Here is a 57,671-nt window from a genome sequence, read left to right as displayed (position 1 = left end):
TGGAGGCACTGGACCGGCTCGCGGACGGAGAGCCGCTGTGGCGGGTGCACGAGGCGGTGTTCGGGGTGCTGGCCCTGGAGTCGGAGCCGGTGGATCCCCGCCTGTAGGCGCGCTCCGGCTGGGCCCGTGGAGATCGGCCGCGTCCTCCTCGCTCAGCATTTCTCCTCGCGGAGCCGTCGTCACTGCTTTCGCCTTCTCGTCAAGAAGGCGAAAACAGGCAGCGGCGGAAACGGCCGAGAAGGGCGTGAAGGCGGGCGGTGACGGCCAGGATGGAGGCATGGCATACCACGTCGACTCCGAGGCCGGGCGGCTGCGCCGCGTGATCCTTCACCGGCCCGATCTGGAGCTCAAGAGGCTCACCCCCAGCAACAAGGACGCCCTCCTCTTCGACGACGTGCTGTGGGTGCGCCGGGCGCGCGCCGAGCACGACGGGTTCGCCGACGTCCTGCGCGACCGCGGGGTCGCCGTCCACCTCTTCGGCGACCTGCTCACCGAGACCCTGGAGATCCCCGGGGCCCGCACCCTCGTCCTCGACCGGGTCTTCCACGAGAAGGAGTACGGCCCGCTGGCCACCGACCATCTGCGCGCCGCCTTCGCGGCCCTGCCCGCAGGCGAGCTGGCGGAGGCGCTCGTGGGCGGCATGACCAAGCGGGAGTTCCTGCACGGGCACGCGGAGCCGACCTCCGTCCGTTTCCATGTGATGGACCTCGACGACTTCCTCATCGACCCGCTCCCCAACCACCTCTTCACCCGCGACACCTCCGCCTGGATCTACGACGGGGTCGCCATCAACGCCATGCGGCTGCCCGCCCGGCAGCGGGAGACCGTCCACTTCGAGGCGATCTACCGGCACCATCCGCTGTTCCGTGGCGAAACGTTCCGCGTCTGGTCCGAGGGGCAGGCGGACTACCCCTCCACCATCGAGGGCGGCGACGTCCTGGTGATCGGCAACGGCGCCGTCCTGGTCGGCATGAGCGAGCGCACCACCCCGCAGGCCGTGGAGATGCTGGCCCACAAGCTGTTCGCGGCCGGCTCGGCACGCACCATCGTCGCGCTCGACATGCCCAAGCGGCGCGCCTTCATGCACCTCGACACCGTGATGACCATGGTCGACGGTGACACCTTCACCCAGTACGCCGGGCTCGGCATGCTGCGCTCGTACACCATCGAGCCGGGCGTCGGCGAGAAGGAGCTTAAGGTCACCGACCATCCGCCGGAGCACATGCACCGCGCGATCGCCGCCGCCCTCGGCCTCGGCGAGATCCGGGTGCTGACCGCCACCCAGGACGTGCACGCCGCCGAACGCGAGCAGTGGGACGACGGCTGCAACGTGCTCGCCGTCGAGCCCGGGGTCGTCGTCGCCTACGAGCGCAACTCGACCACCAACACCCATCTGCGCAAGCAGGGCATCGAGGTGATCGAGATCCCGGGCAGCGAGCTGGGCCGGGGCCGGGGCGGTCCCCGGTGCATGAGCTGTCCCGTGGAGCGGGACGCCGTATAGAAATGTGGAGCATCGTATAGACTTCCATAGTCCCCCGCAGTCGTACCCTTGGAGCGCCCCCATGGCGACAGTCCCGACCGCCCTCGGCGGCCGCCACTTCCTCAAGGAGCTCGACTTCACCGAAGAGGAGTTCCGCGGCCTGGTCGAGCTGGCGGCCGAGCTGAAGGCCGCCAAGAAGGCCGGGACCGAGACGCCGTACCTGCGCGGCCGGAACATCGCCCTGGTCTTCGAGAAGACCTCGACACGCACCCGCTGCGCGTTCGAGGTCGCCGCCGCCGACCAGGGCGCCCGCACCACCTACCTCGACCCGTCCGGCTCGCAGATCGGGCACAAGGAGTCCGTGAAGGACACCGCTCGGGTGCTCGGCCGGATGTTCGACGCCATCGAGTACCGCGGGGACAGTCAGGCCAAGGTCGAGGAGCTGGCCGCCCACGCCGGCGTACCCGTCTACAACGGCCTCACCGACGACTGGCACCCCACCCAGATGCTGGCCGACGTGCTCACCATGACCGAGCACAGCCCCAAGCCGCTGAGGCAGATCGCCTTCGCCTACCTCGGCGACGCCCGCTTCAACATGGGCAACTCCTACCTGGTCACCGGCGCGCTGCTCGGCATGGACGTGCGGATCGTCGCGCCCAGGAGCTACTGGCCCGCCCAGGAGATCGTCGACCGCGCCCAGCAGCTGGCCGCCGCGAGCGGCGCCCGGATCACCCTCACCGAGGACGTCCCGGAGGGCGTCACGGGCGCCGACTTCGTCGTCACCGACGTCTGGGTCTCCATGGGCGAGCCCAAGGAGGTCTGGGCCGAGCGGATCAAGGCCCTCGCGCCGTACGCCGTGACCATGGACGTGCTGCGCGCCACCGGCAACCCGGACGTGAAGTTCCTGCACTGCCTGCCGGCCTTCCACGACCTCGGTACCCGGGTCGGCCGCGAGATCCACGAGACCTACGGCCTGGACTCGCTGGAGGTCACCGACGAGGTCTTCGAGTCCGCGCACTCGATCGTCTTCGACGAGGCCGAGAACCGGCTGCACACCATCAAGGCGGTGCTGGTCGCCACACTCGCCCGGTAAACCCTGGTCGACCGCCCCGACCAGGCCTTATCCTGACCGGCGGCCCGGAATCACCCGCTCCGGTGCCGCCGCCGCGACCTCACCCCGGTCGCCCGCACCACCCAGAATCGAGCACCACCCGCATGCCCGCTCCCCGTATCAAGTCCCCGCACCTGCTGGTCGCCGAGTCCGGCGCCGACCGCGAGGGACACGGCCTGAAGCGCACGATGGGCCTCTTCCAGCTCATCTGCTTCGGCGTCGGCGCCATCGTCGGCACCGGCATCTTCGTCGGCCTCTCCGACTCCGTGGCCCAGGCCGGCCCGGCCGTCGTCGTCTCGTTCATCCTCGCCGCGATCACCTGCGTCTTCACCGCCTTCTCCTTCGCGGAGCTGGGCGGCGCGATCCCGGTCTCCGGCTCCTCGTACTCCTTCGCCTACGCCGGTCTCGGTGAGTCCACCGCCTTCCTGGTCGGCTGGTGCCTGCTGCTGGAGTACGGCATCTCGATCTCGGCCGTCGCGGTCGGCTGGAGCCAGTACGTCAACGAACTGCTGCACAGCCTCACCGGCGTCCAGCTCCCGGCCGCCCTGTCCGCCGGACCCGGCGACGGCGGGATCGTCAACCTCCCGGCCGTGATCGTCATCGCCCTGGCCTCCGTACTGCTGGTGCGCGGAGTGCGCGAGAGCGCACGGGCGACGGCCGCCATGGCCGCCGTGAAGCTGGTCATCCTGCTGGCCTTCTGCGCCATCGGCTACAGCGCCTTCAAGCACGGCAACCTCACCCCGTTCTCCCCGGCCGGCCTCGGCGGCATCGGTGCGGGCACCACGGCCGCGTTCTTCTCGTACATCGGCTTCGACGCGATCACCACCGCCGGCGAGGAGGCGAAGAACCCGCGCCGGGACATCCCCGTAGCGATCATGGTCTGCATGGGCATCGTCACCCTGCTGTACTGCGCGGTCGCGGTCGCCGCGATCGGCGCCATCGGCGGCAAGCAGGTCGCCGGCCGCCCCGCCGCCCTCTCCTACGTCGTCAACGAGGTCACCGGCTCGACCGTCGGCGGCGGCGTGATCGCCTTCGGCGCGGTCGTCGCCATCGCCTCGGTCGTCCTCGCGGTGATGTACGGCCAGACCCGCATCCTGATGTCGATGTCCCGGGACGGCCTGATCCCGCGCGTCTTCGAGAAGGTGAACCCGAAGACCTCCACCCCCGTGGCCGGCACGCTGATCGTCGCGGTCGTCTTCGCGCTGCCGGCGGCCTTCGCCTCCCTCGACGCCGTGATGAACCTGTGCACCATCGGCACCCTCGCGATCATGGCCGTGGTCAACATCGTGGTGATCGCCCTGCGCCGCCGCGAACCGGACCTCAGCCGCAGCTTCCGCGTCCCGCTCTACCCGGTGGGTCCGCTGCTCGGCGTCGCCTTCTGCCTGTACCTGATGTACGAGACCGGCTGGCAGACCTGGATCCAGTTCGCCGCGTTCCTCGCGGTGGGCCTGGCGATCTACGCCGTCTACGGCCGCCGGCACTCCAATCTGGCGCGGACGGCCGCCCCCGAGGTCACGCCGAGCGCCGCCGCTGAGCGGGAACCACAGGCAGTCTGAACCACACCGCCTTGCCCGACGGGGTGGGGCGGTGACCGCAGGACGAGCTGAGGGCGCGGATCAGCAGCAGCCCGCGCCCGCCCTCCTGCCAGACGTCGGGCTCCTCGATCACCGGCCGGGTGAGATGGCCGGGCGGCGCCGGGTCCGGGTCGTGCACCTCGACCTGGCAGCCGGTCGGCAGCAGCTCCACCACCAGCTCGATCGGGCCGCGCCCGGCGGTGTGCTCCACCGCGTTGGCCACCAGCTCCGCCGTGAGCAGTTCCGCGGTGTCGCAGTCGGCGGGGTGCTCCACCTCGGCGAGGGCCGTACGCACCAGGGCACGGGCCACGGGCACCGCGGCGGCGGTGTGCGGCAGCGCGATGCGCCAGGAGGCCGGTTCGGTGGGGCGTTCGTGCAAGGCGAGTCCGTTCATGGAGCAGGCTGTCCTGCTTTCAACTGTAGGAATGGTACGGGCCCGGCCACCGCAGACCGTCGTCGGGCCTCGCCCGGAACCTGCGGCCCCGGTACCGGCGGCTTACCCCGGCGAACGTCCCGCCTCGCCTGCCGGTGCCCACTGTTACGACGCTGTCGAGGACCGGTGACGCACGTGACCGGACCGGGCCGGTCGGCCGGGCCTGTCGCGCCCTCGTGACGACAGTCACAAACAAGTGATAGCTTCGTAGGACAGCGCAACGTACGGCACCGCCCCCTTAGGAGGCCGCACGTCATGAGTCCCTTCACCGGCTCCGCCGCCCGCACCTCCGACTGGGAGCACCTGCGGCTCCAGCTCGCCGACGGGGTCGCCACCGTCACCCTCAGCCGCCCCGAGAAACTCAACGCGCTCACCTTCGGCGCCTACGCCGACCTGCGCGACCTGCTGGCCGAGCTGTCCCGGGAGCGCGCCGTACGCGCCCTGGTGCTGGCCGGCGAGGGACGGGGCTTCTGCTCCGGCGGCGACGTCGACGAGATCATCGGCGCCACCCTCGGCATGGACACCGCCCAGCTGCTCGACTTCAACCGGATGACCGGCCAGGTGGTGCGGGCGATCCGCGAGTGCCCGTTCCCGGTGATCGCCGCGGTGCACGGCGTGGCGGCCGGCGCGGGCGCGGTCCTCGCCCTGGCGGCCGACTTCCGCGTGGCGGATCCCTCCGCACGCTTCGCCTTCCTCTTCACCCGCGTCGGACTGTCCGGCGGCGACATGGGCGCGGCCTACCTGCTGCCCCGCGTCGTCGGCCTCGGCCACGCCACCCGCCTGCTCATGCTGGGCGAACCCGTCCGTGCCCCCGAGGCCGAGCGCATCGGCCTGATCAGCGAACTCACCGAGGAGGGCCGGGCCGACGAGGCGGCCCAGGAACTGGCCCGCCGCCTGGCCGACGGCCCGGCACTGGCGTACGCCCAGACGAAGGCCCTCCTGACAGCCGAGCTGGACATGCCCCTGGCGGCCTCGATCGAGCTGGACGCCTCGACCCAGGCCCTGCTGATGAACGGCGAGGACTACGCCGAGTTCCACGCGGCCTTCACGGAGAAGCGCCCGCCGAAGTGGCGGGGGAGGTGACCTTTCATGCGTGTGGCGGTCATCGGCGGCGGCCCCGGCGGCCTGTACGCGGCGGCGTTGCTGAAACGGCTCGACCCGGGTCGTGAGATAACGGTCTGGGAACGCAACGCCCCGGACGAAACCTTCGGCTTCGGGGTGGTCCTCTCCGACGAAACCCTCGGCGGCATCGAACACGCCGACCCCGTCGTCCACGAGGCCCTGCAACGCCACTTCGTCCGCTGGGACGACATCGACATCGTCCACCGGGGCGCCACCCACCGCTCCGGCGGCCACGGATTCGCCGCCCTCGGCAGGCGCCGCCTGCTGCGGATCCTGCACGACCGCTGCCGCTCCCTCGGCGTGGACCTCAGGTTCTCCACCGAGGCCCCCGACCCGGACACCCTCTGCGCCGGCTACGACCTCGTCATCGCCGCGGACGGAGTCCACAGCACCACCCGCGCCGCCTACGCCGACGCCTTCCGCCCGCAGCTGACCGAACACCGCTGCCGCTACATCTGGCTCGCCGCCGACTTCCCCTTCGACGCCTTCCGTTTCGAGATCGCCGAGACGGAACACGGCGTGATGCAGCTGCACGGCTACCCGTACGCGGCCGACGCCTCCACCGTGATCATCGAGATGCGCGAGGAGGTCTGGCAGACGGCGGGACTCGACGACGTCACCCCGCAGGAATCCGTCGACCGCTGCGCCAAGATCTTCGCCGACGCCCTCCGCGGCCGGCCCCTGCACTCCAACAACTCGGCGTGGACGACCTTCCGCACGGTCGTCAACGACCACTGGTCGCACGGCAACGTCGTCCTCCTCGGCGACGCCGCGCACACCGCGCACTTCTCGATCGGCTCCGGCACCAAGCTCGCCATGGAGGACGCGCTGGCCCTGGCCGCGTGCCTGGAGGAACACCCCGGTGTACGACGTGCGCTCGCGGCGTACGAGCAGGAGCGCAAACCCGTCGTCGCCTCCACCCAGCGGGCCGCCCGGGCGAGCCTGGAGTGGTTCGAGAACCTGGGCCTGTACCTCGGCCAGCCGCCCCGCCAGTTCGCCTTCAACCTGCTCACCCGCAGCCGCCGCGTCACCCACGACAACCTCCGGCTGCGCGACGCCCGCTTCACCGAGGCCGTCGAGCGCGAGTTCGGCTGCCCGCCCGGGACGCCTCCGATGTTCACCCCGTTCCGGCTGCGCGGTCTGACCCTGCGCAACCGGGTCGTGGTGTCGCCGATGGACATGTACTCCGCCACCGACGGCGTCCCCGGCGACTTCCACCTCGTCCACCTCGGCGCCCGCGCCCTCGGCGGGGCCGGGCTCGTCATGACCGAGATGGTGTGCGTCAGCGAGGAGGGCCGGATCACGCCGGGCTGCACCGGCCTCTACACCGGCCGGCAGACCGAGGCGTGGCGGCGCGTCACCGACTTCGTGCACACCCAGGCACCCGGCACCGCGATCGGCGTCCAGCTCGGCCACTCCGGCCGCAAGGGCTCCACGAAGCTGATGTGGGAGGGCATGGACGAGCCGCTGCCGCGCGGCAACTGGCCGCTCGTCGCCGCCTCCCCGCTGCCGTACAAACCGGACAGTCAGATCCCCCGGCAGCTCTCCCGGGCCCAACTGACCGACATCCGCGAGCAGTTCACCGCCGCCGCCTGGCGGGCCGCCCGCGCGGGCTTCGACCTGCTGGAACTGCACTGCGCCCACGGCTATCTGCTCTCCGGCTTCCTCTCGCCGCTCACCAACCACCGCACCGACGCCTACGGCGGCTCGCCGGAGCGGCGGCTGAGGTTCCCGCTGGAGGTCTTCGAGGCCGTACGCGCGGTGTGGCCGGCCGAGCGGCCCATGACGGTCCGCATCTCCGCCACGGACTGGGCCGAGGGCGGCACGAGGGCCGAGGACGCGGTGGAGATCGCCCGCGCCTTCGCCGCGCACGGCGCCGACGCGATCGACGTGTCCACCGGGCAGGTGGTGGCCGAGGAGCGGCCGGAGTTCGGGCGGTCGTACCAGACGCCGTTCGCCGACCGCATCCGGAACTCGGCACGGGTCCCGGTGATCGCGGTCGGCGCGATCTCCTCCTGGGACGACGTCAACTCACTCATCCTCGCCGGGCGTACGGACCTGTGCGCGCTGGGCCGTCCGCACCTGTACGACCCGCACTGGACCCTGCACGCGGCGGCCGAGCAGGGCTACGACGGCCCCGGCGTCGTCTGGCCCGCGCCCTACCGCGCGGGCAGCAGGCGCCCGCAGACCGGCCGCACGGACGCCCCGAAGCCGCGGCTGTCGCTCACACACCCTCCACGCGATCCGCACCGCTCCTGACGCGCCCTGTTATCGGCGCCTGTCTAGGTTCTTTCGAGCCATTCGGAAGACACAGGACACACAGGGATCGAGACCGCGATGAGTGACACCAGGCCGCCGCTGCCCGAGCCGCCCGGATACGGATACGGCCACGCCCCGGCCCCGGGCCCCCAGTACGCGGAACCCTCGGTGCCGCCCGCCGCGCCCGCCCAGCGCCGCCGGGACGGCTCGGGCACCCGGCGTGCCGCGCTGGTCATCCACACGATCGCCGACGTCGCGGCGGCGTTCCTGGGGCTGTGGATCCTGCTGTACCTGCTGCAGGCCAATCACGCGAACGTCTTCGTGGGGTTCGTGCGGGACGTGGCCGACTCGCTGGCCTGGTGGTCGCAGGACATCTTCACGATGGACACGGAGAACCTCCGGGTCCTGCTCGACTACGGTCTGCCCGCGGTGCTCTACCTCGCGGTCGGGCACGGCGTCGCGATGCGCCTGCGCCGCTTCTGAAGCCACCGGCCGGTCAGACCCCGGCGAACTCGGCGCCCGCGTCCCGCAGCCGGCTGTGCAGTCCCCGGAAGACCTCCGCCGAGCGCACGCCCGGCCAGCCCGTGGGCAGCAGCCGGGTGGGCAGGCCGGGGTCGGTGTAGGGCAGGTGGCGCCAGGAGTCGAGGGCGAGGAGGTAGTCGCGGTAGGCCTCCTCCGGCGGGGTGTCCGGACGGCGCGCCCAGGCGTGCAGGACCGGGGCGTGCGCGTCCAGGAAGCGTTCGTGCTCCTTGGCGATCGCGGCCAGGTCCCACCAGCGGGCGACCGCCTCGGCCGTGGGCGCGAACCCCAGGTGCTCACCGCGGAAGAAGTCCACGTACGGGTCCAGCCGCAGCCGGCGCAGGGTGTGCCGGGTCTCCTCGTACAGCCGGGCCGGGGCGATCCACACCCCGGGGGCCGCCGTGCCGAAGCCCAGGCCCGCCAGCCGGGAGCGCAGCACATGCCGCTTCTGCCGCTCCGACTCGGGCACCGAGAACACCGCCAGCACCCAGTCCGCGTCCTGAACCGGTGTGGTCGGGTAGATGCGGCGGTCGCCGTCCTCCATCAACTGGCGTGCCGCCGCGGAGAGTTCGTAACCGGCCGCGCCCGCTTGCGTGCGGGCCGGCAGCAGCAGGCCGCGCCGTTTGAGCCGGGACACCGAGGAACGGACGGAGGGCGCGTCCACACCGACCGCGGCCAGGAGCCGGATCAGCTCGGCGACGGGCACCGGACCGGGCATGAAGCGGCCGTACGCGCCGTAGAGCGTGACGATGAGGGACCTGGGGGCGTGCTGGTCGGACACGTTGATCATTTTAGGTCGTCGGCCTCACTGCCGGTCACCTTCGGTGCGCAGCCGGAACCGCTGCAGCTTTCCGGTGGCCGTGCGGGGCAGGGCGTCGAGGAAGACGAACCGGCGTGGACATTTGTAGGGTGCCAGCTCTGACCTGAGGAAGACGCGCAGGGCCTCCGGGTCGCGCACGGCCCCGTCGCGCAGCACCGTGTAGGCCACCACCACCTGTCCGCGGGCCTCGTCGGGCCGGCCCACGACCGCCGTCTCCACCACGTCCGGGTGCCGCAGCAGCGCGTCCTCCACCTCCGGTCCGGCGATGTTGTACCCGGCCGAGATGATCATGTCGTCGGCGCGGGCCACATAACGGAAGTAGCCGTCGGGTTCACGGACGTAGGTGTCGCCGGTGACGTTCCAGCCGCCGCGCACGTACTCCCGTTGCCGTGGGTCGGCGAGATAGCGGCAGCCGACCGGGCCGCGCACGGCGAGCAGGCCCGGCTCGCCGTCGGGCACCGGTGTGCCGTGCGTGTCCTGCACCCGCGCCTGCCAGCCCGGCACCGGAACGCCCGTGGTGCCCGGCCGGATCTGCTCGTCGGCGGCGGAGACGAAGATGTGCAGCAGTTCGGTCGCGCCGATGCCGTTGATGACGCGCAGGCCGGTGCGCTCGTGCCAGGCCCGCCAGGTGGCGGCGGGCAGGTTCTCGCCGGCCGACACACAGCGCCGCAGCGACGTGACGTCGTACCCGTCCAGCAGCTCCAGCATGGCGCGGTACGCGGTCGGGGCGGTGAAGAGGACCGAGACGCGGTGCTCGGCGATCGCGGGCAGCAGCCGGCGCGGGCCCGCCTCCTCCAGGAGCAGGGAGCTGGCGCCCGCCCGCATCGGGAAGACCACCAGCCCGCCCAGGCCGAAGGTGAAGCCGAGCGGGGGACTGCCGGTGAAGACGTCGTCCGCCCGGGGGCGCAGCACATGCCGCGAGAAGGTGTCAGCGATCGCCAGCACGTCCCGGTGGAAGTGCATGCACCCTTTCGGGCGACCCGTGGTGCCCGAGGTGAACGCGATCAGGGCCACGTCGTCGGCCGCGGTGTCGACCGCCGGGTACGGCGTGCCGGGCCCGGGGCGGTTGAGGAGGTCGTCGGGGCCGTCACCGCCGTACGTCGTGATGCGCAGCCCGGGTATGTCGGCCTTCGCCAGGTCCTCCACCGCCCGGATGTCGCACAGCGCGTGCCGCACCAGGGCGATGTCGCACAGGGTGGCCAGCTCGTGCGGGCGCTGCTGGGCCAGCACGGTGACCGCTATCGCGCCCGCCTTCAGCACGGCGAGCCAGCAGGCGGCCAGCCAGGGCGTGGTGGGGCCGCGCAGCAGGACCCGGTTGCCGGGGACCACGCCCAGGTCGCCGGTGAGCACGTGCGCGATCCGGTCGACGTGCCCGCGCAGGTCGCCGTAGGTCCAGCTGCGGCCGTCCGGGGTGTGGAAGACCGGGCGGGCCGCGTCGGCGTGCTCCAGGAGCGCGGCGGCGCAGTTCAGCCGGTCGGGGTAGCGCAGCTCCGGCAGGTCGAACCGCAGCTCGGGCCACTCGTGAGGCGGCGGCAGATGGTCACGCGCGAAGGTGTCGACGTGGGCCGAGCGATGCATGGCGGTTCGCCCCCTTGCCGTGGCTGGCGTCGAGACGGGCGTCGTGGTGGGCACCGGCGTCCTGGTGGGCTCGCGATCCGAGCGTATCGTGTTGGTGACGGCAGTCAACCTTCCGCGATAACGTCGGAGGGGGAGGAAGGCGGACGGGGTACGGTCCTGGCGCCCCGGCCCGCCCCGCCCCGGAGGGAGGACACCGAGTGCCCGCATTCTCGCTCGAACCGGAGCAGATCGCCTGGTGTGCCGAGCTGCGCACGCTGGCCGCCGAACGGTTGCGTCCGCTCGCCGGCAAGGGGGAACCGGGACACGTCAACCGGCCGCTCCTGGCGGAACTCGGCCGGCTCGGGCTGTCGGCACGGCTGTTCACCTCCGGCGCGCTCGACCTGTGCCTGATGCGCGAGTCCCTCGCCCAGGCCTGCACCGAGGCCGAGACCGCCCTCGCCCTGCAGGGCCTCGGCGCCCATCCGGTGCACGCCCACGGCAGCCCCGCCCAGCGCGAGCGCTGGCTGCCGAAGGTCGCCGACGGCAGCGCGGTCGCCGCCTTCGCGCTGAGCGAGCCGGGGGCCGGTTCGGACGCCGCCGCCCTGTCCCTCGCGGCCGAGCCCGACGGCGGCGACGGCTGGCGGCTCACCGGCGCCAAGTGCTGGATCTCCAACGCCCCCGAAGCCGACTTCTACACCGTCTTCGCCCGCACCACCCCCGGCGCCGGAGCCCGCGGGGTGACCGCCTTCCTCGTCCCGGCCGACCGGCCCGGACTCACCGGCACCGCCCTGGAGATGCTCTCGCCGCACCCCATCGGCGCCCTGGACTTCGACGCCGTGCCCGTCGGCGCCGACGACGTGCTCGGCGAGGTGGACCGCGGCTTCGCCGTCGCCATGGGCACCCTCAACCTCTTCCGGCCCAGCGTCGGCGCGTTCGCGGTGGGCATGGCCCAGGCGGCCCTGGACGCGACCCTCGCGCACACCCGGCAACGGCAGGCCTTCCAGGGGACACTGAGGGACCTGCAGGCGGTGTCCCACCAGGTCGCCGAGATGGCGCTGCGCACCGAGGCGGCCCGGCTGATGGTGTACGCGGCGGCGAGCGCGTACGACCAGGGCGCCGCCGGGGTCCCCCGGCGCGCCGCGATGGCCAAGCTGCTCGCCACCGAGACCGCGCAGTTCGTGGTCGACACCGCCGTCCAGCTGCACGGTGCCCGCGCCCTGCGCCGCGGCCACCTCCTCGAACACCTCTACCGCGAGGTGCGCGCCCCGCGCATCTACGAGGGGGCGAGCGAGGTCCAGCGGGGCATCATCGCCAGGGAACTGTATGCCGAGGCGCAGGAGGAGACCCGGTGACGACCGAGCGCGTCAACCCGCCCGAGCTGTCCCCGCCCACGGGTTTCTCGCACGCCGTCGTCGCGGCCGGCTCCCGCGTGGTGTTCCTCGCCGGCCAGACCGCCCTCGACCCCGACGGCAAGATCACCGGCGGGACGCTCCCCGAGCAGTTCGAGCGGGCCCTCACCAACCTCCTCACCGCCCTGCGCGCCGCCGGCGGTACCCCCGCCGACCTCGCCCGCGTCACCGTCTACGCCACGGACGTGGCCGCCTACCGCGCCCACGCCCCGCAACTGGGCCGCATCTGGCGGGAGTCGGCGGGCCGGGACTATCCGGCGATGGCCGTCGTGGAGGTCGTACGGCTGTGGGACGAGCAGGCGCTGGTGGAGCTGGACGGGTTCGCCGTACTGCCTTAGGCCTCTGCCGGACCGGCCGGCCAGGAGGCCCCGTCCGCCGTTCAGGCGGCCACCGCGAGCCGCTCGGCCGGGACCCGGCGGGGCGCGACCACACTGCCGTCCGGGTGCAGCTCTCCGCTGTCGTCGAAGACGACGGAGCCGTCGCACAGCAGGGTCCAGCCCTGTTCGGGGTGGGCGGCCACCGGGTGCGGCGTGCCGGACGCGGGGTACGAGGACGGACAGGAGCACATGGCGCACCTCCGGCGGTGAGGGGCCGGCGCGTTCGGCCGGCGCCCGCATACCCAGACCATCCTCCAGCCGTGAACGCACCGGAACCGCCCGCCGTGAAGCGTGACAACATGCGGACAACTCCCGGACGGTTCCATGACGCGCCACCGAAGGAGTGACGGTCACGCCTCGCGGCCCGGCCGCCCGGTACGAGTGGAGCCCTGAGCCCACGAACACCGGGAGGTATCCCATGCCCGCACGCCCCGCCCTCGCCGCGGCACTCGGCGCAGCGGCCCTGCTGTGCGCCGCCGTCGCTCCGGCCACCGCCGACACGTCCGAGAAGGTGACCGTCGACAAGACCGGCCATGTCGCCGAGGACGGCACCGTCACCCTGTCCGGCACCTACCGGTGCACCGGGGCCAAGGGCATCGCCTTCGTCAGCTCCTCGATCAGCCAGGGCGACAAGAACCGCAAGTCCGTGTACGGCATCGGGGGCAGCGCCGCCGACTGCGACGGCGCCCTGCACCGGTGGGAGAACACCGGCAAGGTCTCGCCGGGCTCCCTCAAGGCCGGCAAGGCCCATGTCCAGGCCACGGTGACGGAACTGCGCTCCGGCGGCCTCCTGCTGCTGCCCTCCTTCCACGCCGTCCAGGAGAAGGACGTCACACTGGCCAAGAACTGACAGGCGTCCCGCCGCACCGCCCCCCGGCCGGACACCGTCCGGGTCACGCGTGGCCGCAGGCCTTCCCGGGCGGTGGGGCCGGTTAGCGGTGGACGGCCGGAGTGCCGGGCCTGTGGAGGGCGGCCACGAACTTGTAGCGGGAACCGCGGTACACCGAGCGCACCCATTCCACCGGCCTGCCCTCCGCGTCCCGTGAGTGGCGGGACAGCAGCAGCATGGGCAGGCCCACGTCGGTGGCGAGCAACAGCGCCTCGCGCGGGGTCGACAGCGAGGTCTCGATGGTCTCGTCGGCCTCCGCGAGACGGACGCCGTACACCTCGGCGAGCGCCGTGTACAGGGACGGGTACGTGGCCAGGGATGCGCGCAGTCCGGGGAAGCGGCGTGCCGACAGATGAGTCGTCTCGATCGCCATGGGGTCGCCGCCGGCCAGCCGCAGCCGCTCGATGCGCAGCACCCGCTCGCCGGTCCCGACACCGAGCAGGCCGGAGAGCCTCTCGTCCGCCGGCACCTCCCCGATGTCCAGCACCTGCGAGGCGGGCGTCAGCCCCTGCGCGCGCATGTCCTCGGTGTGCGAGGTGAGCTGGAGCGTGCGGTACAGCTTGGGCTGGGCGACGAAGGTGCCCTTGCCCTGGACCCGGTCCAGCCGGCCCTCGCCCACGAGTTCGGTGAGCGCCTGCCGGATGGTGGTCCGGGACGTGTCGAAGCGGACGGCGAGCAGGCGCTCGGCCGGCATCGCCGAGCCGGGCTGCAACTCCTCGGCCATGGCGAGCAGCCGCTGTTTGATCCGGTAGTACTTCGGCACGCGCGCGGTGCGGCCGCTTACGTCGGTGGCCATGCCTGCCTTCCCGGCTGTGGGGGGTGGGCTCTCGTTATAACGACCAACTGCCCGATGGTCTAGGCCAATCGCCCGAGGTGACGTTCTCGTAACGGGCGAATCGGCTTTCCGGGCCACCCTTGACACCCCGAAAGGTCTAGGCCAAGCTCCACCGTACTGGTCTACACCATTAGTGGCCAGGTCCCGAGCCCTACGTGCAACAGCGTCGTACGCAGGTCACCGCCGAGGGCGTGGGGGGTCAGTGGCATCCCTGAGGAGGGTGGCGTGAAGCGCAAGCTCGCTGCCGCGATCGTGATCGCGGGCATGATGGTCTCCGTTGCGGCGTGTGGCGGAAACGACGGCAAGGACAGCGGCAAGGACGCGGGACCGGGCAGCTGGAAGGGACAGACGCTGACGGTCTGGACCATGGACGGCTCGGCGCCGCCGCAGTGGAGCAAGGACGTCCAGGCCGCGTTCGAGAAGAAGACCGGCGCGAAGCTGAAGTTCGAGACCCAGAAGTGGGACGGGATCCAGCAGAAGATCACCACCGCCCTCTCCGAGGACAACCCGCCGGACGTCCTGGAGGTCGGCAACACCCAGACCCCCGCCTACGCGGCCACCGGCGGTCTCGCCGACCTCGGCGACCTCAAGAAGGAGATCGGCACCGACTGGACGCCGTCGCTCTCCCAGTCCTCCGTGTACCAGGGCAAGCAGTACGCCGCCCCCTGGTACTTCGCCAACCGCGTCGTCATCTACAACAAGAAGATCTGGGCCGAGGCCGGCATCAAGGACACCCCGAAGACCCGCGACGAGTTCTTCAAGGACCTGGACACCATCGGCAAGAAGACCGACGCCGAGCCGCTCTACCTGCCGGGCCAGAACTGGTACTTCCTCGACGGCCTGATCATCGGCCAGGGCGGCGACCTGGTGAAGAAGCAGGGCGCCGCATACGTCTCCAACCTCGCCGACCCCAAGGTCGCCGCGGCCATGGAGATCTACAAGAAGTACGCCTCCTACTCCAAGGCGCCCAAGGACAAGGACGAGGCCACCCCGCAGCAGGCCCAGGTCTTCGCCAAGGGCAGGACCGGCGCGTTCATCGGCATGGGCTGGGAGGCCGGCACCGCGGTCCAGGCCGACAAGGCCATCGAGAAGGACCTCGGCTACTTCACCATCCCGGGTGCGAGCGCCGACAAGCCCGAGGGCGTCTTCCTCGGCGGCTCCAACTTCGCCGTCGCCCAGGGCAGCAAGAAGCAGTCGCTGGCCAAGGAGTTCCTGAAGACCGCCCTGTCCGACCAGTACGAGGGCGAACTGGCCAAGCTCAGCGGCATCGTCCCGAACAAGACGTCGCTGCAGTCCAACCTCAAGGGCAACGCCGTCGCCGAGGCCGCCGCGCCCGCCGCGGCGGGCGGCGGCACCACCCCGCTGATCCCGGAGTGGGCCGCGGTGGAGAACACCCCGAACCCCATCAAGTCCTACATGACCTCCGTGCTGAACGGTAAGTCCCCGGCGGACGCCGCGAAGCAGGTCGAGGCCGAGATCAACAAGCGCCTGGCCCAGCAGAACTGATGACCCCGCCGGGGGCGCCCGAGGGTGCCCCCGGCCCAGTCGTCCGTACGGCCGGTTCGGCCATGGAAGAGATGGCAACTCATGTCAGTGCAGACCCAGGGCACGGACACGGCCGGGGAGCCCGCTGTCCGCAAGGCCCGGATACCGGGGCCGCCGCGGGGCGCGGACCGTGACTCCGGATCCCCGTCCCGCCGCGGCACCGCTGCCCCCTACCTGCTCCTGCTGCCCGCGCTGCTGGCCACCGTGGTCCTGCTCGGCTGGCCCCTGGTCAAGAACGGCATGCTGTCGTTCCAGAACCTCAACCCGCGGCAGCTCATCCAGCACCTCACCGAGTGGAACGGCGTCGAGAACTACCGGCAGGTGCTCTCCGAGCCGGAGTTCTGGCACGTCGCCGAGCGCTCCGTCTTCTTCACCGCCGCCAACGTCGTCCTCATCATGGGCCTCGGCACCCTGATCGGCCTGCTGCTGGCCCGGCTCGGCAGGAAGATGCGGCTGCTCCTCATGATCGGCCTCGTCCTCGCCTGGGCCATGCCCTACGTCGCCGCCACCACCGTCTACCAGTGGCTCTTCGCCCAGCGCTTCGGCGTCGTCAACTGGGTCCTGGACAGGCTCGGCTGGCACTCCATGGCCGACTACAACTGGATGGGCAGCCAGCTCTCCACGTTCTCCGTGGTCATCCTGCTGATCGTATGGCAGTCGGTTCCGTTCGTGGCGATCAACCTGTACGCCGCCACCACCACGATCCCCAGGGAACTGTACGAGGCCGCGTCCCTGGACGGCGCCGGTGCCTGGCAGAGCTTCACCTCGGTCACCCTGCCCTTCCTGCGGCCGTTCCTGTACGCCACGACCTTCCTGGAGGTCATCTGGGTCTTCAAGTCGTTCACGCAGCTCTTCGCGATGAACGCGGGGGGCCCGGACCACCTCACCGAGACCCTGCCGATCTACGCCTACGTCGAGGGCGTCGGCAACCAGCACTTCGGGGTCGGCGCGGCGATCTCCTTCCTGACCATCCTGGCCCTGCTCGTCATCACCTCGTACTACCTGCGCATGGTGCTCAAGCAAGAGGAGGACGAGCTGTGAAGCGCTCGCTCTTCGGCCGTATCTGGCCCAACGCGACCGCCGTCGTCCTCTTCGCCGGCTTCGTGTTCCCTGTTTACTGGATGTTCGCGACGGCCTTCAAACCGACCGGCGACATCATCGCCGAGAACCCGGTGTGGTTCCCGACGCACGTCACCCTCGGCCACTTCAGGAAGGCGGTCGACGCCGACCACTTCTGGACCCTGGTCGCCAACTCCGTCACCGTCACGGTCCTGTCGGTCGTCTTCGCGCTCGTCATCGCCCTGGTCGCGGCCTTCGCGCTCGCCCGGATGCGGTTCACAGGCCGGCGCGGGCTCATCGTGACGTTCATGCTGGCGCAGATGGCCCCCTGGGAGGTCATGATCATCGCCATCTACATGATCGTCCGCGACAACGACATGCTGGACAGCCTGGTCCCGCTCACCGTCTTCTACACGATGATGGTGCTCCCGCTGACCATCCTGACGCTGCGCGGCTATGTGGCCGCCGTGCCGAAGGACCTGGAGGAGGCGGCCATGGTCGACGGCTGCACCCGCACCCAGGCGTTCCTCCGGGTCATCTTCCCGCTGCTGGCCCCCGGTCTGATGGCGACCTCGCTGTTCGGGTTCATCACCGCCTGGAACGAGTTCCCGCTCGTCCTGATCCTCAACAAGGACATCGAGAAGCAGACGCTGCCGCTGTGGCTGTCACAGTTCCAGACCGCCTTCGGCGACGACTGGGGCGCCACGATGGCCGCCTCGTCCCTGTTCGCGCTGCCCATCCTGATCCTCTTCATCTTCCTGCAACGCAAGGCTGTCAGCGGTCTCACCGACGGCGCCGTGAAGGGATGACCCGGCCGATGACCACACTCACGACTACTGCATCCGACAGCGGCTCCGCCGCGGGCGACACCCTGACCCGCGACGCCCTCGCCGTGCTGCAGCCGGGGTTCGACGGCACCACCGCACCCGACTGGGTGCGCCGCCGCCTCGGTGAGGGCCTCGCCTCCGTCGCCCTGTTCGGCCGCAACGTCGTCAGCGAGGACCAGGTCACCGCGCTCACCGCCCAGTTGCGAGCCGAACGCGACGACCTGCTGGTCGCCATCGACGAGGAGAGCGGCGACGTCACCCGCCTCGACGTACGCACCGGCTCCGCCTTCCCCGGCAACCACGCCCTCGGCGCCGTGGACGACCCCGCCCTCACCCGGGCCGTCGCCCGCGAGCTGGGCCGGCGCCTTTCCGCCTGCGGCGTCACCTTCGACTGGGCGCCCTCCGCCGACGTCAACGCCAACCCCGACAACCCCGTCATCGGTGTTCGCTCCTTCGGCGCGAACACCGACCTGGTCGCCCGGCACACCGCCGCCTGGGTCGAGGGCCTGCAGTCCACCGGAGTCGCCGCCTGCACCAAGCACTTCCCCGGCCACGGCGACACCAACGTCGACTCCCACCACGCCCTGCCCCGCATCGACGTCGACACCGACACCCTCTACGCACGCGAGCTGCCCCCGTTCCGCGCGGCCGTCGCCGCTGGTACCCGCGCCGTCATGAGCGCCCACATCCTCGTGCCCGCCCTCGACCCCGACCGCCCCGGCACCCTCTCCCGCCGCGTCCTCACCGAGCTGCTGCGCGAGGAACTCGGCTACCGGGGACTGATCGTCACCGACGGCATGGAGATGCGGGCGATATCCGGCACCTACGGCATGGAACAGGGGGTGGTCCTCGCGATCGCGGCGGGTGCCGACGCCATCTGCGTCGGTGGCGGGCTGTGCGACGAGGGCACCGTGCTGAAGCTGCGGGACGCCCTCGTGGCCGCCGTACGCTCCGGGGAACTGCCCGAGGAACGGCTCGCGGACGCGGCCGCCCGGGTCCGCGGCCTCGCCGCATGGACCGCCGCGGCCCGCGGCGCCGCGGCGAAGACCGCGCCCGACCCCGGGATCGGCCTGGCCGCGGCCCGCCGCGCCCTGACCGTGACCCGTACCGGCACCGCCGCACCGGTCACCGAGCCGGTGTACGTCGCCCGGTTCGACCCCGTACCCAACGTCGCCGTCGGCGACCAGACCCCGTGGGGCGTGGCCGCCGAGCTGGAACGGCTGCTGCCCGGCACCGCCTCCGGCTCCTTCACCGGCGACGGCGCCGCCGCACAGGCCGTCGCCGCCGCCGGCACCCGGCGGATCGTCGCCGTGGTCCGCGACGAACACCGGCACGACTGGATGCGCTCCGCCCTCGACACCCTGCTCGCCGCCCGCCCCGACACCGTCGTCGTGGAGATGGGCCTGCCCCGGGCCGCCCCGCGCGGCGCCCTGCACATCGCCACGTACGGCGCCGCCCGGGTGTGCGGTGTGGCGGCTGCGGAGGCCGTCATCACGGGCTGACCCCGCGAACACCCGGCCGCCCGCTCGCCGCGGCCTACGGTCTACGCCGGCGGCCCGTCGCCCGGGACGCGGACTTGGGCTCCCGGGGCGCGCTGCGCACCTCGTCGGTGCCGAGTTCGCCGTCGAGCACATGGTCGCCGTACAGGTCCTGCAGCCAGTTGCTCTGGTAGACGGTGTCGAGGTAGCGCTCGCCGAGGTCCGGCGCGACGGCCACCGCGGTGAGGCCACGGGTGTCGTGCCGGGCCAGCCAGTCCGTCGCGCCGCTGACCACCGTCCCGGTGGAGCCGCCGAACAGGAAGCCGTGTCTGGCCATGCGGTGACACGTCCGGATGGTGTCGGTCTCCTCGACGCGGAGCACCTCGTCCACGTAGGACTCGTCGAGCAGCGGCGGCCGCATGCTCATCCCGAGGCCCGGGATCATCCGGCGGCCGGGCTCGCCGCCGAACGCCACCGAGCCCACGGCGTCCACGGCGACGATCCGCACCGGCCGGTGCCACTGCCGGAACCACCGGGCGCAGCCCATCAGGGTCCCGGTGGTGCCGGCACCGACGAAGAGGACGTCCAGTTCCGGGAACTGGGAGGCGATCTCCGGGGCGGTGGTGCGGTAGTGCGCCAGCCAGTTGCCCGCGTTGGTGTACTGGCTGAGCCACACGTACCGGTCGTCGGACGCGCACAGCGCACGGACGTACTCGATGCGCATGCCCAGGAACCCGCCGTTGGAGTCCTTGTCGGACACGATGTGCACGTCGCTGCCGAGCGCCTCCATCAGCAGTCTGGTCGACAGGTTGCACCGGGAGTCCGTCACACACAGAAACCGGTAGCCCTTGCTGGCGGCGATCATGCTGAGTGCGACGCCGAGGTTCCCGGACGAGGACTCGACGAGGATGGAATCCGGCGTCAGGAGTCCGTCACGCTCGGCGCTCTCCACCATCTCGTTCGCGGCCTTCAGCTTGATGGAGCCGGCGAAGTTGAAACCCTCGCACTTCAGGTAGAGCGGGTATCCGCAGATCGACTTCAGGTCGACGAACAGATGCCCCTCGTTGAAGGCGTAGGGAGCGGATATGACAGGCACGGCGGGCCTCCTGGTGCCAGGCCGAGGACAGCGGCCTCAGCCGTATCGGCGCAGGTCGTGGAAGAAGTCGTCGATGAGGCGGAGGTTTCCCGCCCGGGCTACCTCGTCGTAGACGTACTTGCCGACGACGAGGTCGAGGACGCCGAGCCCGAAGGGCGAGAAGATCACCGGCCGGTCGGTCGGCGGTGCGGCCCGTCCGAGCATCACGTCGTTGAGGGTTCCGTTCAGGAAGTCCCGGTTTCCGGTCCGCTGTTCGACCAGGTGGGGGGACGTGTCGGCCTTCAGGCAGTGCTCGACGTCGTCCACGAAGTTGGCCGAGCCGAGCAGGACCTCGGGGGCGAGGTCGCGCAGGGACACGTGCAGGACCAGCGGGTTGTGGGTGAACCAGGCCGGGTCGGTGACATGCGGCTCGCCCGCGACGGTGGCGAAGACCACGAGGTCGCCGGCGCGGACGAGGTCCTCGGCGCGGTCGTGGACGGTGATCCGCGCGTCGGTGCCCGTCTGCCGCAGGTAGCCGCAGAAGCCGTCGGCGCTGTCGCGGGACACGTCGTACACGCCGACCGTCTCGAAGTCCCAGCCCGTGCCGTCCAGGAACGTGTGGATGTAACGGGCGATCAGACCGGTGCCGAAGAAGCCGACCCGGGTGGGACGGGGCCGGCCGCGGCTGAGCCAGTCGGCCGCCAGCGCCGCGGACGCCGCCGTACGGGTGGCGCTGATGACCGAGCTCTCCAGACAGGCGAACGGGTAACCCGTGTCGTGGTCGTTGAGGATCAGCACCGCCGAGGCCCGGGGCAGCCCGGCGCCCACGTTCTCCGGAAAACTGGAGATCCACTTCAGGCCGTCCACCCGGACCGGCCCGCCGATGGAGGCCGGCAGCGCGATGATCCGCGCGGTGGGCCGGTCGGGGAACCGCAGGAAGTACGACGGCGGGTTCACCGAGTCCCCGGCGCCGTGCAGCCGGTAGGCGGTTCCGACCAGCTCCACGAGCTGTTTCTCGCGCCCGCTCAGCGCGCCCTGCACCTGCTCACCGGAGATCACCGCGAAGGACGGCACCGAAGGGCGGCCGGGCACGGGCCGCCGGGAGGTGCCCGACAGTACATCGGTCATCGCTCACTCGCCTCCGGGGTCGGGCAGCCGTCGGCCAGGCGAAGGGGCTCGCCCATGCCCACCAGGACCTGCCGCTCTCCGCTGAAGGGCTCCCGGCTGTGCGCGGTGCGGATGTTGTCCACGAGCAGCAGATCACCGGCCTGCCAGGGCTCGCGCCGGGTGTGCGCCTCGTAGGTGCTGTTGAGCAGCTCGACGACGTCCTCACCGATCGGACTGCCATCGCCGTAGCGGGTGTTGAACGGCAGGCCGTCCGGGCCGTAGACGTCCACCAGGTACTCGCGCACCTCCGGGGCCAGCGTCCACTCGTTGAGGAAGGCGATCTGGTTGAACCAGCAGCGCCGGCCCGTGACCGGATGCCGTACGACGGCGGCGCGGCGCTGCTCGGTGTGCAGCGACCCGTCGGCCAGCCAGGTGAAGTCGATGCCGTTGGCCCGGCAGTAGCGCTCGATCCCGGCGCGGTCGCTGGTGCCGAACGACTCCTCGAGCGACGCCCCGATCTCGTCGTTGTAGGAGCGGGTCAGCAGCCAGCCCTCCCGCTCGAACCGTTCAGCCAGCCCCGTGGGCAGCGCCGCGAGGACCTGTTCGGCGTCGGCCACCCCGGTCGCCCCGCCCTGCTCGGGCGCGGTCAGACACGCGAACAGCATCAGGCCGGGCACCTGAAGCCGGTAACTGAGCTCGTGATGCATGCACATCGGCTGGTTGTCCGGCCAGGGGGTCGAGGAGTACAGCCCCGGCCCGTGGGCCTCACGGGGGGCGAACGCCTCCCGCTCCGTGATCAGGTCACCGGCCAGGGACGCGAAGACGGCGCCGACGGCGTCCGTGTCCCGCAGCCCGAGACCGCGGACGACCAGCGCCCCGTGCTCGGTGACCTGCGCGCGCAGCGCCTCGCGGTGCTCGGCTGCCCAGCTCGGGGCATCGCCCGGGACGTCGACGCACAGCAGCGCGGGCCGGTCCGGCCGCAACTCCGCATCGAGCGGGGATGCCAGGGATGAGGACGGCATCTCGGTTTCCTTTCGGTCGACCGCCTGAGACCCGACGGGATCAGTCCGACGGGATCAGTGCGACGGGTTCAGTGCGACGGGTTCAGGGTGAGGCCAGGGGGACGACGGCGCTCAGGACGGCCTGCGCCGCCTCCGCCGGACGGGTACGGAGGAAGTAGTGGCCGCCGTCTGCCAGTTCGTACAGATCGACGTGTTCGGCCAGGAGCAGCCAGTCACGGTGGTGCCGGGCGTAACCCCGCGTGTACGGGTCGTCCGCGGCGACGACCGCCAGGACGGGAGCGGTCAGCTTCACCGGCGGCGGGCTTTCCAGAGCGGCGCGGAAATAGGTGTGCGCGGACACACAGTCGTGCCGGTAGGCGGCACCGATGTGCCGGGCGTGCTGCTCGTTCAGTTCCGCGAGTTCGGCGTAACCGCCGTCCGCGGTCAGCCGCCCCGCGATCCCGGCGTCGCTCCGGCCCGCCAGTTCCGCGATGGCGGCGTTCCGGTCGTCGGCGGTCCCGAGCAGGTGCGCCCCGAGGAACACCCGCGTCACCCGGACCCCGCGCTCCTGCAGCCTCCTGGCCGTCTCGACGGCCGGCGCGGTGCCCGAGGAATGGCCCCACAACATGACCCGCCTCAGGCCGCGCGCCGTGATCTCGGCGGCGACCTGCTCGGCCACCTGCTCGATCGACGCGAACGGCTCGGGGTGCGCGGCCAGGTGGTGACCGGGCAGCTCGACCGCGAGGACCGCGATGCCGCTGCCCGCCAACGCGCTCGCCATAGGCTGGTAGTTGACCGCGTTGCCGCCCGCGTACGGGAAGCACACCAGGGCGCACTCCGGCGTACCGCGCGCCGTCGTCAGCGGCTGCAGCAGCTCCGGGCGCTGCCGGGCCGTGCCGTCCAGGAGGGCGGCCAGGTCGGCGAGCACGGGGTGCCGGGTGATGTCCTTCAGGGACACCGCGCGGTCGAGCGCGATGCTCAGCTTGACCGCGGTCAGGGACGTGCCCCCGGAGTCGAAGAAGTGGTCCGTCCGGCCGATCCGCCGCTCGGGCACCCCCAGCAGCTCCGCCCAGACCGCAGCCAGCCTCCGCTCGGCCGGGCTGAGCACGTCCTCTCCCGCCGCGTCCGCTTCGGGGGCCGGCGCCGTCCGTTCCGCCAGCTCGGTCAGGGCCTTGCGGTCGGTCTTGCCGTTGGCGGTCAGCGGAAGGCCGTCCCGCCAGTGGAAGGCCGAGGGGACCATGTAGGCGGGCAGCGCCGCGCCGAGCGCCTCGCGCAGCACCTCCGGCTCCTGCCGCGCGCCGGTGTAGAAGGCGATCAGCTGCTTGCTCCCGCCGGCCCGCTCGGCGACGACCACCGCGCCGTCCCGGATGCCGTCCACCCGCAGCAGACAGTTCTCGATCTCGCCGATCTCGATGCGGAAGCCCCGGATCTTGACCTGGTTGTCCCGCCGGCCGAGGAACTCCAGCTTGCCGCCGGGATACCAGCGTCCCCAGTCACCGCCCAGGTAGAGCCGCTCACCGGGCCGGTACGGGTCCGCCCGGTACGCCTCACGGGTCCGCTCGGGATCGTTGACGTACCCCCGGCCCACGCAGACACCGGAGAAAGCGATCAGCCCCGGGGCCCCCAGCGGCACCAGTGACAGATGCTCGTCCACGACGTAGACGCGCACGTTGCCCACCGCACGCCCCAGCAGCACCCGGTCCGGTACGGCGTCCAGGACCTCGTGGTTGGTGTCGTCCGAAGTCTCCGTCAGCCCATAGGCGTTGAGCAGCCTGATCCCCGGCTGGACCGCGAACCAGCGCTGCACCAGCTCCCGCTTCAGCGCCTCCCCGGTCACCGACACACACCGCAGGTCCGGCAGCGTGCGGGGGTGCCGCTCCAGGTACGAGACCACGACCTCCAGATAGGAGGGCACGACCTGCGCCACGCCGACCCGGCCGCGCTCCAGGGTGTCGACGAACCGCTCCACGTCCGTGATCACGTCCTGCTCGACCAGCAGGGTCCGGCCACCGGCCAGCAGCGCCGCCATCAGCTGCCACAGGGAGATGTCGAAGCACTGCGGCGCCGTCTGCGCCACGACACTCCCCTCACCGATGCCCAGGTCGTCGATCTTGGCGTGGAGATGGTTGAGCATGCCCGCGTGCTCGCACATCGCCCCCTTCGGCTCGCCGGTGGAGCCGGACGTGAAGTAGATGTAGGCCAGCCGGCCCGCGTCGATCGGCAGACCGAGGTCGGCGTCGTCGTGCGGCTGCGCGTAGGCCGCGTCGATCAGCAGCTTCTCGCATCCGGGCAGGGCGGCCAGCGCCTGGTCGAGGGTGTGGGTGCTGCCCGATTCGGTCAGGACCAGCCGGCACCCCGCGCGCGACAACGTTGCCGTGATCCGGCCGGCCGGGAAGTGCGGTTCGATCGGCAGGTAGGTGCCGCCCGCCTTGAACACCGCCAGCGTCGCCGCCAGCCAGTCGAGGTTGCGTTCGGTGACGACGGCGACCACGTCCTCCGCGCCCAGCCCCCTCGCCAGCAGCGCCCGCGCCAGCCTGTTCGCGCGCCGGTTGAGTTCTCCGTACGTCCACTCCCGCCCGCCGTGCACGGCCGCCACCGCCTGCGGATGGGCCCGTACGCGTTCCTCGAAGAGTTCGTGCGCCCGCGCGTCCGGCAGCGGCCGGCGGGGACCGGCCAGGCCTTCCAGCTGCTCGTGCACCTCGTCCGCTGACAGCAGGCTCTGCCGCGTGTGGTCGGCGCGCACGTCCGCCGTCATCGACCGCAGCGCCGCCAGGTGGTAGCCGCCGATCCGCGCCGCGGCCGCGGCGTCCAGCACGTCCGTGCGGTGCCTCAGGCGCAGCATCAGCCGTCCGCCCCGGTCCGACCAGCGCACGTGCAGCACACCGTCGTCGACATGGGCCTCGTCGTCTCCCATGGGCCCGAACACGACCTCGTACGGCGGCTCCGTCAGCCCCAGTTCCCGGCGCAGCTGAGCGACCGGGAACTCCCGGGCCGCCAGGAGCTCCGCCTCGGTGTGCTCGGTGGCCGCCACCAGGTCCCGCCAGGATCCGGGGGAGACGGTCAGGCGGCAGGGCAGCGGCTCGCCGTGCACTCCGGCGGTGTACCCCGTCACGACCTCCTGCTCGCCGGACAGCGCGGCCAGCACCTTGGCGTGCGCCGCCAGCAGCAGCGCGCTGATCGGCACGCCCGACCGCCGCACCAGTGCGCGTACCGCGTCCGCCAGGTCGTCCGGGACCGCCGTCTCCTGCTCGGCCGTTCCGGCAGCCCGCTCCCGGGTCCAGCGGGGCACGGTGGTGGCGCCGCCGGCGGTCAGCACACGGCTCCAGAACTCCCGGTCCGGCCGGTCCGTCTGCACGCGCGTTCCCATCGCACGTCCTTCCTCAACTCGCGGTCGCCGCATGGGCGTTGGCTGTCGACGGGGCCCGGCCGGCGCCACGGGGCCGGCTGCGGGCCTCCGGCATGTCCACGGCGGGATTGCCACCCCACTGCGCGTTCGGCGGGACTTCCTCGCCCTTCATGAGGAAGGAATCGGGTGCCAGCACCGCACCGTCGCCCATGGTCACGCCGTAGTGCACATGGGCGCCGACGCCCAGCGTGCAGCCGGCGCCGAGCGTGGAGCGGTCGGACTTGAAGGTGCCGTCCTCCTGCGAATGACACTGGATCTTGCTGCCGGCGTTGAGGGTGCACTCGTCGCCGATGGTGGTGAGGGTCCGCTCGGTCAGGTAGCAGCCGTCGTCGAACACCCGGCGGCCGATGCGCACGCCCAGCAGCCGCCACACCAGGGCCTTGAAGGGCGTGCCGTTGAATATGTTGAGGTAGTGGTCCGGCACCTTCCACAGGCGCTCGTGCCACCAGAAGTACGGGTCGTAGATGGAGCACAACCGGGGCCGCAGCCCACGGAACAACGCGATGCACCGCTCCACCAGGACGAAGTAGAGGGTGCTGAACGCGAGCGTGAAGGCCAGGTATCCGGCGATCACCACGTGTCCGAGTGTTCCGTACAGATCCACCGACGCGAGCCCGAACAGCGTGAGGGCGAAGGTGTGCAGCCACCGCGCGCCCAGCAGGACGGCCATCGAGCGCAGGTTGTAGCGGTTCTTCGCGGCGAGGCTGCGGCGCAGTGCGTCGCCGGACCGCAGGTCGTCGAACCGCGCGTCACGCTCCACCGACCGGGGTATCTCGAAGCAGGGCGAGCCGAGGAGCCCCACGTTCTCCCGGACCTCGCCGTCGAGGGGGACCATCACCTTCGTCGCCAGCAGACAGTTGGCGCCCGTTCTGCCGCCCGCGGGATAGGCGATGTTGTTGCCGAGGAAGTTGCGCGGCCCGATCGACGCGAGGGCCAGCCGGAACGACGTACTGGAATAGTCGGCGTTGAGGACGGACAGTCCGTCGGCCACCATCGTTCCGCTGCCCACCGAGACGAGGAACGGGGTCTCGTGCTGCACTTCGGTGCCGAAGTTCGACCCGGTCTGCTCGACCCGCGACAGGTCGTATCCGATCCCCTGCAGATAGTGGACGATGTAGGAGCTGTCGCCGAACAGCCAGGCGAAGAACCTGACGTTCGTCATGCGAGCCGTCGCCCGGTGGACCGCGTAGTGGAATCCGTACAGCGGATAGACCCGGTCCGGCTTGACGGCCAGGGCCAGCAACCGCGGAACGGTGCACAGGGCGACCAGACCCAGGACGACGAAGCCGAAGAACAGCACGAGCGAGAGTTCCAGCGCGTCCGGGATCAGCTGCGACCGCTTCAGCGGGGCCGTCTGCGGATCGAGGCGGTTGCCGATCGCCGGTACCTCGGTGAACAGCATGTACACCCCGCCGACGGTCAGCGGGATGTACACGAGGAACAGCTGCAGCAGCGTCCCGAGGCCGAACCAGGCCCGGCGGGCGGTCCCGCACCTGGCCGGCGCGACGCGCAGGTAGTCGGTCCGCGTGGGCTCCGCCGGCGAGCCGTGCCAGTGCTCACCGTCCGGGACCGCCTGGCCGCGGTGCAGGGCGGAGGCATGACCGAGCTGTGCGCCGTCGCCCATCGCGGTGTCGATGTCCAGGACGGTCTTCTCGCCGACGTACACGTCCCGGCCGAGGGTGATCCGGCCGGTCTGGACGCGTCCCGCGTGGGCCCGGTAACCGAGGAGGAACGCGTCCTTGCGGATCACCGTGCCGGCGCCGATGGTCAGCAGGTCGGTGCAGACCGGGACGGAGTGGGAGAGGATCGTGACGCCCCTGCCGATCCGCGCGCCGAGGGCCCGCAGATACAGCACGTACAGCGGAGTTCCGACGAGGAAGATCATCGGGTTCGCGTGGAGCAGCACCTTGACGAGCCAGAAACGCAGATACGTCAGGCCCCAGACGCGGAACTCACCCGGTTTCCAGCGGCCCACGAGAAGCCATTTCGCGGCGACCGGGAACGCGCACAGAACGAGGAACCCGATGCCTCCGAAGGAAATCGACCGCAGATAGACGTCGTCCAGGCCCGAACCGGCGGCGATCCACTCGTATCCCGCGGCGGTGGCGAACCCGGAGACGAGGGAGTATCCGAGGAAGACCAGCAACTGGACCGTGCCGCACAGAGCATGGCACAGCCGCTTTCCGCGCTCCGTCAAAACCGGCGACGGCATGGGCGCGGGGGACGTCATGGAGTCCGGGGCCGCCGGTGCGGTCGCTGCTTCGGCGGGCGCTGCTTCCACGGTCGCCGCTCCAGCGGGCGCCGCGGGAACGGCCTCCCCGAGGGCCGCCGTCAGGCTGCGGATGGTCGGATGCCGGTAGATGTCCTTCATGGACGGCGACGGCAGATCCGCTCTTTTCCGAATGCGCGCACAGAACTGGGCCATGACCAGGGAATTGGCGCCGAGGTCGGTGAAGAAATGACTGTCGACCGGAACCCGCTCGGCGCCCGTGACGTCGGCCAGTGCCTCCGCGAGCCTGCGCTCGGTCTCCGCTATGTGGACCTCGGAGGACTGCTCCACCATGCGATCTCCCGGAGAACGTGTGAAACGCCAGTGGCTGGTTCTTTTCCGATCACGAACCGGCAAGATTCAGTCTGGCCAGGCCGACGGAAGGCTGCCACTTCTGGTCGACCACCCCGCGCACGAAGAATGCTCCGGGGGTCCGTATTCCTTGGTGCCGCACACGAATGGGGCACATGGGGAATCACTCGAACGGCGGTCCTCACAGCCGCGCATCCCTCGGTCCTCGGGTGGTCTCAGATGCCCCTGAATGGGCCACGCACCACTGTGAGCTGCTGCGATGGGGGGCGCGGGGTGGGCTGGTCCGGCGTGGAGGTCCGCGTCCTCTCCCACGTCGAGCAGTCCCGGTCCGCGCCGGACGGCAGCACCGAGGTGGTCGTCTACGCGGAGTGCGCGGTCCCGGGGCCGGCCGCGGCGCGAACAGTGCGGGGCGTCGGCTGCGCACCGGACGCACCGCAGGCACTCCGGCGGGCCCGCGCAGGCGCCGTCGCCCGGGCACACCGAGCGTGAGCCGCGACCGGCCCGGCGGCCGGGCGGGGTTGAGGCCGGCTGCGGTGCGCCCGGCGATGTGGCAGCAGCGAGGCCGATCGCCGTGGGCGCGGCGGCTGGGCAGTGCCGGGGTCGGGTGTCTTGCGCCTTGCCGTTCGGCGGGGTGGGGTTTGTTTGTTGTGGGTCTGGTGGCCCGGGGGCGTGAGTCTGGCGGGCCCGGCAGGGCAGGGGCGGGCAACGAGGTCGGCTCTCCTGCGCCCTGCGCCCTGCGGCCCGGCAGGACGGGGTGGGTTGTCGTGGGGCGTGCCGTCCGGTGCCACCAGGTCCGCTGCCGTGCGTCCGGCCGTCCGGCGGGGCCGGGGTCAGCCGTCGTGAATCGGCCCCGCTCCGAGGCCCACCGAGGCGAAGAACTCCTCCAGGGCGGCCGTGACCTCCGCCGGACGCTCCGGCGGCGGCAGATGGCCGGTGTCGGGCAGCTCGATGTGCCGGGCGCCGGGGATCTCCCGGGCGAGCAGCGCGGACACCTCAAGGATCTCCGGCACGTCACACCGCCCGCTGATCACCAGGGTCGGGACAGAGACCTCGGCGAGCCGCTCCCGCGCCGCGGGCCGCGCCGTCAGCTCGGTGGCGCGCGGCCCGCTCCAGATCCGCTGCCGGGCCGGCCGGTCCATCTCCACCGCCCGCCGCCACACGCCCGGACACAGCGCCGTATGATCCCGGCCCTCGCCCGCCACCAGGAACTCCGCGTCCGCCACCGCGGCGGCGTCCAGGTCGGCGGGCTCGAGCGACGTTCAGCAAGGGCTCACCCGCCCGGACAGAGACACCCCGACGCTTTCACTCGTGGTGAACGCGATGGGGGAGTGCGGGCGGGTGGGTGGCCGGACCCTGGCGTGTTTACGACAGTCATGTTGCAGGGCGCCCGTTCCCGTGTCGCAGGGTGGGGGAGTGCGAGACGATGGCGGCTCGGAGGAGGACGACTGGTGAACACCGCTGTCGGCGTAGGGAACGGGAGTCAGGTGGACCATGGCGGTACCGCCGGAGCCCGGGCGTCCGAGCCGCTGACCCGGCCGCACATCGTGGCGGCGGGGCTGCGGCTGCTGGAGCGCGAGGGCGCGGCCGGGCTCAGTATGCGCAAGCTGGCCGTCGAACTGGGCAAGGCCCCGGCCGCTGTCTACCGGCACGTCAGCAACAAGCGGGAACTGATGTCCCTGCTGCTCGACGAGGTGACCCGCCGGATCGTCATCCCGGACGCCGGGGACGACCCCCGCGCGGTCGTGCTGGAGGCGGCGCAGAGCGCGCACCGCGTGCTGGAGGAGCACGGGTGGATCGCCACCGGCATGCTCGACGGGGAACTGCTGGACGCCACCTCCCTGCGGCTCTCCGAGTTCATCCTGGAGACCCTGGTCCGGGGCGGGATGAGCGACGCGCAGGCAGCGCGCCTGCACGTCGCCATCTGGCAGTACCTGGTGGGGCATCTGGTCGCCGAGCGGTCCGGGACACCGTACGGAGCGGCCGCGGCGCCAGGTGAGGGCGGGGACGAGGAGTACCCGACCGTGCGCCGGGTCGCCCCGCTCATCCGCGGGATGAGCGATCAGGAACGGTTCACGGCCGGGCTGCGGGCGCTGCTCGACGGGGCGTTCGCGGAGCTGGGCGCCGCGCGCCGCGCCCCGGCCGCCGGCGCCGCACCGCGCGTCAGCCCGTCCGCAGCCGCGTCAGCGGGGTGAGCGTGGCGCGCTGCGGGTGGATCAGCACCGGAGCTGGGGCAGGCTCCTCCTCGGGGGGAAAGAACTTGGCCAGTTCGTGCCGTCCGCTGATGCGCAACTTCCGGTAGGAGTGGGTGAGATGGGATTCGACGTTGCGCAGGGTCACCTTCAGCTGCTGCGCGATGCTGCGGTTGCTCAGCCCGCGTGAGGCCAGCTCGGAGACCTGTCGCTCGGTGGGCGTCAGCAGCGATTCCGTGGAGGCCTTGCGCGGGTCCGGCCGGCCGCCCGCGCCCCGCAACTCCTGCTGCACCGCCGCCACCAGGCCGTCGGCCCCCAGCGAGATGCCGACCTCGTTGGCGCGGTGCAGCAGTTCGCGGGCGCGTCCGGCCTTGCCGATGCGCCGGTGGGCGGTGCCCGCCGCGTAGAGGGCGTGGGCGAACAGCAGGGGCGCCGGGGCGGGTTCGAGGAGTTCCACGGCCTGGCCGGCGAGCTGGAGCGCCTCGTGTCCCGAGCAGGCCGCGGCCTGGGCAACCAGGGCCCGGCCCAGGGCGAAGGGCACTCCCCAGCGGCGGGCCAGTTCCGTCTCCTCCTGGGCGATTCGGCGGGCACCGGCCACGTCGCTGAGGGCCAGCTGGAGCGCGGCCCGGGTGGAACGCCAGGGCAGGATCGCCGGGTTGACCACTCCCCGGCGTTCCAGCTCCGCCGCGCAGTGGGCGATCAGGGCGAGCCCGCGCCGGGTATCGCCGAGCCGCCCCAGCGCCCGCCCGACGCTGTGCAGGAGGTGCAGCCGCCACCAGGTGACGGGCTGGTCACCGGGCAGCGGCGGACCTTCGTCGACGAGGGCGCTGGCGCCGGCGATGTCGTCCTTCTCCAGGGCCACGTCGATGAGCACACTGCGGGCGAGCGCCCCGGTGTGGTGGGTGTCGGCACCGATCCGGGAGAGCAGTTCCAGCGCCTCCCCGGCGTCGTCCCCGGCCTCCGTCAGCAGACCACGGTGGAGCTGGACCAGGCCGCGCACGGCGAGCGCCTCGGCGGTCCGCGCCACATTGCCCTCGGAGCGCGCGAGCCGCACCTCGGTGTCCATGCGCTGCTGGGCGTCGTCCACATCGCCCGCCCACAGCAGGGCGAGCAGCGCGTGGTACCAGGTGGGTGAGCCGTACGGGGCACGGGGTACGGACAGGATGCGGTGGGCGATCCGCCGTACCGCGGGCGCGGAGTCGCCGCGGGCGGTACGGAGCAGCAGCACCCGCTCCAGCCGGTCCTCGTCCCCGTCCCCGTCCCCGTCCCCGGGCCGGTAGCTGCCCTCGTGGAGCCGGATGTGGGTGAGCCCCTGGCGCAGCCGCGCGGCGGCCGCGGGATCAAGGGCCCCGACCTCCCGTTGCGCGTCCTCCAGCACCCGGCGGGCACGCGGGAGTTCGTCGAGGCGCAGCAGGATGTCGGCCAGTCGCAGCGCCTGGCGGCTCCGCTCCACGGGCCCGGAGGCGACGGCGGTGCGCGCGGTCAGGGCGCCGGCGGCCGCGGGCAGGTCGAGGCGGGTGAGCACCTGGATGCGCAGGTCCTCGGCGCGCGCGGCCAGTTCCGGAGGCAGGCCGTGCAGGACGGCCTTCTCGATCAGCCGGCGGGCGCCTGCCGGGTCGGGCCCGGCCATGCCGTGGGCGATGTCCAGCAGCAGCCGGGTCATCCACGGTTCGTCCAGGCGGTGCGAGCGCAGGAGATGGGTGGCGATGTCCTCGCAGGGGGCGCCGCGCAGCCGGAGGCAGTGCGCGGCGAGCCGGTGCAGCTCGGCGCGCTCGGCGCACGGGATGTCCTGGTAGAGGAGTTCGGCCAGCAGAGGGTGGCGGAATCTCAGGTCGTGGGGCCGCAGCAGCCCCGACTCGGTGAGCCGGCCCAGACATCGGCAGGCGTGCTCCGTGGGGATGCCGCACAGGGCGGCGAGCAGGGCCGTGTCCAGCGGGGCGCCCAGGACGCTGGCCGCCCGGGCGACCTGTACGCCGTGCGGGTCGAGCCGCCGGAGCAGGCACAGGATGCGCTCCTTGACCGCCTGGAGCCGGGTCCGTTTCTCCGGCGGGCCCGCCGGTCCGTGGCCCGCGGGGTGCTCGCCCCCGGTGGTGCAGGGCGGGGCGGTGTGGACCGCGGGCACGGTCCGTATCTGCTCGGTCAGGAGGTACGGGTTGCCCCCGCTCTCCGCGATCAGGGCGTCCACGGACTCCTGGCCGTGGCCGCAGAGCGCGGCGGCGAGGTCGAAGGCGGCGCTCGGGCTCAGGTCGTGCAGATGGATGTGGCGGTCGGGGCGGACGCCCTCCATGAACTCGACCAGCAGATGCTGGTCGGACGCCGGTTCCCCGCAGCGCTTGGTGGCGAGCAGGACCACCGGGAGGTTCTCCAGACGGCGGGTCAGAAAGCCGAGCCACAGCAGGGACTGACGGTCGGTGTGCTGGACGCTGTCGACCGTCAGCAGGATCGAGGTGCGCCCGGCGGCCCGGCCCAGACACGCGCACAGCTCCGCGAGGAGCGGGTAGTCGGGGGCGGCCGGGTCCGTGGCGTCGTCGGACGCGCCGCACAGCGCGAAAGCCCGCTCCCACACGTGTGCCGTCTCGGGCAGCGTCCCGAGGAGCTGGTGCACGACCCCGAGGGGAAAGCGCTGTTCGGTCGGGGACGCGGTGGCCGACAGCACGGCCATCCCCTGCTCGCGGGCGCTCTGCTCGGCCCAGCGCAGGAGTGTCGTCTTGCCGGTCCCGATGATGCCCTCCACCAGTGCGACCGCTCCCGTGCCGGCTCTGGTGGCGTCGAGCAACTCGCTGATGATCTTCGCTTCTTCGCTCCTGCCGAACAGTTCCCGGGGCACCGGCCCCACACCTCCTGCCTGAACAGAAAACGACCTGGGTGACAAGGAATTCGGATGAGGCCCAGAAAGCCAGAATCTTTGAACATGCCAAACCGGCGCCGTCAAGCCCGTGTTCCGGTCATGGCGGGGCCGACGCCGGCACCGTGGGAAAGATTTCGCCAGGAGGCACGGGAAGCGTGTACGAGATCTCCCCCATTGCTCCCCCTGGACACCGGTGAACGGCGTACACGTGTGATGCGTCCGACGCTAGCACGAGAACCCGTTGAATTTGTACAGCTTGTTCGACCCGCCGGTTCCGGAGCGTGTTTCTTCGGCCAGTGCTTCGGTCCCACCGTATTGATGTCCGCGGGTACCGCACGGATACGGTCGGCACGGCTCAGAGCTGGTGACCGGTGGTCTGTACATGGAACGCGGCCACCGCGTATCCCGGCCCATTCCCCCGTCGTGTTGGCGAAATCTGGTGGAAGGAGCGGTCCCCACGTGTCCGCGATCAGTCAGGAGCTCGGCGGCGGTCGTGCCGAGCAGTTCGTGTTGTCCCTGGCCGGTATCCTGCCGTACGTCTACGAGCAGGCCTGGCAGTCCGTGCTGGAGGGCTCGCCGGTGCTGCGCGAGGCCCTGCCCGAGTCCCGGTTCCCGCTGCAGGTCGTGGACTGGCGGGCCACCCACACAGCCGTGCAGGACGTGCGGCTCGCCGAACGGCTGGCCCGGGAGGACGCCACCGGACTCGCCTGCGACGGGGGGCCGTCGATGCGCGCCACCCTCATCCGGCGCACCGACCGGACCTGGACCTTCGCCTGGCGGTATGCCCGCGGGCTGCTGGACCGCGGGACCGGACTGCGCCTGCTGGAGGAGGCCGCCGACGCGTACGGCGTGCTGCTGCGCGGCGGCACCCCGCGGCGAGCGCAGACCTGGCTCGCGGCCGGCGCCCCGCAGCGCCCCGGTGCCCGTCTCGCCGGGCCGGTGAGCGGCTGATGAGCGACTCCTCGGTGCGCCTGTTCTGCCTGCCGTTCGAGGGCGTCTCGGCGGGCGTCTATCTGCCCTGGTGCGAGGCGCTCGGCCCCTCGGTGGTCGTCACCCCCGTGGAACTGCCCGGACGCGGGCGCCATCCGCAAACCCGCCTCTGCTCCCGGATGGAGCCGCTGCTCGCCGACGTCATGCCGTACGTGGCCCGCATGTGCGACCGGCCGTTCGCGCTGTACGGACACGGCTTCGGCGCCCTCGTCGCGTACGAGATCACCGCCCGGCTGGAGTGGGAGCACGACGCCGTGGCCGAACGGCTCTACGTCTCCGGCGCCGGCCTGCCGCACCGCCCGGCACCCGATCGGGCGGTCGGCGGACTGCCGGACGCCGAGATGCTGCGCCGGCTCGGCGAGCACGGCCGGATCCCCCCGGGCGCCCAGGACCCCCGGCGGGCGGCCCGGGTGCTCACCGCGCTGCGCGCGGACCGCACCGTCCTGGAGACGTACCGGCGCGATCCACGCCATGTCGTGCACTGCCCCGTCACCGTCATGACCGGGCGGGACGACCGCAGCGTCACCGCCGCCGACCTCGCCGGATGGCGCCGGTGCACCCGGCGTCCGCTGCGCACGGACACGTTCCCCGGCGGCCACTACTTCCCGCTCACGGCCGGCTGGGAACTCCTGGACACCTTCGGCCGGGACCTGATCCGCCCGCAGGCGGCGCGCCGTGCCATGGCGGCCTCGGCCGCGGCCTACTGACCGGCCGGCGCCTGTCACCATTCCGGAAACGGCAACAAGAATTGCCCGGCGGTCACGGCATGCTCATGCTGGCCACCGGAGGTGACGGTATGACCACACACCACACCGAGGACGTCGACGGCGACGCCCTCGGCGCCGAGCCGGAACTGGAGGCGGAACTGCACTCCGGTCTCCTGGCGGACGCGGCCCGCTGGCTGCGGGGCCTGCTCGGGCCCGGGGAAGGGGTGGCGGCGGCGGTCCGCCGGGTGCTGGACGTGGGCAGCGGGCCGGGAGCGGCCTCCTGTGAGCTGGCCCGCGCCTTCCCGCGGGCGGAGGTCGTCGCCGTGGACCGGTCCCCGTCACAGCTCGCCCGGGCCAGGGTCAGGGCCGCGGAACTCGGGCTGACCGGTCGGCTCACCACGCTGCCGGCCGAACGGCCCGAGGAGTTCGGCGAACTGGGCCCGGCCGACCTGATCTGGACCGGCAACGTCTGCCGTCACCTGGGCGACCAGCAGGCAGCCCTGACGAGCCTGGCGTCCGCCCTGCGCCCCGGCGGCCTGCTCGCCGTCTGCGAACGCGGTCTTCCGCCCCGCTTCCTGCCCCGCGACATAGGCATCGGACGGCCCGGTCTGCAGGCCAGGCTGGACGCGGCGCTGGAGGACCGGTTCGCCGACCGGCGGGCCCGGCTGCTCGGTGCCACCTCCGTGGTCGAGGACTGGTCGCGCCTGCTGGCCGCGGCCGGGCTCGTCCCGGCCGGCACCCGCACCTTCCTGATCGACCTCCCCGCCCCGCTGGGCCCGTCCGCGCGCCTGTACCTGCGCACCCGGCTGACCCGGCTGCTCGCCGAGATCGGTGACCGGCTCGACCTCGCCGACCGGCTGACCGTGGAGCAGCTCGTGGACGGCGACGCCTGCACCGGCATCCTGTGGCGGCCCGACGCCTTCTACCTCACGGCGGTCACGGTACACACCGCCCGCCTGTGCACGGGCCGCGCCTGAGCGACCCGCGGGGCCGCGCCCCCTGACCGCGGCCCGCCCGGACAGGCAGGCGCCATTCACCGTGCGCCGTATTTACCGAAGAGCGCGTTCTCTTTTCCTTTCTGCGCCGCAGAGAACGCGCCCTGCGGCATACCCGGATTCCGCGAACACCGCCGTACGCCCTTCCTGCCACTTTTCCCGAACCCCCGGACGGCCCGCCCGCCCCCGGGGGTTCCACCGGTATGCCCGCGTGCGGTACGGCCCAGATTCTTCGGTCAGCCCTACGGTGCCACCGTATTGAGGCGCCCACCCCCGCACTCCTACGTTCCTTCCGTGGCCACCGCCACGAGGAATTGCTGAAACCGGACACTTCACGGTGAGTTACGGAGGACTCGTGGAGATTCAGGTGCTGGGCCCCCTGCACGCAGCGGTCGGCGGAGTTCCGGTCGCCCCGACGGCGGGAAAGGAACGGCAGATCCTGGCGCTCCTCGCCCTGCACCCGGGGCGGCTCGTGCCGGTGACCACCCTGATCGAGGAGGTATGGGGGCCCCGGCCGCCGCGCACCGCGCACACCACCGTCCAGACGTACATCCTGCGGCTGCGCCGCGCCCTGGCCGCCGCCCTCGGCGGCCCGGACGGCCCGCACCGCGCCCGCCGGCTACTGGCCACCGGGCACGGGGGCTATCTGCTGCGGACCGCGGAGGACGACGTCGACGCCTTCGCGTTCCAGCGGGCGGCGCAGGCCGGCCACGCGGCCTTCGCCGACGGCGACGGCGAGCGGGCCGCCCGGCTTCTGCGCGACGCGCTGGCGCTGTGGCGGGGACCGGTGCTGGTCGACGTGCCCACCGGGAAGCCGCTGCGCGTCCAGGCGGCCCGCCTGGAGGAGAGCCGGCTGCTCGCGACCGAGCGGCGCATCGACGCCGAACTGCGCCTCGGCCGGCACGGCGAACTCCTCGCTGAACTCACGGAACTGACGGCGCATCATCCCGCGAACGAGCGGCTGCACGCGCAGGCCATGGTCGCGTTCTACCGCTCGGGGCGGCAGGCCTCGGCGCTGGAGCTGTACCGCGCCCTGCGCCAGAGGCTGGTCGACGAACTGGGCCTGGAGCCCTCGCCGCAGCTCCAGCGGCTGCACCAGGCGATGCTCGCGGTCGACCCCCGGCTGGACGTCCTCACCCAGGGCGGCAGGCCCACGCCGACCTTCGACCTGTATGCGGCCTGACCACCACGACACCCCCACCGCACCCCGTACCCATCCCAGCGAAAGGCGACACCGTGACGGACCAGGACCGGATTCCCACCCTCTACGAGTGGGCCGGCGGCGCCGAGGCGCTGAGCCGGCTGACCGAGGAGTTCTACTCCCGCGTCCGCGAGGACGAACTGCTCGCCCCGCTCTTCGCCCGGATGTCGGACGACCACCCCCGGCACGTCGCCACCTTCCTCGGCGAGGTGCTCGGCGGCCCGGACGACTACACCCGGCACCACGGCGGCTACCGGCACATGCTCTCCCGGCACCGCAACCGGGCCATCCAGCCCGAGCAGCGGGAGCGCTGGGTGGAGCTGATGCGCCAGGCCATGGACGTGGTGGGACTCCCGCAGGACGCGGAGTTCCGCTCGGCGTTCATCGGCTACATCGAGTTCGGCTCGCGCCGCGCCATGGCCAACTCCCAGCCGGGCGCCGGACCCACCCGCCGCACGACCATCAAGGAGTGGGGCTGGGGCGAGGCCGTGCCCGGCGACGACTGACCGACGGCCGCCCCGGGACGTCCCGGTATCGGCAACAAATGTTGTCCGTCCGCCACGCCCGGTCCCAGCATGGGCACCAGTGGTGATCACCACGGATACGCGGATCGCCGAGGCACCGCCCAGCGCGTGGCCGCGACTCCCCCCGCCCGGCAGGCCGCCGCGCCACCCGCCCCGATCCGCCCGCCCGAACAACCCGAACAAGGAGTTCGCCCATGCGTATGACCACTCCCGGGCCGGCGCGCCGCGACACCGCGCAGACCGGTCCCGAGCAGTCCGGAGGTGGCCGCCGATGAGCGCCCAGACCGAACAGCTCCAGGCAGTTGCCCGCAAGACCACCAACCGGCTGCCGCTCGGGGTCTACCTGCTCGCGTTCAGCCTGTTCGCGATGGGCAGCGCCGAGTTCCTGCTCGCCGGCGTCCTGCCGGACATCGCCGACGACCTGGGGATCTCCCTGTCCGAAGCGGGCGCGCTGATCTCGGCGTTCGCGATCGGCGTGGTGATCGGCGGTCCGCCGCTGGCCGTCCTGACCCTGCGCTGGCCGCGCCGCACCACCCTGGTGGTCTCGCAGGGCCTCTTCGCCGTCTGCGTGGCGATCGGCCTGGTCACCGACAACTTCGCGGTGCTGCTGGTCACCCGCTTCCTGTGCGGCCTCGCCTACGCCGGGTTCTGGGCGGTCGCCGCGGTCACCGCGATCAGCCTCGTCACACCCGACCGCACCGCCCGCGCCTCGGGCGTGGTGGTCAGCGGCCTCAGCGTCGCCATGGTGGCCGGCGGCCCGGCCGGCGCGCTGCTGAGCCACTTCACCTCCTGGCAGGGCGGCTTCTGGGCGGTCGTCGCCCTCACCGCCGTCGGTGCGCTGTCCACGGTCGTCGCCGTGCCCGCCACCCGGGCCGCGCAGGAGCCCAGCGTGCGGCGGGAGCTGCGCACGATGAAGCAGCCGCAGCTGTGGGTGGTGTACGCCGCGACCCTGCTGAGCACCGCCGCCTACATGATCTCGTACAACTACCTCGCGGCCTTCCTCACCGACATCACCGGCGTCCGCGCGGTGTGGGTGCCCGCGATCCTGGTCCTGTTCGGCATCGGCGCCTTCGTCGGGCTGTCCATCGGCGGCCGGATCTCCGACGGGCGCCCCCATCACGCGCTGCTGACCGGAGCGGCCGGAATCCTGGTCGCGTCCGTGCTGCTCGCGCTGCTCGCCCACCACGCGGTGGCCGTCATCGCGCTGGTGCTGATCCTCGGCGTCGCGGGATTCGTGCTCAACCCAGCCGTCTACGGGCGGGTGTTCACCGTCGCGGCCGGGGCGCCCACCCTCGCCGGTGCCACCGCCGTCTCCATGTTCCAGCTCGGGATCAGCCTGGTGCCCGTCCTCGCCGGAGTAGCCCTCGGCGCCGGGGCCGGTCTGACCTCCATTCCCTGGCTCGGTGCCGGCCTGGCCGTCCTCACCGTCCCCGTCGTCCTGATCGACCGGGCGATGGCCCGTGGCCGGGCCGGGAATTCCCCGCCCGGCGACGACTGATCCGCTGCCGCCGTTCCGCACATTCCACCGTCGAGAGCCGTGGAGCACGTCCCGGAACGAGCTGCTCCACGGCTCTTCCCAAGGAGGATCGAATGGACAACAAGCTCGGCTACGAACTCGGTAACTGGGTCGTGTCGCAGATCCAGAGCCCGGACCGCCCGACGCACGCGACGTTCTCGCTGCTCGACCGGGAATGGGAGCTGCTGCCCGAGGTGTTTCCCCCGTTCACGGACCCGGGACCCGGTCTGTTCGCCTCCTGGGTGCCGTACGAGAAGGGCAGCCGGTTCCTGGAGATGGGCTGCGGCGCCGGGCTCTCCGCGGTGCTCGCCGCACAGCAGGGCGCCGAGCGGGTGCTGGCGCTGGACGTCAACCCGGCGGCCGTGGAGAACACGCGCCGCAACGCCGCCCGGCACGGCGTGTCCGACCGGGTGACGGCCCTGCACAGCGACCTGTTCGACGCCCTGGACCCGGCCGAGGTGCTGGACCTCGTCTTCTGGAACACCCCGTTCATCGAGGCGCCCGAGGACCGCCCCTACGGCGGCGGGATCGAGCGGGCGGTCTTCGACCCCGGCTACGAGCTGGTGCGCCGGTTCTTCCGGGACGCGGTGCCCCACCTCTCGGCCGAGGGGCGGGTGTATCTCGGCACCAGCGAGGCGATGGGAAATCCACGGAAAATGCTGCGCGCCGCCGCCGACGCCGGTTTCGAGGGTCACCGGTACCGCAGCGAGACCGTCGAACTCAGGGCGGCAGATTTCCCCGAGTCCCCGGTGGTGAAGGCCCACACCAACGAGCGCGGAACCGTGGAAATGGACTTCACGATGTACGAGTTCCTGCGCCGCTGATCCCGTAGGGCCCGGCCTGGAAGGAAACCCGGCGCGACGCCCCCGAACCATCAGATCCGACGGAATCGATTCGCTTTTACTCGATCCGGGCGATACGACAGCCCCGGAAGATTGGAATGTGATGAACGCCAACGGAAAGGCAGACGGCAACAGCTTCGACGTGGTCATCGCCGGCAACGGAGTCCTCGGGCTGTCGCTCGCCTGGGTCCTCGCCCGGCGCGGACAGCGGGTCGCCGTGCTCGGCCGGCCGCACCGCCCCTGGGCCGGCTCCACCGCGGCCGGTGCCATGCTCGGCTGCTTCGGCGAGGTCACCACCTCCCTGCTGGCCAGCGAACACGGCCGGGCCAAGCTGGAACTCGGCATCCAGGCCGCCAAGTTGTGGCCGCAGTGGCTGGCCGAGCTGGAGGACCGGACCGAGGGCGCCCCCGTCAAGACCGCGCAGGGCACCACCGTCATCCTCAACACCATCGGCACGGCCGAGATCGACGACGCCAACTACAACGCCATCCGCGGCGAACTCACCCGCTACTCCGAGCCGTTCGAGGACGTCGAGCCCGCCGACCTCGACTGGGTGGACGCCGAACCGATCTCCCGCCCGCTGAAGGCCTTCCACATACCCGGTGAGCACGCGGTCAACGCCGCCGCCCTGCTGGAGCGCCTGGAGGCGGCCGTCGTACAGGCCGGGGGCACCCTCGTCCCCGAGTTCGCCACCCGCGTCGAGCACCAGGGCGACCGCGTCACCGGGGTCGTGCTCTCCGACGGGGAGCGGATCGCCGCCGGCCACGTCATGCTGGCCGCCGGAGCCCGCACCCAGGAGCTCCTGGACAGCCTGCCCGTCGGCCCCCGCATCCCCCGCCTGGTGAGCGGCTACGGAGTCTCCTCCCTGATCAGGACCGTGGACGGCACCACCCCGGACAGCGTCATCCGCACCCCGAACCGCTCCTTCGCCTGCGGCCTGCACATCGTCCCGCGCGGCGAAGGGCACGTCTACGTCGGTGCCACCAACGTCATCTCGGTCGAGCCCCGCGACACCGCGGAGATGCGCGACCTGGTCTTCCTCCTGCAGTGCGCCCACCGCCAGGTCCGCCGCAGCCTGTGGAACAGCGACGTCACCAAGGTCCAGGTCGGCAACCGCCCGGTGTCCATGGACGCCTTCCCGCTGCTCGGTGAGGGCGGTATGCGCAACCTGTGGATCATGACCGGCACCTACCGGGACGGCCTGCACCTCTCCCCGCTGCTGGCCCAGGACTTCGCCGCCCGCATCCTCGGCGAGGAGCCCCAGGCCGACCTGGCCCGGTTCGCCCCCGTACGGCAACCGCTGCAGACCGGGACCCGCGAGGAGATCGTGGACGTCCTCATCGACCACCAGATGGGCATCGGCTACGAGCAGGACTGGACGATCCCGGTCGAGTGGCACCAGTGGATCGAGATGGACCTGCGGCCCGGCACCCTCGCCTGGGCGAACGAACTCGACCCCGAGTTCACCCCGCCGGCCGAGCTGCTCTTCGCGTCCCGCTTCGAACCGGAGCTGGTCAGCGTCCTCCGGAAGTACTACGCCACCTGCCGCGAGTACAGCTGACCCGCCGCGGGCGAGCTTCCCCACGCACCCTGAACCGCCGTACGGGCCGGCCTCAGTTCGCCACCTGCCCGTACCGCCCGTCGAGAAAGGACAGTGCAATGGCAGTCGAGACGATCGACCCGCCCGGCCTTCCCGAGCCCTACGGCTGGCGGCAGCTGGCCGTCGGCACCGGCAGCCGGGTGGTCTTCCTCAGCGGCCAGACGCCGCGCACCGCCGCCGGTGAGCCGGTGGGCATGGGCGACCTCGCGGCCCAGACCGAGCAGGTCTACCTCAACATCGCCACCGGACTGGCCGCGGCAGGCGCCACCTTCGACGACGTGCTCCGCCTGACCATGTACGTCGTGGACTGGTCGCTGCCCAAGTGGGAGGAGATCACCGCGGGCGCCAAGCGCGCCGCCGCCAAGCTCGGCGTCGACGTCATCCGGCCCACCACCCTGGTCGGGGTCGCCACCCTCGCCGAGCCCGACTTCCTCATCGAGGTCGAGGCCACGGCCATCGCCTCCTGAGCAGCGCTCCGCGGGGCGCCGGGACCGCCGCCCGGCGCCCCGCGGAGCCCGTTGTGCCGATGTGCGCGGTGCCCTGCCCCCCGGAAGGGGTGCGGGGCACCGCGCACATCGGCCGGTCCGGCCAGGTCAGACGAGGAGATCACCGATCACCTTGGCCACCGACTCCGGCGACGGCAGCCCCGGGTGGTGGCTCGTGGTGCCCGTGCCCGGGTCGTAACCGTCGTGCCACTCCGGCTCGTTGACGAGGGCGCCGTCCTCCCGCAGCTGCGCGACGTTGCGCTGCACCGCAGGCTTGCGCCACATCTTGGCGCCCATCACCGGGAAGTAGACGACGGGACAGTCCACCGACAGCGCCACCGTCAGCAGACGGTTCGGCGCGGCGCCGGCCGCGGCCGCGGCCAGGGTGTGGGCGGTGGCCGGCAGCACGGCGAGCAGATCGTGGTCCGCGGCGAGCCGGGACGGCTTGTCGGTCGGCCAGTCGGCCGGGGACTCACCGCTCACCACCCGCTCGGCGAACAGGGCGAGGCTCTCGGGAGAAATGAACGAGGCCGCGGTGTGCGTCAGCAGAACCGTGAACGTACTGCCCTCGATGTGCCGGCGCAGCCCCTGGATATATGCCGGAAGTCCGGTCACCGCAATCGAACCGGTGGCCCCGATGAGTATGCGTTTCCCCGTTGTTCCCGGGGAGTTCTGAATTCCCATGCCCCGATGATGTCGCCGCCGTCCCGCCTTCGGTCAACGGCACGAACGGCAATGACAGACAGAATCCGGCGCGGGTCCAGCGGTGGTCCAGCACCGGCCAAATCCTTCGGCCGTCCCTACGGTCGGACCGTATTGAGACCGAATGCGGCCGCTGGCTAGCGTCCCCCTTACGCACCACGCATGAGAAGGCAAACCAGTTATCTGACGAAAAGGGGCGGACGTCGATGGAGGACCTCTTCGCGGAACTGAGCGCCCGGCCCGGCCACCGTGGCCCGGACCAGGACCTGCCGGAACTCAAGCCGCAGCCCGAGCGGCGCCACGAACCCTTCCCGCTCACCGACATCCAGCAGGCGTACCTGATCGGCCGGCTGGGCGGCCTGGAACTCGGCGGCATCTCCAGCCAGTACTACCTGGAGTTCGACTGCCCCGGTCTCGACGTGGACCGGCTCACCGAGGCCCTGCGGAAGGTCGTCGCCCGGCACGACGCGCTGCGCACGGTCGCCGGGACCGACCAGACGCAGCGGATCCTCGCCGCGGAGGAGCCGGCGCCGTACCTCGTCCGCACCACCGACCTGCGCGGCCGGCCGGCCGGGGAACAGAGCGCCGAACTGGAGCGGATCCGCGCCGAACTGACCGAGCAGGTGCTGCCCGCCGACCGGGCTCCGCAACTCGACGTCCGGGCCACCCTCCTCGACGACGGCCGGGTGCGGCTGCACCTCGCCGTCGACCTGCTCTTCCTCGACATGCGCAGCCTCTTCACGCTGATGGAGGAGTGGCGCCGCCACTATGACGACCCCGACCTGCCCGTCCGGCCGCTGGAGCTGTCGTTCCGCGACTACGTGCTGGCACAGGAGGAACTGCGCGAGGACAGCGCGGGCCGGGCCGCCGCCGCATACTGGGCCGAGCGCCTGGACACCTTGCCCCCGGCGCCCGAACTGCCGTTGGCCACGGCCCCCGAACAGCTCGGCATCCCGCGGTTCGTACGGCACCGCGCCGTGTTCGCCCCGCAGCGCTGGGAGGAGCTGCGGGCGGCGGCCCACCGGCACGGGCTCACCCCCTCCGGCGTGCTGCTCGCCGCGTACGCAGAGGTGCTGCGGACCTGGTCGCGGCGGCAGGAGTTCACCCTGACCGTCACCCAGTTCCACCGGCTCCCCCTGCACCCGCAGGCCGAGGAGATCATGGGCGACTTCCTCTCCCCGGGGCTGCTCGCCGTCGGCGGACGGCCCGAGGAGACGTTCGCGCAGCGGGCCGCGGACCTCCAGCAGCGGCTCCTTGCGGACCTGGCGCACGCCACGCACGGCGGCATCCGGGTGCTGCGCGACCTGGCCCGGCGCCGGGACGACGGCCGGGCGTCGATGCCGGTGGTCTTCTCCAGCACCCTCGGCGGCGAGGGCGTCCCCGGGGCGGGGGCCCTGGAGTCCTTCGGCGAGCTGGTGCACGACCACAGCCGGACCCCGCAGGTGTGGCTGGAGAACCAGATCCTGGAGCTCGACGGCCGGCTCAGCGTCAACTTCAACGCCGTCGAGGGCCTGTTCCCCGAGGGGACCCTGGAGGACATGTTCGAGGCGTACGTGACGCTGCTGCACCGGCTCGCGGACGACCCGTCGGTCTGGGACACCACCCGCGGGCTCGTGCCGCTGCCGGCTGAGCAGGCCGAGGAGCGGGCGCTGGCCAACGCCACCGCCGCGGACATCCCGCCGGCCCTGCTGCACGAACTGGTCGCCGACGCGGCCCGGCGCAGCCCCGACGCGGTCGCGGTCCTCACCCCCGGCACGGAGACCACGTACCGCCAACTCACCGAGGACGCCCACCGGATCGCCCACCGGCTGCTGACCGGCCCCGCCACCGCACCGGGCGAGATCGTCGCCGTGTCCATGCGCCCGGGCGCCACCCAGTACTCCGCGCTGCTCGGCGTGCTGCACGCAGGCGCCGCCTACGTGGCCATCGACCCGGAACTGCCCGAGGAACGGCGGCTGCGGCTGCTGGCGCGATGTTCGGTGCGCGCCGTGGTCACCGAGCCGGACCTGCGCGAGTCGCTGCGCTGGCCCGAGGGCGTGACGGTGGTGACTCCGCAGGACGCGGCCACCCTGGAGTGCTCCGCCGAGCGGCCCGCGCGCCGGAGGAGCCCGGACGACCTGGCGTACGTGATCTTCACCTCGGGATCCACCGGCGAACCCAAGGGCGTGATGATCACCCACCGGAGTGCCGCCAACACCGTGCAGGACATCAACCACCGCTTCGGCGTCGGCCCCGACGACCGGGTGCTGGCCCTCGCCCCGACCGGCTTCGACCTGTCGGTGTACGACCTCTTCGGCGTCCTGGGCGCCGGCGGCACCGTCGTCGTCCCCGCCCCGGCCCTCGGCAACGACATCGCGCACTGGACCCAGCTGCTCGGCCGCTACGGCGTGACCATCTGGAACAGCGTGCCCGCCCCGATGCGCATGTGGATCGACTCGCTCGGCGACGGCGGCGCCCCGCGCGGATGCCGGCTGCGCCTCGCCCTGCTCAGCGGCGACTGGATACCCGTGGACCTGCCGGGCCGGATCCGGCAGAAGATCCCCGCGATGCGGGTGATCAGCCTGGGCGGCGCCACCGAGGGCTCGATCTGGTCGATCCACCACCCGATCGAGACCGTACGGCCGGAGTGGTCGAGCATCCCCTACGGCAAGCCGCTCGCCAACCAGACCATGCATGTCCTCAACCAGTGGCTGGAGCCGTCACCCGTCGGGGTCACCGGCGAGATCCACATCGGCGGCACCGGCGTGGCCCAGGGGTACCTGGGCGACCCCGAGCGCACCGCCGAACGCTTCCTCGTCCACCCCGTCACCGGGGAGCGCCTCTACCGCACCGGCGACCTCGGCCGCTACCTGCCCGGCGGCGACATCGAGATCCTGGGCCGCGAGGACTTCCAGGTGAAGATCAACGGCTACCGGGTCGAGCTGGGCGAGATCGAGGCCGCACTCGTCCGCCAGCCGGGCGTGCGCACCGCGCTGGTCACCGCGCCCGCCCACGCCCGCACCGGCCAGCGGCAGATCGCCGCATACGTGGTGCCCGAGGCCGGCGCCGACCCGGACCCGGCCGCGCTGCGCGAGGCGCTGGCGGCCCTGCTGCCCGGCTACATGGTGCCCAGCCGCTTCCTGACGCTCGACTCCCTGCCGCTGACCACCAACGGCAAGATCGACCACAAGGCGCTGCCCACGCCGTGGAACGACGACTCCGAGGCCGGCGACCGCAGGACCGCACCCCGCGGCCGGCTGGAGGAGCGGCTGTTCGACCTGTGGGCGCAGCAGCTCGGCCACAGCGACTTCGGGGTGGAGGAGGGCTTCTTCGACATCGGCGGAGACTCCCTGCACGCCGTCGGCCTGCTCGCACTGCTGCGCACCGAGTTCGGCATCGGCGCCGAGGCGGAGCAGGAGATGGTCGAGGGACTGTTCATGAACGCGTCGATCGCCTCCTTCGCCGAACTGATCGGATCCGTCGAGGAGCCGGCCGCGTGACTGCCACCCGAGAACCCGCCGCACAGGTCCGCGAGTGGGAGTACGTGATCGTCGGAGCGGGCTCGGCCGGTGCCGTCACCGCCGCCCGGCTCGCCGCCCGGGACTCCGGGAACGTCCTGCTGCTGGAGGCGGGCGCCGACCAGCCCCGCCCCCGGGACCGGTCCCATCCGCTGGCCGACGCCGGCCGGCTCGTGCTCGCCGGCTACAACTGGGACTACCGGGCCAACCTGCGCACCAGCAGCCGCCTGGAGGACCTGGTCCGGGGCTCCGGCACGCCGGCCGGCGCGCCCCCCGGCCGGGCCGGCGCCCGCGCCCTGTGGGAACGCTTCCCCTACCAGCTCGGCAAGGTCGTCGGCGGCGGCTCCGCCGTCAACGGCGCCATCGCCCTGCGCGGCCTGCCCCGCGACTTCGCCGCCTGGGCGGCGCACGGCAACCCCGACTGGTCCTGGGAGCAGGTGCTCCCCTTCTACAAGGACATCGAGAACGACGCCGACTTCCCCGGCCCGCTGCACGGCGACAGCGGCCCGCTGCCCGTCCGCCGCACCCCGCGCGAGCAGGTGCACGAACTGGACGCGGCGTTCTGGGAGGAGTGCAACCGGCAGGGCGTGGCCACGCTGCCGGACCTCAACGCGGGCGCCGAGGCCGGGGTCGGCCCGATCCCCGGCAACGCGGTCGACGGCGAACGCGTGGACGCCGCCACCGCGTTCCTCTCCGCCGCCCGCAACCTGCCCCACCTGCACCTGCGTACCGGGGTCCGGGTCACCCGGGTGCTGTTCGAGAAGAACCGGGCCGTCGGCGTGGAGACCGAGACGGACGGCCGACCCGGCACCATCCGCGCCCGGCACGTCGTGCTGAGCGCCGGCGCTGTCGGCACCCCCGCCATCCTCCAGCGCTCCGGCGTCGGCGGCGCGGCGCTGCTCCGCGCGCTCGGCATCACCCCGGTCGCCGACCTGCCCGGCGTGGGCAGGAACCTGGTGGACCACCCCTCGGTCGTCATCTGGTCCCGGCCGGCCGACGGGGTGTGCACGCCGGGCCTGCCCTGGCGGCAGGTCGCGGCCCGCATGAGCAGCGGCTTCGACGACGACGTGGACATCCAGGTCGGGCTGCTCAACAACGTGGAGAGCCACACCATCCCCGGCTTCGTGGACCGGCTCGGCTGGCCGCTGGTCGTGGGCGCCTCGGTGATGCTGATGCGCCCGCGCTCCCGCGGCCGGGTCTTCCTCGACAGCGCCGACCCCACCGCCGCGCCCGTCATCGAACTGGGCCTCGGCACCGACCCGGAGGACGTGGAGCGCCTCTGCCACGGCGTGCGCCGGGCCTGGGGCTTCCTGCGCTCACCGGGCCTGGCCGGCCGGCTGGTGCAGACCCAGTTCTGGAGCGACCGGATGATCGCCAGCGACGGCGTCGTGCGCAGCGGCGTGCGCCACATCATGAACCCCGGCTGGCACGCGGCCGGTTCCTGCCGGATGGGGCCCGACACCGACCCGTGGGCGGTCGCCGACCAGGACGGCCGGGTGCACGGCACCGAACACCTGCGCATCGCCGACGCCTCGCTCTTCCCGGCGATCCCCAGCGCGCCCACCAACCTGACCACCCTGATGCTGGCTGAGAAGCTGGCCCGGAGCACGAAGGAGTGACCGTGCAGCCTCCATCCGGCTCCCCGGTACTGCTCTACTGCTTTCCGCACGCCGGGGCGACCTCTCTGGTCTACCGGGGCTGGCAGCCGCTGACGGGTCCGCACCTGTCGGTCCGGGGCGTGGACGCCCCGGGCCGCGGGACGCGCCGCCGCGAGCGCCGGGCCGCGGGCTTCCACGCCCTGGTGCGAGCCATGGCCGAGCACGTGCTCGCCGACCTGCTGGCCGAGCGGGCCCGCACCCCCGGCGTGCGCTGGGCGACCTTCGGGCACAGCTTCGGCGCCACGACGAGCCTGGCGGTCGCCGCCGCCGTGGCCCGCCAGGCGGGCACAGCACCCGAACGCGCCGTGCTGTCCGGGGCCGTACCGCCCGGCCTCCAGCGGCCCGGGGAACTGCTCGCCGGCGTACCCGACGAGGAACTGCTCGCCCGGACCGCCGCCGACGGCGGCACCCCGCCCGTGGTGCTCGCCGACCCCACGATGAGCCGCATCCTGCTGCGGATGCTGCGTGAGGACGACGCCGTACGGGCCGAGTTCGCGCGGGAGGCCGCCGGGCTGCGGGTGGACTTCCCGCTCACCCTGATCGCCGCCCGCGAGGACGTGCACGCCCCGCCGGAGAAGGTCTGGCCGTGGTCCGCACACAGCACGGCCCCGGTCCGCCGGGTGGAGATCGACGGCGGCCACTTCGCGGCCGTACACAACCCCAAGGAAACCCTGACGACCGTCGCCGACCACACCGGCGCCGGGGAGAGGTGACCGCATGGCACGCAGGCGCTACGAGGCGGAGCACGAGCAGTTCCGCGACGCATGCCAGGAGTTCCTGACCCGGGAGGTCGTGCCGTACCACGACCGGTGGGAGCGCGACGGCATCGTCGACCGGGAGGTGTGGCGCAAGGCCGGGAAGGCGGGCCTGCTCGGCATCGGTGTGGCACCCGAGTACGGCGGGGGCGGCGAGCCCGACTTCCGTTACCCGGCCGTCTTCGCCCAGGAGATCATGTGGGCGCGGGCGACGGCACCGGGGTTCGTCGCGCACAACGACGTCATCGCCGGATACCTGGCCGAGCGCACCACCGAGGAGCAGCGTGCCCGGTGGCTGCCCGGACTCTGCTCCGGCGAGCTGATCGCGGCGATCGCGATGAGCGAGCCCGACGCCGGCTCCAACGTCGCGGACATCCGCACGACCGCCGTGCGCGACGGGGACGGCTATGTCCTGAACGGGCAGAAGACCTTCATCACCAACGGCGAGAACGCCGACGTCGTCGTGGTCGCCGCCAAGACCGCGCCCGAGCGCGGCGCCCAGGGCATCAGCCTGCTGGTGGTCGAACGCGGCACCCCCGGGTTCACCCGCGGCCGGCGCATGGAGAAGCTCGGCTGGCACGCCAGCGACACCTGCGAGCTGTTCTTCGACGACTGCCGGGTGCCGGCCGAGAACCTGATCGGCAAGGAGAACGCCGGTCTCGCCTATCTGATGGCCGGGCTGCCCCGGGAGCGGCTGAGCATCGCGACCGTCGCGGTGGGCGCGGCCGAGCGGATCCTCGCCGACACCCTGGAGTACGCGCGCACCCGGGAGGCGTTCGGACAGATCATCGGCGGCTTCCAGCACAACCGGTTCCAGCTCGCCACGATGGACACCGAACTCACCATCGCCCAGGTCTTCCTGGACCACTGCATCAGCGAACTCAACACGGGACGGCTGTCGGTGACGGACGCTGCGAAGGCGAAGTGGTGGACGACCGAGCTGCAGGTGGACATGGCCAACCGGTGCCTGCAACTGCACGGCGGCTACGGCTACCTGAAGGAGAGCGCGATCTCCCGGGAGTGGGCCAACGCCCGGGTGCAGACGATCTACGGCGGAACGACGGAAGTGATGAAGGAGCTGATCGGGCGGTCCCTCGGCCTGTGACCTGCACGAGCGATGGGCGTCCGAAAACAGCACATCGCGTTGCGAGTTCGGGGACCTGGTCGATGTAATGACACCGTGGACCAGTCCCCGACCATCGCCCAGGCCCTGTCCGAGGTCGGCCCCCGGCTCAAGCGGCTGCGAACCGCCCGCGGTGTCACGCTCGCCGCGCTGTCGGAGGCCACCGGCATCTCCAAGAGCACGCTGTCACGGCTGGAGTCGGGCCAGCGCCGCCCCAGCCTGGAACTGCTGCTGCCCATCGCCCAGGCGCACCAGGTTCCGCTCGACGAACTGGTCGGCGCCCCGGACGTGGGCGATCCGCGGGTCCGGCTCAAGCCGCACCGGGTGCACGGCAACACCGTGCTGCCGCTGACCCGCCAGCCCGGCCCGATCCAGAGCTACAAGATGGTCCTGCCGGCCGGCCGCACCACGCCGGAGCTGTGCACCCACGAGGGATACGAGTGGCTGTACGTGCTCTCCGGCCGGCTGCGGCTCGTCCTCGCCGACCACGACCTGGTCCTCGGCCCCGGCGAGGTGGCCGAGTTCGAGACCCGGCTGCCGCACTGGTTCGGCAGCACCGGCGAGGGCCCCGTCGAGGTCCTGAGCCTCTTCGGCCGCCAGGGCGAGCGGATGCATGTACGGGCCCGCCCGACCCACCGGGCGCACGCCTGAGCGCCGCGCCGGCCGAAGCGCCGACATGCCGACGCCGGGGGAACCGCGGGCTCCCGCGGTTCCCCCGGCGGTGAAGGGACGCCGGACGCCTGACGACAGGATCTAGTGGGCCGCGGCCGCGGACGCCGCGCGGTGTACGGTGACGGCCCGTTCGATCTCCTCGTCCACCAGGTCGTGGTTGAGCGCGAACGCGGCGGCAGCCCCCATACCGGCCGCGGTGATGGCCTGGGCGCGACTGTCCACCACGTTGCCGACCGCCCACAGGCCCGGCCGGCTGGTGCGCCCGGTCCGGTCGGTGACGAGCCAGCCGGCCTCGTCCCGCGCACAGCCGAGACCGTCGAAGACCGCGTCGTTCGGGGTCATCTTCGGGAAGACGAACACCGCGGAGCACTCCAGGGTCCGCCCGTCGGCGAGCTCCACCGCGTACAGCCGCCCGTCCTTGGTGAGCACACCCGACACCGGCCCCTCGGCCACCCTGACCCCGCGCGCGTCCATGCGCTCCCGGTCCTCCTCGGCGAGCGGCTGGGTGTGCGGGACGTACACGACGTCGTGCGACCACTGGCGCAGCAGCAGCGCCTGCCCGGCGGAGGCCGGGTGAACGCCCAGCACCACCAGCGGCTGGTCACGGACCTCGTAGCCGTGGCAGTACGGGCAGAAGATCACGTCCTTGCCCCACAGCGCGCGCAGCCCCGGGATGGCGGGCAGTTCGTCGCGCAGGCCCGTGGCGAGGACGACATGGCGGGCGTCCAGCGTCGCGCCGCCGGCCAGCCGGACCACGTACCCGCCCGACTCGCCGGGCTCCACCTGGTCCACCTGGCCCTCCACCAGGACGGCGCCGTAGCGGGCGATCTCCGCGCGTCCGGTCTCCAGCACGCTGAGCGGGGGGACCCCGTCACGGGACAGGAAGTTGTGCATATGGGCCGAGGGTGCGTTGCGGGGCTCCCCGGAGTCGATGACGGCGACGGAGCGACGGGCCCGCGCGAGCACGAGCGCGGCGTTCAGCCCGCCCGCCCCGCCGCCTATCACGATGACGTCGTACGAGGTTCGGTTGGTCGTGTCGTTGAATGCGCCGGTCATGGCGACCACCTCCGCCGCAAGGGTGCGGCGGAGGCTCGGCCCGAGCAATTTTTGTTGCCGTTTCCGGAACGCTGTGGGGCCGGCCTCCCGCCGCCCCACCGCTCGGGTGCCCACCGGGGCGCGTACTCCCCTCGAACGCCGCCAGGACGCGTTCCGTGGCCGGTGTCCCGGTCAACCGGCCGTCCGTGGCCTGCCGTTCGAGGTACGGGGCGGCCTGGCGCACCGCCGGGTCGGTGCGCAGCCGACCGAGCCGTTCGTCGCGGACGGTCCGGGCGTGACGGCGCCTTTCCCGAAGACCGTCAGATGTCCCGGAAGATCTCGATCTGGGCGCCGATCGAGTTCAGGCGCTCGGCGAGGTCCTCGTAACCCCGGTTGATGACGTACACGTTGCGCAGGACCGAGGTGCCCTCGGCCGCCATCATCGCCAGCAGGACGACCACGGCGGGGCGCAGGGCGGGCGGGCACATCATCTCGGCCGCGCGCCAGCGCGTCGGTCCCTCGACCAGCACCCGGTGCGGGTCGAGGAGTTGTAGCCGGCCGCCGAGGCGGTTGAGGTCCGTGAGGTAGATCGCCCGGTTGTCGTAGACCCAGTCGTGGATGAGGGTCTGGCCCTGCGCGACCGCCGCGATGGCCGCGAAGAACGGGACGTTGTCGATGTTCAGGCCCGGGAACGGCATCGGGTGGATCTTGTCGATCGGCGCCTCCAGCTTGGAGGGCCGGACGGTCAGGTCCACCAGGCGGGTACGGCCGTTGTCCGCGAAGTACTCGGGGCTGCGGTCGTGGTCGAGGCCCATCTCCTCCAGGACTGCCAGCTCGATCTCCAGGAACTCGATCGGCACCCGGCGCACCGTCAGCTCCGACTCGGTCACCACGGCGGCGGCCAGCAGGCTCATCGCCTCGACCGGGTCCTCGGAGGGGGAGTAGTCGACGTCGACGTCGATGTTCGGCACGCCGTGCACGGTGAGCGTGGTGGTGCCGATGCCCTCGACCTTGACGCCGAGGGTCTCCAGGAAGAAGCACAGGTCCTGGACCATGTAGTTGGAGGAGGCGTTGCGGATGACCGTCACGCCGTCGTGCCGGGCGGCGGCCAGCAGCGCGTTCTCGGTCACGGTGTCGCCGCGCTCGGTCAGCACGATCGGGCGGTCGGGGCGGACCGCGCGGTCGACCTGCGCGTGGTACTGCCCCTCGGTGGCCGCGATGTCCAGGCCGAACCGGCGCAGCGCGATCATGTGCGGCTCGATGGTCCGCGTGCCCAGGTCGCAGCCGCCGGCGTACGGCAGTTTGAAGTGGTCCATGCGGTGCAGCAGCGGGCCCAGGAACATGATGATGGAGCGGGTGCGTACGGCGGCGTCCGCGTCGATCGCCGTCATGTCCAGCTCGGCGGGCGGCACCAGCTCCAGGTCGACGCCGTCGTTGATCCAGCGGGTGCGCACACCGATGGAGTTCAGCACCTCCAGAAGGCGGTACACCTCCTCGATCCGGGCGACCCGGCGCAGCACCGTGCGCCCCTTGTTGAGCAGCGAGGCGCACAGCAGCGCCACACAGGCGTTCTTGCTGGTCTTGACGTCGATGGCGCCGGACAGCCGACGGCCGCCGACCACGCGCAGATGCATCGGACCCGCGTATCCCAGCGACACGATCTCGCTGTCCAGGGCTTCACCGATTCGGGCGATCATCTCAAGGCTGATGTTCTGGTTCCCGCGCTCGATGCGGTTGACCGCGCTCTGGCTGGTGCCGAGAGCCTCCGCCAGCTGCGTCTGTGTCCAGCCCCGGTGTTGCCGGGCGTCACGGATGAGCTTGCCGATGCGTACGAGGTAGTCGTCTGCCATGAGGTTGAGGTTATCTCAGATATGAGATGGCGCCCGCCGGGGGGTCCATTCGGGTGACACGCGTGACGGCCCGTCAGCGCCGCCTGGGGCAACGGGGGCACGCCACCCGGAGAGATCCGGGCAAATCAGTCGAAGTCGCATGACACTCGGTTACCCGCGCAACCCCCGCTCACGCTTGCCCCTCTCAGTCCCCGAAGGGGGATACACGTGGGGATACACATGAGGACCAGGATGCGCCGCCACCTTGTCGCCGCGCTGCTCGTCGGCTGCTGCTCGCTCGTCTCCTGCGGCACGCGGCACGCGGACGCGGACGCGGCGCGGGGCGGCTCACCGTCACCGCGGGCGACCGTGGTCGACAGGGCATGCGATGTCGAGAACGTTCCGGAGGACACGAACGACGACGACCAGGAGCTCCCGGACGCGACGACCGATGACCAGGGGCTCCCGGACGAGACGTCCGACGATCAGGACGGCCAGGGGCTTCCGGACGAGACGTCCGACGACCAGGACGGCCAGGGGCTTCCGGACGAGACGTCCGACGATCAGGACGGCCAGGGGCTTCCGGACACCACCACCGACGACCAGGGGTCGCCCACGGGTGACGCCACGGACACGACCACCGACGACCAGGGGTCGCCCTCGGGGGTGCCGGGGGCCGGGCCGCACCGCTGGTTCTCGATGACACGCGAGTTCCGCGCCTACCTGACGGCGGGCGCCCCGAAGGGTGACGCCGCTGTCGCCGCCCATGTCACAAGGGTCTGCATCCGCACGCCCGACGACAGCGGCCGTACGGAGGCCGATGTGTGGGTCGACTACGGCGTATGGCAGGACGACGAGCTGAACCGCGCCGCCAAGGCGTTCGCCCACTGGCGGCAGTCCGTGTACGGCGACCACGGCCACGTGACCGCCCTGGCCCCCGCCAAGATGAACGCCGATCTGAGCTGGTAACCGCCGCCGGAACCGGTCTGCACCGCGCGCCGGGCCGGGCCGGGCATGACCATTCAGCGCCCATGTACTAGAGTTATCTCGACATCGAGATATCTGCCGAGGCGCACCGTAGCCGCCACTCCAGTAAGGCTCGCCTAACTTAGCCTGACCTTACCGGATCGGCCAAGCCGGCGTGGCGGCACGATTGACGGTGGTACGCGCACATCAATGAAGGAGACTGTCGTGTCGGCGAACAGCTTCGACGCCCGCAGCACGCTGCAGGTGGGCGACGAGTCGTACGAGATCTTCCGGCTGGACAAGGTGGAGGGCTCGGCCCGCCTGCCGTACAGCCTCAAGGTCCTGCTGGAGAACCTGCTCCGCACGGAGGACGGCGCGAACATCACCGCCGACCACATCCGCGCCCTCGGCACCTGGGACTCCCAGGCCCAGCCCAGCCAGGAGATCCAGTTCACGCCGGCCCGCGTGATCATGCAGGACTTCACCGGCGTGCCCTGTGTCGTGGACCTCGCCACCATGCGTGAGGCCGTGAAGGAGCTCGGCGGCGACCCCGCCAAGATCAACCCGCTGGCGCCGGCCGAGCTGGTCATCGACCACTCCGTCATCGCCGACAAGTTCGGCACCAACGACGCCTTCAAGCAGAACGTCGAGCTGGAGTACGGCCGCAACAAGGAGCGCTACCAGTTCCTGCGCTGGGGCCAGACCGCCTTCGACGAGTTCAAGGTCGTCCCGCCCGGCACCGGCATCGTCCACCAGGTCAACATCGAGCACCTGGCCCGTGTCGTCATGGTCCGCGACGGCAAGGCCTACCCGGACACCCTGGTCGGCACCGACTCGCACACCACCATGGTCAACGGCCTCGGCGTCCTCGGCTGGGGCGTCGGCGGCATCGAGGCCGAGGCCGCCATGCTCGGCCAGCCGGTCTCCATGCTCATCCCGCGCGTCGTCGGCTTCAAGCTCACCGGCGAGCTGCCCACCGGCACCACCGCCACCGACCTCGTGCTCACCATCACCGAGATGCTCCGCAAGCACGGTGTGGTCGGCAAGTTCGTCGAGTTCTACGGCGAGGGTGTGGCGGCCACGAGCCTCGCCAACCGCGCCACCATCGGCAACATGTCCCCGGAGTTCGGCTCCACCGCCGCGATCTTCCCGATCGACGACGAGACCCTGAACTACCTCAAGCTCACCGGCCGCTCCGAGCAGCAGGTCGCGCTCGTCGAGGCCTACGCCAAGCAGCAGGGCCTCTGGCTGGACCCGAAGGCCGAGCCGGACTTCTCCGAGAAGCTCGAGCTGGACCTGTCCACGGTCGTCCCGTCCATCGCCGGCCCCAAGCGCCCGCAGGACCGCATCGTCCTCGCCAACGCCGCCGAGCAGTTCAAGCAGGACGTCCGCAACTACGTCGACGACGTGGACGAGGCGGGCAAGGAGTCCTTCCCGGCCTCCGACGCCCCGGCCGTCCACCCCAACGGCTTCCCGTCCAACCCGTGCCCCGTCACCGCCCCCGACGGCACGACCTACGAGCTGGACCACGGTGCGGTGACGGTCGCGGCCATCACCTCCTGCACCAACACCTCGAACCCGTACGTCATGGTCGCCGCCGCCCTGGTGGCCAAGAAGGCGGTCGAGAAGGGCCTGACCCGCAAGCCGTGGGTCAAGACCACGCTCGCCCCGGGCTCGAAGGTCGTCACCGACTACTTCGAGAAGGCGGGCCTGACCCCGTACCTCGACAAGGTCGGCTTCAACCTCGTCGGCTACGGCTGCACCACCTGCATCGGCAACTCCGGCCCGCTGCCGGAGGAGGTCTCCAAGGCCGTCAACGACCACGACCTCGCCGTCACCTCGGTCCTCTCCGGCAACCGGAACTTCGAGGGCCGCATCAACCCCGACGTCAAGATGAACTACCTGGCCTCCCCGCCGCTGGTCGTCGCGTACGCCATCGCGGGCTCCATGAAGGTGGACATCACCCGTGACGCCCTGGGCACCGACCAGGACGGCAACCCGGTCTACCTGAAGGACATCTGGCCCACCGAGGCCGAGGTCAACGAGGTCGTCGCGAGCGCCATCGGCGAGGACATGTTCGCCAAGTCGTACCAGGACGTCTTCGCCGGCGACGCCCAGTGGCAGTCCCTGCCGGTCCCGACCGGCAACACCTTCGAGTGGGACGCCGAGTCCACCTACGTCCGCAAGCCCCCGTACTTCGAGGGCATGGGCATGGAGCCGGCCCCGGTCGAGGACATCGCCGGCGCCCGCGTCCTCGCCAAGCTCGGCGACTCGGTGACGACGGACCACATCTCGCCCGCCGGCGCCATCAAGGCCGACACCCCGGCCGGCAAGTACCTCACCGAGCACGGTGTGGAGCGCCGTGACTTCAACTCCTACGGCTCCCGCCGAGGCAACCACGAGGTCATGATCCGCGGTACGTTCGCCAACATCCGCCTGCGCAACCAGATCGCGCCGGGCACCGAGGGCGGCTACACCCGCGACTTCACCCAGGACGGCGGCCCGGTCTCCTTCATCTACGACGCCTCGCAGAACTACCAGGCCGCCGGCATCCCGCTGGTCGTCCTGGCCGGCAAGGAGTACGGCTCCGGCTCGTCCCGCGACTGGGCCGCCAAGGGCACCGCACTCCTCGGCGTCAAGGCCGTCATCGCCGAGTCCTACGAGCGCATCCACCGCTCGAACCTCATCGGCATGGGCGTGCTGCCGCTGCAGTTCCCGGAGGGCGCCTCCGCCGCCTCCCTCGGCCTGACCGGCGAGGAGACCTTCTCCATCTCCGGCGTCACCGAGCTGAACGACGGCACCACGCCGCGCACGGTCAAGGTCACCACCGACACCGGTGTCGAGTTCGACGCGGTCGTCCGCATCGACACCCCCGGTGAGGCCGACTACTACCGCAACGGCGGCATCATGCAGTACGTGCTGCGCAACCTGATCCGCAAGTAAGCGGCAGCGCCAGGCAGTCGAGGGCCGCCTCCCCCGGGCCCCGGGGGCGGGGCGCCGCCCGACCCAGGCCCCCCCCACCGGCCCCCCCCCGGGCCCCCCCCGGCGGGGCCCCCCCCATTCCCCCCCCATA

General features: G+C 71.9%; 47 protein-coding genes and 1 pseudogene (1 of these 48 running past the window's edge). 32 read left to right on the top strand and 16 right to left on the bottom strand.

The features are described from left to right. The 4 genes from ABZ624_RS25995 to ABZ624_RS25980 form a co-directional block, all read left to right on the top strand. Nucleotides 1–107, top strand: partial view of a polynucleotide kinase-phosphatase gene (locus tag ABZ624_RS25995; RefSeq protein ID WP_360093577.1) — the 3' portion only. It extends 2,440 nt beyond the left edge of the window; 107 of the gene's 2,547 nt are visible here — the last part of the coding sequence; its start codon lies beyond the left edge, outside the window; it ends in the stop codon at nt 105–107. 170 nt (nt 108–277) lie between these two features. Continuing rightward, nucleotides 278–1,501, top strand: a complete 1,224-nt coding sequence (locus tag ABZ624_RS25990; protein ID WP_360093574.1) for an arginine deiminase — start codon at nt 278–280, stop codon at nt 1,499–1,501. Nucleotides 1,502–1,562: 61 nt separating this feature from the next. Continuing rightward, entirely contained in the window at nt 1,563–2,573 is a 1,011-nt protein-coding gene (argF, locus tag ABZ624_RS25985) for an ornithine carbamoyltransferase (RefSeq protein ID WP_360093571.1), read from the top strand. Between the two features lie 122 nt (nt 2,574–2,695). Beyond that, nucleotides 2,696–4,147 (top strand): amino acid permease, encoded by a 1,452-nt coding sequence (locus ABZ624_RS25980; protein ID WP_360093568.1) that lies wholly within the window; start codon nt 2,696–2,698, stop codon nt 4,145–4,147. Here ABZ624_RS25980 and ABZ624_RS25975 read toward each other — a convergent pair. Then, entirely contained in the window at nt 4,104–4,559 is a 456-nt protein-coding gene (locus ABZ624_RS25975) for an ATP-binding protein (RefSeq protein ID WP_360093565.1), read from the bottom strand. The two genes, ABZ624_RS25980 and ABZ624_RS25975, sit on opposite strands and share 44 nt — an antisense overlap. 294 nt (nt 4,560–4,853) lie before the next feature. Between ABZ624_RS25975 and ABZ624_RS25970 the strand changes: the two genes are divergently transcribed. From ABZ624_RS25970 to ABZ624_RS25960, 3 genes are all read left to right on the top strand, one after another. Beyond that, nucleotides 4,854–5,681 carry an enoyl-CoA hydratase family protein gene (locus tag ABZ624_RS25970; RefSeq protein WP_360093562.1) on the top strand — a complete coding sequence of 276 codons (828 nt, stop codon included), beginning with the start codon at nt 4,854–4,856 and terminating at the stop codon, nt 5,679–5,681. A 6-nt stretch (nt 5,682–5,687) separates the two neighbouring features. Then, nucleotides 5,688–7,979, top strand: coding sequence for a bifunctional salicylyl-CoA 5-hydroxylase/oxidoreductase (locus ABZ624_RS25965; protein ID WP_360093559.1), 2,292 nt, complete (start codon nt 5,688–5,690; stop codon nt 7,977–7,979). 78 nt (nt 7,980–8,057) lie between these two features. Further along, the gene (locus tag ABZ624_RS25960) at nt 8,058–8,462 is read left to right on the top strand and encodes a hypothetical protein (protein WP_360093556.1); all 405 of its coding nucleotides are present in this window, start codon (nt 8,058–8,060) and stop codon (nt 8,460–8,462) included. 13 nt (nt 8,463–8,475) lie between these two features. On the opposite strand, the gene ABZ624_RS25955 is transcribed toward ABZ624_RS25960, so the two are convergent. Together ABZ624_RS25955 and ABZ624_RS25950 are read right to left on the bottom strand one after the other, a co-directional pair. Then, nucleotides 8,476–9,288 carry a PaaX family transcriptional regulator C-terminal domain-containing protein gene (locus tag ABZ624_RS25955; RefSeq protein WP_360093553.1) on the bottom strand — a complete coding sequence of 271 codons (813 nt, stop codon included), beginning with the start codon at nt 9,286–9,288 and terminating at the stop codon, nt 8,476–8,478. A 15-nt stretch (nt 9,289–9,303) separates the two neighbouring features. Next, a complete protein-coding gene (locus ABZ624_RS25950) occupies nt 9,304–10,896 on the bottom strand; it encodes an AMP-binding protein (RefSeq protein WP_360093550.1) in 1,593 nt (530 codons plus the stop codon). A gap of 197 nt (nt 10,897–11,093) precedes the next feature. On the opposite strand from ABZ624_RS25950, the gene ABZ624_RS25945 reads away from it, so the two are divergent. After that, on the top strand, nt 11,094–12,227 hold the full coding sequence (locus ABZ624_RS25945; protein WP_360093547.1) for an acyl-CoA dehydrogenase family protein: 1,134 nt from the start codon (nt 11,094–11,096) through the stop codon (nt 12,225–12,227). Next, the gene (locus ABZ624_RS25940) at nt 12,224–12,622 is read left to right on the top strand and encodes a RidA family protein (RefSeq protein WP_360093544.1); all 399 of its coding nucleotides are present in this window, start codon (nt 12,224–12,226) and stop codon (nt 12,620–12,622) included. The genes ABZ624_RS25945 and ABZ624_RS25940 overlap by 4 nt, the downstream gene beginning before the upstream one ends. A 41-nt stretch (nt 12,623–12,663) precedes the next feature. Here ABZ624_RS25940 and ABZ624_RS25935 read toward each other — a convergent pair whose 3' ends face one another. Next, complete coding sequence (locus ABZ624_RS25935) at nt 12,664–12,852, bottom strand: DUF5999 family protein (RefSeq protein ID WP_360093541.1); 189 nt, start codon at nt 12,850–12,852, stop codon at nt 12,664–12,666. A 227-nt stretch (nt 12,853–13,079) separates the two neighbouring features. On the opposite strand from ABZ624_RS25935, the gene ABZ624_RS25930 reads away from it, so the two are divergent. Further along, nucleotides 13,080–13,511 carry a DUF6299 family protein gene (locus ABZ624_RS25930; protein WP_360093538.1) on the top strand — a complete coding sequence of 144 codons (432 nt, stop codon included), beginning with the start codon at nt 13,080–13,082 and terminating at the stop codon, nt 13,509–13,511. A gap of 82 nt (nt 13,512–13,593) precedes the next feature. Here ABZ624_RS25930 and ABZ624_RS25925 read toward each other — a convergent pair whose 3' ends face one another. Beyond that, nucleotides 13,594–14,346 (bottom strand): GntR family transcriptional regulator, encoded by a 753-nt coding sequence (locus tag ABZ624_RS25925; RefSeq protein ID WP_360093535.1) that lies wholly within the window; start codon nt 14,344–14,346, stop codon nt 13,594–13,596. Between the two features lie 264 nt (nt 14,347–14,610). Between ABZ624_RS25925 and ABZ624_RS25920 the strand changes: the two genes are divergently transcribed. The 4 genes from ABZ624_RS25920 to ABZ624_RS25905 all read left to right on the top strand — a co-directional run bounded on the left by ABZ624_RS25920 (nt 14,611) and on the right by ABZ624_RS25905 (nt 19,318). Further along, a complete protein-coding gene (locus ABZ624_RS25920) occupies nt 14,611–15,891 on the top strand; it encodes an extracellular solute-binding protein (RefSeq protein WP_360093532.1) in 1,281 nt (426 codons plus the stop codon). Nucleotides 15,892–15,972: 81 nt separating this feature from the next. Continuing rightward, nucleotides 15,973–16,971 carry a sugar ABC transporter permease gene (locus ABZ624_RS25915; protein ID WP_360093529.1) on the top strand — a complete coding sequence of 333 codons (999 nt, stop codon included), beginning with the start codon at nt 15,973–15,975 and terminating at the stop codon, nt 16,969–16,971. Then, nucleotides 16,968–17,798: a carbohydrate ABC transporter permease gene (locus ABZ624_RS25910; protein ID WP_360093526.1), complete on the top strand. Its 831-nt coding sequence runs from the start codon at nt 16,968–16,970 to the stop codon at nt 17,796–17,798. The genes ABZ624_RS25915 and ABZ624_RS25910 overlap by 4 nt, the downstream gene beginning before the upstream one ends. An 8-nt stretch (nt 17,799–17,806) precedes the next feature. Beyond that, complete coding sequence (locus ABZ624_RS25905; RefSeq protein ID WP_360093523.1) at nt 17,807–19,318, top strand: glycoside hydrolase family 3 protein; 1,512 nt, start codon at nt 17,807–17,809, stop codon at nt 19,316–19,318. Nucleotides 19,319–19,352: 34 nt separating this feature from the next. Here the strand turns inward: ABZ624_RS25905 and sbnA are convergent, their stop codons facing one another. The 5 genes from sbnA to ABZ624_RS25880 all read right to left on the bottom strand — a co-directional run bounded on the left by sbnA (nt 19,353) and on the right by ABZ624_RS25880 (nt 28,446). Further along, the gene (gene sbnA / locus ABZ624_RS25900) at nt 19,353–20,390 is read right to left on the bottom strand and encodes a 2,3-diaminopropionate biosynthesis protein SbnA (RefSeq protein ID WP_360093520.1); all 1,038 of its coding nucleotides are present in this window, start codon (nt 20,388–20,390) and stop codon (nt 19,353–19,355) included. Between the two features lie 36 nt (nt 20,391–20,426). Continuing rightward, entirely contained in the window at nt 20,427–21,497 is a 1,071-nt protein-coding gene (sbnB, locus tag ABZ624_RS25895; RefSeq protein ID WP_360093517.1) for a 2,3-diaminopropionate biosynthesis protein SbnB, read from the bottom strand. After that, a complete protein-coding gene (locus ABZ624_RS25890) occupies nt 21,494–22,498 on the bottom strand; it encodes a TauD/TfdA family dioxygenase (RefSeq protein WP_360093514.1) in 1,005 nt (334 codons plus the stop codon). The genes sbnB and ABZ624_RS25890 overlap by 4 nt, the downstream gene beginning before the upstream one ends. Nucleotides 22,499–22,580: 82 nt before the next feature. Further along, on the bottom strand, nt 22,581–25,844 hold the full coding sequence (locus ABZ624_RS25885; protein ID WP_360093511.1) for an amino acid adenylation domain-containing protein: 3,264 nt from the start codon (nt 25,842–25,844) through the stop codon (nt 22,581–22,583). A 13-nt stretch (nt 25,845–25,857) separates the two neighbouring features. Beyond that, nucleotides 25,858–28,446, bottom strand: a complete 2,589-nt coding sequence (locus ABZ624_RS25880) for a Pls/PosA family non-ribosomal peptide synthetase (RefSeq protein ID WP_360093508.1) — start codon at nt 28,444–28,446, stop codon at nt 25,858–25,860. A gap of 291 nt (nt 28,447–28,737) precedes the next feature. Here ABZ624_RS25880 and ABZ624_RS25875 point away from each other — a divergent pair, with 291 nt between their 5' ends. Further along, a complete protein-coding gene (locus ABZ624_RS25875) occupies nt 28,738–28,953 on the top strand; it encodes a hypothetical protein (protein ID WP_360093505.1) in 216 nt (71 codons plus the stop codon). A 341-nt stretch (nt 28,954–29,294) separates the two neighbouring features. Here the strand turns inward: ABZ624_RS25875 and ABZ624_RS25870 are convergent, their stop codons facing one another. Then, the gene (locus ABZ624_RS25870) at nt 29,295–29,687 is read right to left on the bottom strand and encodes a hypothetical protein (RefSeq protein WP_360093503.1); all 393 of its coding nucleotides are present in this window, start codon (nt 29,685–29,687) and stop codon (nt 29,295–29,297) included. 225 nt (nt 29,688–29,912) lie between these two features. Between ABZ624_RS25870 and ABZ624_RS25865 the strand changes: the two genes are divergently transcribed. Further along, nucleotides 29,913–30,656 (top strand): TetR/AcrR family transcriptional regulator, encoded by a 744-nt coding sequence (locus ABZ624_RS25865; protein ID WP_360093500.1) that lies wholly within the window; start codon nt 29,913–29,915, stop codon nt 30,654–30,656. Here the strand turns inward: ABZ624_RS25865 and ABZ624_RS25860 are convergent. Then, nucleotides 30,625–33,480, bottom strand: a complete 2,856-nt coding sequence (locus ABZ624_RS25860; protein WP_360093497.1) for a BREX system ATP-binding domain-containing protein — start codon at nt 33,478–33,480, stop codon at nt 30,625–30,627. The genes ABZ624_RS25865 and ABZ624_RS25860 overlap by 32 nt on opposite strands. Before the next feature lie 480 nt (nt 33,481–33,960). Between ABZ624_RS25860 and ABZ624_RS25855 the strand changes: the two genes are divergently transcribed. From ABZ624_RS25855 to ABZ624_RS25815, 9 genes are all read left to right on the top strand, one after another. After that, nucleotides 33,961–34,452 (top strand): hypothetical protein, encoded by a 492-nt coding sequence (locus ABZ624_RS25855; RefSeq protein ID WP_360093494.1) that lies wholly within the window; start codon nt 33,961–33,963, stop codon nt 34,450–34,452. Beyond that, nucleotides 34,452–35,198: an alpha/beta fold hydrolase gene (locus ABZ624_RS25850; protein WP_360093491.1), complete on the top strand. Its 747-nt coding sequence runs from the start codon at nt 34,452–34,454 to the stop codon at nt 35,196–35,198. Before ABZ624_RS25855 ends, ABZ624_RS25850 begins: the two co-directional genes overlap by 1 nt. Nucleotides 35,199–35,287: 89 nt before the next feature. After that, nucleotides 35,288–36,175, top strand: coding sequence for a class I SAM-dependent methyltransferase (locus ABZ624_RS25845; RefSeq protein ID WP_360093488.1), 888 nt, complete (start codon nt 35,288–35,290; stop codon nt 36,173–36,175). 373 nt (nt 36,176–36,548) lie between these two features. After that, nucleotides 36,549–37,376, top strand: a complete 828-nt coding sequence (locus tag ABZ624_RS25840) for an AfsR/SARP family transcriptional regulator (RefSeq protein ID WP_360093485.1) — start codon at nt 36,549–36,551, stop codon at nt 37,374–37,376. Nucleotides 37,377–37,429: 53 nt separating this feature from the next. Further along, nucleotides 37,430–37,900 carry a group II truncated hemoglobin gene (locus tag ABZ624_RS25835; protein ID WP_360093482.1) on the top strand — a complete coding sequence of 157 codons (471 nt, stop codon included), beginning with the start codon at nt 37,430–37,432 and terminating at the stop codon, nt 37,898–37,900. A 289-nt stretch (nt 37,901–38,189) separates the two neighbouring features. Next, entirely contained in the window at nt 38,190–39,416 is a 1,227-nt protein-coding gene (locus tag ABZ624_RS25830; RefSeq protein WP_360093479.1) for a Cmx/CmrA family chloramphenicol efflux MFS transporter, read from the top strand. Nucleotides 39,417–39,508: 92 nt separating this feature from the next. Continuing rightward, nucleotides 39,509–40,258 carry a methyltransferase gene (locus ABZ624_RS25825; RefSeq protein ID WP_360093476.1) on the top strand — a complete coding sequence of 250 codons (750 nt, stop codon included), beginning with the start codon at nt 39,509–39,511 and terminating at the stop codon, nt 40,256–40,258. Nucleotides 40,259–40,379: 121 nt separating this feature from the next. Continuing rightward, nucleotides 40,380–41,837 (top strand): FAD-dependent oxidoreductase, encoded by a 1,458-nt coding sequence (locus ABZ624_RS25820; protein WP_360093473.1) that lies wholly within the window; start codon nt 40,380–40,382, stop codon nt 41,835–41,837. A 98-nt stretch (nt 41,838–41,935) separates the two neighbouring features. Beyond that, the gene (locus tag ABZ624_RS25815) at nt 41,936–42,343 is read left to right on the top strand and encodes a RidA family protein (RefSeq protein WP_360093470.1); all 408 of its coding nucleotides are present in this window, start codon (nt 41,936–41,938) and stop codon (nt 42,341–42,343) included. A 126-nt stretch (nt 42,344–42,469) separates the two neighbouring features. On the opposite strand, the gene ABZ624_RS25810 is transcribed toward ABZ624_RS25815, so the two are convergent. Beyond that, entirely contained in the window at nt 42,470–43,045 is a 576-nt protein-coding gene (locus ABZ624_RS25810; RefSeq protein ID WP_351251109.1) for a flavoprotein, read from the bottom strand. 224 nt (nt 43,046–43,269) lie between these two features. Here ABZ624_RS25810 and ABZ624_RS25805 point away from each other — a divergent pair, with 224 nt between their 5' ends. The 5 genes from ABZ624_RS25805 to ABZ624_RS25785 all read left to right on the top strand — a co-directional run bounded on the left by ABZ624_RS25805 (nt 43,270) and on the right by ABZ624_RS25785 (nt 50,747). Further along, nucleotides 43,270–46,542 (top strand): amino acid adenylation domain-containing protein, encoded by a 3,273-nt coding sequence (locus ABZ624_RS25805; protein ID WP_360093467.1) that lies wholly within the window; start codon nt 43,270–43,272, stop codon nt 46,540–46,542. Continuing rightward, complete coding sequence (locus ABZ624_RS25800) at nt 46,539–48,179, top strand: GMC family oxidoreductase N-terminal domain-containing protein (protein ID WP_360093464.1); 1,641 nt, start codon at nt 46,539–46,541, stop codon at nt 48,177–48,179. Before ABZ624_RS25805 ends, ABZ624_RS25800 begins: the two co-directional genes overlap by 4 nt. Nucleotides 48,180–48,181: 2 nt before the next feature. Beyond that, the gene (locus ABZ624_RS25795; protein ID WP_360093461.1) at nt 48,182–48,931 is read left to right on the top strand and encodes a thioesterase domain-containing protein; all 750 of its coding nucleotides are present in this window, start codon (nt 48,182–48,184) and stop codon (nt 48,929–48,931) included. Between the two features lie 4 nt (nt 48,932–48,935). Beyond that, nucleotides 48,936–50,078: an acyl-CoA dehydrogenase family protein gene (locus ABZ624_RS25790; protein ID WP_360093458.1), complete on the top strand. Its 1,143-nt coding sequence runs from the start codon at nt 48,936–48,938 to the stop codon at nt 50,076–50,078. 75 nt (nt 50,079–50,153) lie between these two features. Then, entirely contained in the window at nt 50,154–50,747 is a 594-nt protein-coding gene (locus ABZ624_RS25785; RefSeq protein ID WP_360093455.1) for an XRE family transcriptional regulator, read from the top strand. 102 nt (nt 50,748–50,849) lie between these two features. Here ABZ624_RS25785 and ABZ624_RS25780 read toward each other — a convergent pair whose 3' ends face one another. The 3 genes and pseudogenes from ABZ624_RS25780 to ABZ624_RS25770 all read right to left on the bottom strand — a co-directional run bounded on the left by ABZ624_RS25780 (nt 50,850) and on the right by ABZ624_RS25770 (nt 53,653). Beyond that, a complete protein-coding gene (locus tag ABZ624_RS25780) occupies nt 50,850–51,824 on the bottom strand; it encodes an NAD(P)/FAD-dependent oxidoreductase (protein ID WP_360093452.1) in 975 nt (324 codons plus the stop codon). A gap of 121 nt (nt 51,825–51,945) precedes the next feature. Beyond that, nucleotides 51,946–52,089, bottom strand: a pseudogene (locus tag ABZ624_RS25775) (methylmalonyl Co-A mutase-associated GTPase MeaB); the annotation flags it as partial. 34 nt (nt 52,090–52,123) lie between these two features. Continuing rightward, on the bottom strand, nt 52,124–53,653 hold the full coding sequence (locus ABZ624_RS25770) for a UDP-N-acetylglucosamine 1-carboxyvinyltransferase (RefSeq protein WP_360093449.1): 1,530 nt from the start codon (nt 53,651–53,653) through the stop codon (nt 52,124–52,126). 219 nt (nt 53,654–53,872) lie between these two features. Here ABZ624_RS25770 and ABZ624_RS25765 point away from each other — a divergent pair, with 219 nt between their 5' ends. Beyond that, nucleotides 53,873–54,601: a hypothetical protein gene (locus ABZ624_RS25765; RefSeq protein ID WP_360093446.1), complete on the top strand. Its 729-nt coding sequence runs from the start codon at nt 53,873–53,875 to the stop codon at nt 54,599–54,601. Between the two features lie 222 nt (nt 54,602–54,823). Then, entirely contained in the window at nt 54,824–57,541 is a 2,718-nt protein-coding gene (gene acnA / locus ABZ624_RS25760; protein ID WP_360093443.1) for an aconitate hydratase AcnA, read from the top strand. Nucleotides 57,542–57,671: the final 130 nt, after the last annotated feature.

The sequence above is a fragment of the Streptomyces sp. NPDC007205 genome (assembly GCF_040634095.1).
Taxonomy (GTDB): Bacteria; Actinomycetota; Actinomycetes; order Streptomycetales; family Streptomycetaceae; genus Streptomyces.
The sequence above is the reverse complement of the archived record's forward strand: the minus strand, read 5'-3'. Positions and strand labels throughout refer to the sequence as shown.

Excerpts from the sequence above, each read along its gene's own strand:
- ABZ624_RS25990 (WP_360093574.1), top strand. The coding sequence starts at position 278 with ATGGCATACCACGTCGACTCCGAGGCCGGGCGGCTGCGCCGCGTGATC.
- argF (WP_360093571.1), top strand. The coding sequence starts at position 1,563 with ATGGCGACAGTCCCGACCGCCCTCGGCGGCCGCCACTTCCTCAAGGAG.
- ABZ624_RS25980 (WP_360093568.1), top strand. The coding sequence starts at position 2,696 with ATGCCCGCTCCCCGTATCAAGTCCCCGCACCTGCTGGTCGCCGAGTCC.
- ABZ624_RS25975 (WP_360093565.1), bottom strand. The coding sequence starts at position 4,559 with ATGAACGGACTCGCCTTGCACGAACGCCCCACCGAACCGGCCTCCTGG.
- ABZ624_RS25970 (WP_360093562.1), top strand. The coding sequence starts at position 4,854 with ATGAGTCCCTTCACCGGCTCCGCCGCCCGCACCTCCGACTGGGAGCAC.
- ABZ624_RS25965 (WP_360093559.1), top strand. The coding sequence starts at position 5,688 with ATGCGTGTGGCGGTCATCGGCGGCGGCCCCGGCGGCCTGTACGCGGCG.
- ABZ624_RS25960 (WP_360093556.1), top strand. The coding sequence starts at position 8,058 with ATGAGTGACACCAGGCCGCCGCTGCCCGAGCCGCCCGGATACGGATAC.
- ABZ624_RS25955 (WP_360093553.1), bottom strand. The coding sequence starts at position 9,288 with ATGATCAACGTGTCCGACCAGCACGCCCCCAGGTCCCTCATCGTCACG.
- ABZ624_RS25950 (WP_360093550.1), bottom strand. The coding sequence starts at position 10,896 with ATGCATCGCTCGGCCCACGTCGACACCTTCGCGCGTGACCATCTGCCG.
- ABZ624_RS25935 (WP_360093541.1), bottom strand. The coding sequence starts at position 12,852 with ATGTGCTCCTGTCCGTCCTCGTACCCCGCGTCCGGCACGCCGCACCCG.
- ABZ624_RS25930 (WP_360093538.1), top strand. The coding sequence starts at position 13,080 with ATGCCCGCACGCCCCGCCCTCGCCGCGGCACTCGGCGCAGCGGCCCTG.
- ABZ624_RS25925 (WP_360093535.1), bottom strand. The coding sequence starts at position 14,346 with ATGGCCACCGACGTAAGCGGCCGCACCGCGCGCGTGCCGAAGTACTAC.
- ABZ624_RS25915 (WP_360093529.1), top strand. The coding sequence starts at position 15,973 with ATGTCAGTGCAGACCCAGGGCACGGACACGGCCGGGGAGCCCGCTGTC.
- ABZ624_RS25905 (WP_360093523.1), top strand. The coding sequence starts at position 17,807 with ATGACCACACTCACGACTACTGCATCCGACAGCGGCTCCGCCGCGGGC.
- sbnB (WP_360093517.1), bottom strand. The coding sequence starts at position 21,497 with ATGACCGATGTACTGTCGGGCACCTCCCGGCGGCCCGTGCCCGGCCGC.
- ABZ624_RS25890 (WP_360093514.1), bottom strand. The coding sequence starts at position 22,498 with ATGCCGTCCTCATCCCTGGCATCCCCGCTCGATGCGGAGTTGCGGCCG.
- ABZ624_RS25885 (WP_360093511.1), bottom strand. The coding sequence starts at position 25,844 with ATGGGAACGCGCGTGCAGACGGACCGGCCGGACCGGGAGTTCTGGAGC.
- ABZ624_RS25880 (WP_360093508.1), bottom strand. The coding sequence starts at position 28,446 with ATGGTGGAGCAGTCCTCCGAGGTCCACATAGCGGAGACCGAGCGCAGG.
- ABZ624_RS25850 (WP_360093491.1), top strand. The coding sequence starts at position 34,452 with ATGAGCGACTCCTCGGTGCGCCTGTTCTGCCTGCCGTTCGAGGGCGTC.
- ABZ624_RS25845 (WP_360093488.1), top strand. The coding sequence starts at position 35,288 with ATGACCACACACCACACCGAGGACGTCGACGGCGACGCCCTCGGCGCC.
- ABZ624_RS25830 (WP_360093479.1), top strand. The coding sequence starts at position 38,190 with ATGAGCGCCCAGACCGAACAGCTCCAGGCAGTTGCCCGCAAGACCACC.
- ABZ624_RS25825 (WP_360093476.1), top strand. The coding sequence starts at position 39,509 with ATGGACAACAAGCTCGGCTACGAACTCGGTAACTGGGTCGTGTCGCAG.
- ABZ624_RS25820 (WP_360093473.1), top strand. The coding sequence starts at position 40,380 with ATGAACGCCAACGGAAAGGCAGACGGCAACAGCTTCGACGTGGTCATC.
- ABZ624_RS25815 (WP_360093470.1), top strand. The coding sequence starts at position 41,936 with ATGGCAGTCGAGACGATCGACCCGCCCGGCCTTCCCGAGCCCTACGGC.
- ABZ624_RS25810 (WP_351251109.1), bottom strand. The coding sequence starts at position 43,045 with ATGGGAATTCAGAACTCCCCGGGAACAACGGGGAAACGCATACTCATC.
- ABZ624_RS25805 (WP_360093467.1), top strand. The coding sequence starts at position 43,270 with ATGGAGGACCTCTTCGCGGAACTGAGCGCCCGGCCCGGCCACCGTGGC.
- ABZ624_RS25790 (WP_360093458.1), top strand. The coding sequence starts at position 48,936 with ATGGCACGCAGGCGCTACGAGGCGGAGCACGAGCAGTTCCGCGACGCA.
- ABZ624_RS25780 (WP_360093452.1), bottom strand. The coding sequence starts at position 51,824 with ATGACCGGCGCATTCAACGACACGACCAACCGAACCTCGTACGACGTC.
- ABZ624_RS25770 (WP_360093449.1), bottom strand. The coding sequence starts at position 53,653 with ATGGCAGACGACTACCTCGTACGCATCGGCAAGCTCATCCGTGACGCC.
- ABZ624_RS25765 (WP_360093446.1), top strand. The coding sequence starts at position 53,873 with ATGAGGACCAGGATGCGCCGCCACCTTGTCGCCGCGCTGCTCGTCGGC.